We start from the raw sequence: 55564 nt of genomic DNA on the forward strand, positions 1-55564 counted from the left end.
GATTGCGCCATGGCGTCGAGCGTGGCCCACGATGCCCACCACATCATCGTCGTCGGCACCAACAAGCAGGATATGGCTCTGGCCGTGAACCGGCTGGGCGAGGTCGGCGGCGGCGTCGTGCTGTTTTCCAACGGCAAGGAGCTGGCGCTGGTCGAAATGCGGATCGCCGGGCTGATGTCGGACGAGCGCGCCGAAATCGTCGCCGCCAAGGCCGACAAGCTCAGCGACGCCATGCGGCAGATGGGCTGCTCGCTCAACAACGCCTACATGCAGCACTCGCTGCTGGCGCTGGTCGTCATCCCCGAGCTCAGAATTTCCGACGTCGGCCTGATTGACGTGACAACTTTTCAGAAGGTTGATTTGTTCGTTTGAAGAATCATTGAACCCTGGAGGGACAGCGCCCCCCTCTGTCCTGCCGGACATCTCCCCCTCAAGGGGGGAGATTGGCAGTTTCGTCGACAGCGCGTTGTTCGTCAGAGTTGGAGATTGGCGAAAGCCGAAAGTGGCGGCCAATCTCCCCACTAGAGGGGGAGATGTCCGGCAGGACAGAGGGGGGCGCGAAGGATCGCTGCCGTGCGCTTTGTTCCGAACTGACGTCAACAGTGACCGCTCAGCGATCGCTCACCCGCCGGTGGCGATGGTCAGCACTTTGAACGGCGTGGTGATGACGATTTCGGCGACCGAGCCGACGGCCTTGCCGAGGCCCTGGCCGAGATTGTCGAGCTGGGCCGGCGCGGTCTCTTCGGAGGCGAGGCCGGCCGGGGCGCGCAGGCGGTCGCCGAGCAGCTGCACCAGGAACGGGTTGTCGGCGAATTTGGCGTGGTTCAGCCGGTCGCCGCCCTTGGTCTTGGTCAGGTCGACCACCGAGACGCCATAGCTGGCGAGGTCGGCCGCGTCGCCATAGTCGCCGACGCGTGGCTTGTCGCCGGAGATCAGGGTCGACAGCCTGAGCGCCCGGTCGTCGCCCGAAAGCAGCACGGCGAACGGCTTGTCGGGCTTGCCGTAGCGGTTCATCTGCTTCTTGAACACGTCGACGTCGATATCGGGTGAGGCCAGGATGACGTAGCCGAGCTTGCCGCCGAGGTCGCGGTCGCCGGTGATGGCAAGCTGGCGCAACGCTTCCATGGTCACCCAGGTCCCCATCGAATGGGCAATGATGTCGATGCTCTTGGCGCGGCTCTTGGCGAGCATGCGCAGCGTCGCTTCGAGATCGTCGCGCGCCGCATTGGCGCTTTCCTTGTCGTAGATGTAGCCGGTCGTCTTGCCGCTCGACGCCCACGAAAACAGCACCGGCGTGCCTGGGTATTTCGTGTCGTGCGCGATCTGCGTCAGCCGGTAGATACCGTCATCGAAGCCGTTGTTGAAGCCGTGCACGAAAACCAGCGCGCGGTCGCCGCGCATGGCGATGTCGGCGCCGACCGCCTTGGCGAATTGCGGCGCGCCTTCGTAGAAGGTGACGCCGGTCGCCGTGAAATCCTTCGCCGGATTGCTGTTGGCCGAGCCCTTGACCCGCTCGATGGCGCCGAGCTGGTGGATTTTGGGCACCGTCACCTCGACGCTGGCAAAGCTGGTGGTCGGCGAACGGTCGCCGTCGAACACCTGCCGGGGCTCTTTCATTGCCTTTTGCCGGGTTGTGGCGACGAAGATCCTGTGCGTCGCCGCAATGTCCGAAGCAGGCACGATGATCGTCGTCTTGTTGAGCAGATCGTGCGTGTTCTGGCCGGCGCAGCCGGTAACCGCGAGCGCGAACGCAACGACGAGAAAGATCTTCGAAGGCACGATCACGCGGGCTCCCGCAAAGGCGACGTCGAGCCGGAGACGTCTTGGCCTATTCGATAGAGGCAGAGGCCGGCACGGTCCAGTTCAAACTGTTCCGATGGTGCGGCAATGGTCAACGGTCGCTGCCGCGCAATGCAGCTATTGTCCGACCGAGGCGATGCGGTCTGTCACCTCGCGGTCGCTGGCAAACCCGTCATCCTCGCGCAGCTTCTGGCCGATCAACTGCACCAATTCCGGATTATCGGCGAATTTGGTGTGGTTGAAGCGGTCGGTTCCCTTGACGCTGGAGAGATCGACGACCGACACGCCATAGCTGGCGAGGTCGGCGGCGTTCTTGTAGTCGCCGACGCGCGGCCGCGCACCGGCGATCAGGCCGGAGAGCCGCAGCGCCCGGTCGTCGTCGGAGAGCAGCAGGATGAACGGCTTGTCCGGCTTGCCGTAGCGGCGCATCTGGCTCTTGAACACGTCGACGTCGATGTCGGGCGAGGCCAGCACGACGTCGCCGAGCTTGCCGCCCAGATCACGGTCGCCGGTGATGGCGAGCTGGCGCAACGCCTCCATGGTAACCCAGGTCCCCAGCGAATGGGCAACGATGTCGATGCGTCGCGCGCCGGTCTGCGCCAGCATTCTCAACGTCACTTCCAGCTGGTCGCGGGCAACGCTGGCGCTTTCCTTGTCGTAGACGTAGTCGGTGGTCTTGGCGCCCGACGCCCAGGAAAACAGCACCGGCGTGCCCGGATAGCCGGAATCATGGGTGATCTGGGTGACGCGGTAGACTGCGTCGTCGAAGCCGGTGTTGTAGCCGTGGACGAAGACCATGACACGGCCGCCGCGCGCCGCGATGTCGGCGCTGAGGGCGCTGGAGAATTTCGGCTGGGTGTCGTAGCCGACGACCTCGGAAGCCATGAAGTATTTGGCCGGATCGTCCGACTTGCCGCGCGAGCGCCGCTCGATCTGGCCTGTCTTGTGAATGCCGGGGACGGTGACGTTGACGCGGGCATAGTTCAGCGTCGCCGAACGCTCGCCGTCGAAGACCTTGTTGGGATCGTCGGAGCGCTTGCGCGTCGTGGCGATGAAGATCGAGTGATTGCCGGCGATTTCCGTCACCGGCACTGCCATCATGGCGCTGCCGAGCAGTTCCTCGGTTTGGCGGCCGCCGCAGCCGGCGAGCAGCGCGGCAAGGACAATGATGCAAATCGTCTTCAAGGGCACTTAAGCAATTCCACTCCGGCCTGACCAAAGGCCCATCCACCTCCGCCGCACCTCCCGGACAGGCGAAGTGCGGCAGAAGTAAGTCGCAGGCGCCCGAAATGCGCTCAGCGCCGCGCGACTGCCATCGCACTGTTGCGCGAAAGCCAGAACGGCGGCAGGAACGCCGGAATGTTGGAAAACGGCAGCACTTCCGGCTTCAGTCTTATGCCAAGCACGTCGCGCATGAAGGCGCGGCGCGCCTCGATGCGGCGCCAGGCTTCGGGATAGCGCGCCGCGATCTCTTCGCGCAGCGCCTCGTCGGCCAGCGCGATGCCGTCCTCGATGTTTGTGGTGAAATAATCGGTGCCGGTCGCCGGGATGATGTCGACCTGCAACGCCATGCCCGACTTCAATCTGATGTCGGAGCCGGAAAATACCGGCGAATGCATCCATTCGTCGATATGGATGAGATGGCCGGGGTTGAGCGCTACGCCGAAGAACCGATCGCCGATGCGCTCGTGCACCGCTTGCCACAACGCGCCGCCGGGAACGCCGATGCCGACCGTCTCGTACCAGTCGACGACGGCGCAGAAATAGGGCGCGACCAGCTTCTCGACATAGTCCTGGATGCCCCTCGGAAGCTCGGCCGCGTCCTCGACCAGAAAACCGGCGCGGGCATTGAGCGAGCCCTGGATGCCATAGGCCATGGTGATCGGGTCGCCGCGCTTGATGACGTCAAGACGCGGGCTCGGCAGGCCATAGGCCGCCCGCCTGCCGGCCGACAGCATCGGGTGGCAGCATTGCGGCAGGCCGTTGATGCCCATCAGCCGCGCCGCCTGCAATTCGGTCATGCCGGGTTCGATGCCTTGCAGGACATTGCGCAGGCCTTGCGAGGAATAGGTCGCGGCGAATTCGAACGCGGCCAGTTGGTCGGCCTCGTTGATGGCGCGCAGGCCGTCGGCAGGGTTCATCAAAAGGTTCGCCGCGTTGATGATCACGCCCCTATCGCCGGCAAGGCTGCGCAGCGTGTCGGCGATGAAGGACGGCAGGTCGAGCGTCGTTTCGCCAAAACCCGCATCGCCGGGGCCGAACGGCTTCCAGCCGATGGCGCCGATGCGCTGGCCGGCTTTCAGGCCGCAACCGACGAGGATGTCGGCCAGCGGTTGCGAGCGGTCGCGCGGCTGCGCCGGCAGCGAAAACGTCTGGTAGAGCACGCGCTCGTACGGCCCGTCGCAGATCTCGGCATAGCCCCAGCCCTCATTGCCGACCAGCAGTTTCGGCGGCTTGCCGGGAACGATGACCAGCAGCGTCTCCTCGAAGCGCGGATCGTAGCCGCAGAGGTAGGCGACATTGGCCGCATGTTCGCGGTCGCCATAGACGACGAAGGCATCGAACCCGCCGCGCGCGACCAGTGCCGCTATGCGGGCCTCATAGGTGGCGCGCGTAACCAGCGGCATCACCGTCGGCTCGCCGAACTCCGGCAGCGACACGGTTTTCTGGGCCACCGATGCGACAGGCATGAACACACGCTCCTAACGGCCAACGAGGTTTTGGGAACACCCTTTCGGGTGGCCGGACAATGGCTTCGCGAGGCCGGATATGCAATAGCGGGACCGAATTCGCCTAGCCTGTGGGGTGCTCCAGCCATGACCAGTTTCTCCTCTCGCGTCGCTGCCGCCGCTGCCGCGATCCGCGAGATCTTTCCGGAGACGCCGCTGCAGGAAAACGACTATCTGTCGAAGAAGACCGGCGCGCGGGTGCTGCTGAAGCGCGAGGACCTGACGCCGGTGCGCTCCTACAAGATCCGGGGCGCCTTCAACTTCTTCCGCAAGACGCTCGCCGCCGGCAACGCTGCCGAGCTGTTTGTCTGCGCCTCGGCCGGCAATCATGCGCAGGGCTTTGCCTTCGTCTGCCGCCATTTCGGCAAGAAGGGCGTCGTCTTCATGCCGGTGACCACGCCGCAGCAGAAGATCGACAAGACGCGGCTGTTCGGCGGCGCGTTCGTCGAGATCAGGCTGGTCGGCGATTTCTTCGACGACTGCTACCGCGCGGCACTTGAATTCACCGAAACTGCCGGCGCCCACATGGTGCCGCCGTTCGACCACAAGGACATCATCGAAGGGCAGGCGACCGTCGCCTATGAGATATCAGGCCAGATGCCCGGCGCGCGCATGGCTGATATCGTCATGCTGCCGGTCGGCGGCGGCGGCCTGGCCGCCGGCGTCACCCATTATTTCGCCGACCAGCACCGCGAAACGCGCTTCGTCTTTTGCGAGCCGGCCGGCGCCCCGAGTTTGAGCGAGAGCCTTGCCGCCGGAAAGCGGATCAAGCTCGCCAAGGTCGACAATTTCGTCGACGGCGCAGCAGTGGCCGAGATCGGCCGCGAGCCGTTGCGCCACCTGAAGGAGTTTGCCACCGACACCGTGCGGCTGATCCCGGAAAACCGGCTCTGCGCGACCATGATCGAAATGCTCAATGTCGAAGGCGTCGTGCTCGAGCCGGCCGGCGCGCTGGCGATCGATGCGCTCAAGGATTTTTCCAGGAAGGAAATCAGGGGCAAGACCATCGTTGCCGTGGTGTCGGGCGGCAATTTCGATTTCGAGCGGCTGCCGGATGTGAAGGAACGGGCGCTGCGGTTCGAGGGCTTGAAGAAATACTTCATCATCCGCTTCCCGCAACGGCCCGGCGCGCTGCGCGATTTCCTCGAATTGCTGGGTCCCGACGACGATATCGCCCGCTTCGAATATCTGAAGAAATCGGCGCGCAATTTCGGTTCGGTGCTGATCGGCATCGAAACCAAGGACCGCCGCAATTTCGACCTGCTCAAGGCGAATTTCGACGCCGAGAGCGTCCATTACCAGGACATCACGGACAACGAGACGCTCGCCGGGTTCATCATATGAGCAGCAACGATCTTCCGAACGCTCCGGCGAAGGATTTTATCGCGCTGTTTTCCGGCATCAATGTCGGCGGCAACCGCATCGTTAAGATGGCGGAACTCAGGTCATTTTTGGAGCAGCTCGGCTTCTCCGATGTCGCCACCTATGTGCAGAGCGGCAACGCCGTGTTCCGGTCGCCAGATGGCGATGGGGCGACGCTGACCAAGCGGTTGGAAGCGGAATTCGAGAAGAAATGGGGGTTCCATTCACGCATCATGGTGCGCGATCTCGGCTGGCTCGAGCGGCTGGCGGCGGACAATCCCTATCCGGAAGTGGCCGGCGAGCCGACCAAGCTGCATGCCTATGCGCTGGAGCGCCGGCCGACCGCCGAGGAGGTCGCCCGGCTGGCGGAAAAATGCACCGGGCCAGAACGCTTCGAGATCAAGGGCGACGTGCTCTACCTGCATGCGCCTGACGGGCTCGGCAAATCCGTGTTTGCCAATCAAATTCCGCGCGTTCTGAAGGTGCCGGGCACGGCGCGCAATTGGCGCACCGTGCTGATGCTGCTGGACATGGCCAAGGCCGGCGGTTGACAGGTCGTCTACGCGGTCGGAGCGCGTTTCCAGTCGAATGCCAGCTCTTCACGGAAGGCGAAGCGCTTGATGTGCTCGGCGACGACCGTTTCCAGGCGCTCGAGCGACCCGGCTTCATCGGTCGTCACGGCAATGTGCAGCGCAGCCGGGTCGGCATCGAGAACCGTGCGGCCGAGCGTCAGATCGATGGTGCCGTGGTTCGGGTCGAATTCGACGGGGAACTTGTGCGCCCAATGTTTGCACAGCTGCTGCAGATAGCGGCTGGCGTGTTCGGTGGCGACGTCGACATGGCTGGCCGGCATGAATGAATTCTCCTTGGGAATGCGGACGCGAAAACCGAACCAGGGCCCGCCTGCGTCCGTTCAAGATGGCGTGATCGGTTACCAGCTGCCGGTGTTCGGCATCGACGCCCACGGCTCGGCCTTCGGCTTGGCCGGACCTTTCTGCAACAGCTCGATCGAGATGCCGTCCGGCGATTTGACGAACGCCATGTTGCCGTCGCGCGGCGGCCGGTTGATGGTAACGCCCTTGTCCATCAGCCGCTGACAGGTGGCGTAGATGTCGTCGACCTCATAGGCGAGATGGCCGAAATTGCGGCCGCCCTTGTAGTCTTCCGGGTCCCAATTGTAGGTCAGCTCGACCAGCGGCGCTTTCTCGCTGATGCCGCTTTGCTCGTCTTCGGGGGCGGCAAGGAAGATCAGCGTGTAGCGGCCTTGCTCGTTTTCATGGCGGCGCACTTCCTTGAGGCCAAGCTTGTTGCAGTAGAAATCGAGCGAAGCATCGATGTCGGCGACACGGACCATGGTGTGCAGATAGCGCATGATTTCCTCCTTATGTTGCGTTGCGGCGCAACATAGGGGCGGCCCGGCCAAAGGGCAATTGGCCACGCTTGCCGGCGCCGGCAAACGGCAAATCCGCTATTCCTGTACGGAACCGTGAAAAAAGGCACGTCAGGTCTTGCACACACCGGAAGCCGCGGTGTTAATCTGATACCAAGAATCAGTTGCGGTGTTTGTTGAAAAAAGGGGGCGTTCTTATGGGGGAAAAGGCCTCTTTCATGGGGCGGGACGGGGCCGGTAACGATGCGTTGAAGCGGGATGAGAGCGCCGATACGGCCGATCTCATCGAAATCGCCGGCGCCATCAAATGGTTCGACGTGGCCAAGGGCTACGGTTTCATCCTTCCCGATGATGGTACTTCGGGCGACATCCTCCTCCATGTGACATGCCTTCGAAAGGACGGTTTTCAGACCGCCCTGGAAGGCGCCCGTGTCGTCTGCCTGGTCAAGCAGGGCGAGCGCGGGTTGCAGGCCTTCCGCGTGCTCTCGATGGATGTCACCACGGCGGTGCATCCGGCGGAGCTGCAGGAGCAGCGCACCCATGTCGCGGTGACGCCGGAAAGCGGCCTCGAACGGGCGCTGGTCAAATGGTTCAACCGCACCAAGGGGTTCGGCTTTCTGACCCGGGGCGAGGGCACCGAGGACATTTTCGTCCACATGGAGACGCTGCGCCGCTACGGCATCACCGAACTCCGGCCGGGCCAGGTGGTGCTGGTCCGCTTCGGACGCGGCGACAAAGGCCTTATGGCTGCCGAAATTCACCCCGATATGGGTACCTTGCCGGTCTCGCATTAGTTCCGGCCGAGGATTTCATATGGTTCACAGCAACCGGCTGACGGCGGGCGCGCTCTGCGCCGGGATTTTCCTCATCGTCGCCGCAAGTGCGTTCTTCTATTTTCAGCAACCGAGCTCCGCCGACGGCAAGGCGATGATCCTTCCCGTCGACCCGGCGCCGCTGGTCGCGGTGACGAAGGCCGGCGAGCGTTCTTTTTCCGTGGAAATCGCCGACACGCCCGCCGAGCGCGAAGCCGGGCTGATGTTCCGCCGGCACATGGCCGACAATCACGGCATGCTGTTCGTGTTCGGCGCGCCGCAGGATGTGAGTTTCTGGATGAAGAACACGCCGATGCCGCTCGACCTGATCTTCGTCGGACAGGACGGCCGGATCCGGGCGATCGAGCAAGGCGAGCCGCAGTCGGAGGCGATCATCTCGCCGGACGAACCGGTGCGCTTCGTGCTCGAGCTCAAGGCGGGCACGGCCGCCAAAAAGGGCATTAAGGACGGCGACCTGCTGCGCCATCCGGCCATCGGCACGGCGCCGGGGCCGGCCATGCCGCCGCCCGACAAGGGCGATGCGCCGAGTGTCGATTCCGACTGAGCGGGCAGGATCTTCAGCCGATGCAGTTCTTCTCACATGACGGTTTCGACCTTGCTTTCCTTGACCGCCAGCCGGCATCGGGGCAGGGCGATCCGGTGCTGATGATCCACGGCTTTGCCTCGAGCCATTACGTCAACTGGGTGTCGCCCGGCTGGTTCAAGACGCTGAACGACGCCGGCTATCGTGCGATCGCCTTCGATAATCGCGGCCATGGCTCGTCGTCGAAGAGCTATGACGAAGCTGACTACACGCCGGCAAAAATGGCGTCGGACGCGGCAGCGCTTTTGAACCATCTCGGCATCGAACGCGCTCATGTCATGGGTTACTCGATGGGCGCGCGCATATCGGCCTTCCTGGCGCTCTCCGACCCGGACAAGGTGGCGACGCTGGTCTTCGGCGGTCTCGGCATCGGCATGGTCGACGGCGTCGGCGATTGGGATCCGATAGCCGACGCCCTTCTGGCCGACGATCCGTCAGGCACCAGCGATCCGCGCGGCCGCTCGTTCCGCGCCTTCGCCGATCAGACCCGCAGCGATCGCCGCGCGCTCGCCGCCTGCATCGCCACCTCGCGCGAATTGCTGAGCGAGGCCGACATTGCCCGCATTGCCCAGCCGACCTTGATTGCGGTGGGAACCAAGGACGACATCGGCGGCTCGCCGGATGAACTCGCCGCCCTGATGCCGAACGCCAGGGCTTTTCACATCGAAGGCCGCGACCATATGCTGGCGGTCGGCGACAAGACCTTCAAGCAGCGCGTGCTGGAGTTTTATGCCGAGCATCGGTTTTGATGGATGGCTGCCCAAAAGCGGCCATTGGGCCTGAAGCTGGGGTTCTTAGCGGTTTTGCAACGATACGGGAGTAACTAAGCGTGACGCGTGGATCGGTTCAAACCCGCAACGCGCTGAACGAGGGGCAGGGGATACGATGGCACAATGGGGAAGAAGCGACGCCGCTTTGCTGGGCGTCGTTGCGAAAAGCAGGTTCGGCGAATGGTCCGTTGTTCTAGCGCTGGCTGCATTGGTGGCAGGCGCGATGGCGATCACCGCGTTGATGGCAATGCCCAGCGACGCGTCCGTGCTTATCCAGCACAGTGTGACAGGCTTCTTCATGGCGGTATTTTTCCTGGTCGGGCCATTGGCGCATCTTACCGGCGCGGTCTTCGGGCTGATGGCGCTGGGTCGTCCAAACGACAATCGTTTGCTCGGCCTGGCTGGCATCGTGGTTAACGGCGCGTCGCTTGCCGCCGGGGTGTTTATGCTGTGGGCCATGGCATCGACCATAGGCGCGTTTACGTGATTTCGGGCAAATCTTCCGGACGCAAGTGGCCGACGCTTCGGGCTACGATCGGCGCGGGCTGTGCCCCAGCGCCCTGAGCGAGCGCGCCATGTTATGCCGGGCCTGGGTTTCGAAGCGCCGGCGGAATTCCTCGCTGTGGAAGATATGCGGACGCGCGAGGAAGCCCTCTAGCACTGCGGCACGGCCGGCCCGCCACATCGGCTCATCGACCCACTTATATTCGCGGCGGACCGCCTGTTCATAAGCGTCGAACGCCTCGGGCGCAGCACCCAGGATCGCCAGGTCCATGTCGAGGAACAGCGCCGCGTCGCGAACCGAATGCTGGTCGCCAAGGGGCGGCAATTCGTGGCCGGCGGTGGCAGTGATCATCGCCGCGATGTGGCCGAGGCGTTGTGCATCGGCGCGACCGGCGAGCTTTTCCTCGGCAAGTGCGGCACTCCTCGCCTCATTGTCCTTGGCGCGGCTGTCGTAGATCGCGTCGTGAAACCAGATCGCTGCCTCGACTGCTTCAGGATCATGCAACAACGCCTTGTAATCATTGGCCAGCGCCAGCATCGCCTCGATGTGGCCAAGGTCGTGGTAGTGGCGATCTTCGGCCTCATAGAGCGCGGAAAGCTCGCGCTTCAGGGTCTCGTCCATCAAGGTTGCGTTTTCCATGGCTGCTTGAAATTCCGCCAACCAAATCCATTTCACCAAGCACTAAGGAAAATTGAGTTCACCCGTGCTATGATCTGGCTTATAGGTGCGGCCGGAGAATAGGCAAGCCGCCAACCGAGACATTGAATGGCCGAGACATTGGATGGCCGGAGACATCAGATGAACAGCGTTACGATTTCCCGTCCCACCAGGGTGCAGCCGGTAGATCCGATCTGGCGTTCGATCCGCGACGAGGCGATGGAAGCGGTCAACCGCGATCCGCTGCTGGCGGCGTTCCTCTATTCGACCATCCTCAATCAGGAAAACCTGGAAGAAGCGGTCATTCACCGGCTGGCCGAGCGCCTCGCCCACCAGGACATCGGCTCCGACCTCATCCGCCAGACGTTCAAGGCGATGGCGGCCGACGACAAGGACTGGTCGACGACGGTGCGCGTCGATATCCAGGCCTATTACGACCGTGATCCGGCATGCGACCGCTTCATCATGCCGGTGCTCTACTTCAAGGGTTTTCACGCCATCCAGACGCACCGGCTGGCGCATTGGCTGTGGAACCAGGGCCGTCAGGACTTCGCGCTGTATTTGCAGAGCCGGTCGTCCTCGGTGTTCCAGACCGACATCAATCCGGCTGCCCGCATCGGCAAGGGCATCTTCCTCGACCACGCCACCGGCCTCGTCGTCGGCCAGACGGCGGTGATCGAGGACGACGTCTCGATCCTGCACGGCGTGACGCTGGGCGGCACCGGCAAGGCCGGCGGCGACCGCCATCCCAAGATCCGCTACGGCGTGCTGATCGGCGCCGGCGCCAAGATCCTCGGCAACATCGAGATCGGCCATTGCTCGAAGATCGCGGCCGGCTCGGTGGTGCTGTCGCCGGTACCGCACAACAAGACGGTTGCCGGCGTGCCGGCCCGCGTCGTCGGCGAGACCGGCTGCGACCAGCCTTCGCGGCAGATGGACCAGCTGTTGCCATCGCAGACGATGGACCACGTCGTCAGCTTCGACATCTGAGTGCTCGGGCAGGGGCTGAATTCCTGCCCCCCATGCCGGCTTGCCTTTACATGGCCATTGTCGACGTGCCAGAAGCGCGCTCAAACGATGAAGCCGACGATCGGAGAAGACTGTTGAAGCCGGACGAAATCAGAAAGCTGGATGCCTATTTCAAGCGCACCTTCCAGAACCCTAAACTCGAAGTGAAGGCGCGGCCGCGCAAGGAAGATTCGGCCGAGGTCTATGTCGGAGACGAGTTCCTTGGCATCGTCTTCAAGGACGAGGACGACGGCGACTATAATTTCTCGATGGCGATCCTCGACATCGATCTGGCCTGAGCTGGGAGTTTAGCTGCCCGCTACGCCTCAAGTGCTGCGGCGGTACGGAACCTTGCAGGACGCCGGTGGGACAGCGCCCCTCTGGCCTGCCCATCTCCCCCAGGAGGGGGGAGATGGGCAGCCTCGGCGCCGCGCTCTTCTTGCAACATTGGAGATTGGCGAAAGCCAAGATGATGGCCGATCTCCCCCCTCGTGGGGGAGATGTCCGGCAGGACAGAGAGGGGCGCGAAGGATCGCTACGGAACGGCTCGTTTCGTTGCTTATCGCCCGGTCTTCTGCACACGCGCTGCTTCGGCAGAAATCGCCGCGTCGAGCCCCTGCCAGTCGCCCAGGAATTCCCGGGGGAAGCGGTAGGTGAGGCTGAGATTGTCGCCGACCAGGATGTCGCGTTCGCAGGGCGCCACCGATTCGTCCGCGCTCGGGCCGCTCAGGCAGCGTGCGACGAACGGATCCTTGCCGGGGCGATCGGCGACCGCCAGCACTTCGTTGAGATAGCCTGATTTTTCGCTGAAGGCGTAAAGCGTGGTGCCGCCAGGGCCGGGCGTACCCGGCTTGGCGATCAGCGCGCTGTAGATCGGCGCGAAGCGGCCGCTCATGTCGCGCGACATCATCTGCGGCTCGAACGACAGGAAGACGATGTCCTTGCTGGGTCCGGTGTGGTTGAAGTCGTTGCGGGCAGCCTCGCTGTAGCCGTCCATCTCGGGATAGCGCAGATAGAGGTCGAGTCGCGAGGCGATGCCGTCGCGCCGGGCCTGGGCAAAGCGGATGACATTGGCCGGCACGGCGATGACGTTGTTGCCGATGACGACCCTGTGGACCGTGGTGTCGTCGGTGTACCCGGCCATGGCGATCGAGCGGCCGAACCATTTGCCGCCGAGGCTGATCGCCACCGAAAGCAGCGCCAGCGTCGCGAATGCATAAAACACCCGCCTCATCAGCGTCGAATCGACGACGCTGAGTTGCGGGCCCTCAGTGGCGGCTGCCTGCTTCATCGCGACCCTCATTTGCCGTCCCATCGGGTGTACCTGAACGGCACATCTCGGCGCGGCACGGCTCTTGCTTCGCAGCTTTGCGGGCGACTGTGCGATTTCATGGTAAACGGAGGGTAAAGATGGGCCCGGTCGAACAAATCATATTCAGTTTTATGGCTGGGCTGACGGCTTGCGGCCTGGCCGGATCGGCGATGGAGCTGATCGCCGGCCGCAGGCTTGCCTTCGTCCAGCCCTATGTATCGTCGAAGCACATGCTGCGCTCACTCGCCGCGACGGCTTGCGCCGGGCCGCTGATGTTCGCCAACGAGGCGCTGGACGCCTGGCGCGAGCGTCGCATCTCGGTGCTGGGGCTGATCTCCTGCGGCTGTACGGCGACCATCTGGGCGCTGGCGCTGGGCATGGTGGTGATCGCCATTGCGTCCTGGGCGGCTTCGCTTCTAGGGTCTGGCAGCTTGTCGGTGTGAGACGATCTGGAGACAGCAATGCCGATCTACGCGATTGACGGAAAAGCGCCCGCCTTCGAGGACGCCGACAGCAACTGGATCGCGCCCGATGCCACCCTGATCGGCAATATCAGGATCGGCCGCAATGCCGGCTTCTGGTTCGGCGTCGTCGTCCGCGGCGACGACGAGCCGATCGTCGTCGGCGCCGACACAAACGTGCAGGAGCACACAATCATGCACACCGACGCCGGCTTTCCGCTGACCGTCGGCCAAGGCTGCACGATCGGCCACCGTGCCTTGCTGCACGGATGCACGATCGGCGACAACAGCCTGATCGGCATGGGCGCCATCGTGCTGAATGGGGCGAAGATCGGCAACAACTCGCTGGTCGGTGCCGGCGCGCTGGTCACCGAAGGCAAGCAATTTCCCGACAATTCGCTGATCGTCGGCTCGCCCGCGCGCGTCGTCAGGATGCTCGACGAGGACGCAGTCGCCAGGCTGCGCGCCTCGGCCGCGCATTATGTGGCAAACGGCAGGCGGTTCAGGGCGGGGCTGAGGAAGGTCTAGCCGACCCGGAAATGGCGGAGCCGGGCCTCAAGATATCGAAGCATAACCCCTTCCAAGTCAAACCGGCTGGGCGGTCGGCCGGAACAAGATCTCGTTGATATCGACGTCGTCGGGCTCGTTGATCGCGAAGGCGACCGTTCGGGCAAACGTATCTGGCCCCACGGCGATCTTGCTCACGAAGTCCCTGGTCCCCTGCTGGATATCCTTCTCGCTGATATGCTCGAGCAACTCTGTGCTGACAGCGCCCGGCGAGATCACCGTGGTGCGGATATTGTAGGGTTTCACCTCTTTCCGCAGACCCTCGGATAGCGCACGCACCGCGAACTTGGTGGCGCAATAGACCGCCGCACCCGGGTCGACCACATGGCCGTATACGGACGAGACATTGATAATGTGCCCCGATCGCTGCTCCTTCATGTACGGAAGCGCGGCCGCGATGCCGTAAAGGACGCCCTTGATGTTGACGTCGATCATCCGGTCCCATTCGTCGACCTTGAGCCGTTCGAGCGGGGCCAACGGCATGAGGCCCGCATTGTTGAGCATCACGTCGATGCGGCCGAATTCCCGGACCGCCGTGTTCACCAGGTTCTGGACCTGGCCGGCATCGGTGACGTCCGTAGTAACGGCCTTGGCTTTGTGCCCAGCGCCGGTCAGTTCCTGGACAAGGGCGTCGATGCGGTGTGACCGCCGTGCACCCAGGACCACGGAAGCGCCTCGTGCGGCAAGATGGCGTGCCGTCGCTTCACCGAGGCCGCTGCTGGCACCGGTGATGACGACGACCTTGTTCTCGATTCCTTCGGACATGAGATTCTCCTTGACAAGAATTGAAAGAGTTCAGGTGCGGGGGCCGGCCGAGGCGGCGAGCAAGGCCGATCCCGTGAGCAGGACGGCGGCGAGAAGGAAGGCGCTCCACCAGCCGGCCACGTCGAACAGCAGGCCTCCTGCAATAGCGCCGCCTGCGATCGCGAACTGGATCAGGGCGACCTGGAGTCCGCCCCCGGCCTCCAGGTCTTCAGGGATGAGCGTGCTCATCCAGGTGTTCCACGCCACCGGGATCGGGGTAGCGAACAGTCCCCAAAGAACCAGCAGGCCGGCCGTGGCGCGTGCAAACGGTCCAAAGGCAATCAGCAGTAGAGCGAAGACCGCGAGTGCACTCGGCAGCCCGATCAGCACGGCTGTGAGGTGCCGCCGGAGTATGAAGCCGACAATCGACAGTCCCGCCACGCCACCGAGGCCGACGCCCAATAGAGCCAGTGAGAGGGTGTTGACCTCAAGGCCCGTCACGTTTTCCAGAAACGGCCGCAGATAGATCGAGAGCGCGTTCTGCCCGATGAAAGCGAGCCCGGTCGCGCCCATGCCGATGGCGAATCTGCGATTCCGCAGCAGGCCGAACATGCTCGACACCGAGGCGATCTCTATCGGCGGCATCTTCGGGAGAACGGCCAACTGCCACACGAGCGCCGCAAGGCCGATGGGGACAGTGACGAAAAACGTTCCCCGCCATCCGATCAGCGATCCGAGGAAGCTGCCGACGGGCGCGGCGATCACCAATGCGAAGGCAGTGCCACCCTGGAGCAAGGCAATGGCCTTGGGCAGGTCGGGTCCCGCGGCCAGGCGGGCCAGAATGGCCGTCGACAGTGACCAGAAACCGCCGATCGCGATGCCCACCAGCGCCCGCCCGGCCAGGAAGACCAGGAAGTTGGGAGCAAGCGCCACCGCCAGGCTCGATGCGGCCAGCACTGCCGTATAGACCAGAACCACCGTCCGTCGATCGACGTTTCGCAACAGCGAGTTGCCGAAGAGGCTGGTAACCACGGCGAAGAATCCGGATACCGCGATTGCCTGGCCTGCCTGACCCTCGGAGACGGCCAGATCCTGAGCGATCGGGGTGAGCAGGCTCACCGGGAGGAACTCCAGTCCGACCAGAAGGAAGGTCAGCAGCGACAGGCAGACCACCGCAGACCATGGGGTCGTCCCGCTGTCAGCAGCAGTGGCCCCGTCCAGCACGAAATCGATGGTCATAAGGCAGTCTCCTGTCCGTTTCCGAACTAAGTAGTCGGGCTGGCCAAATGCGACTAGCGGGTATAATTTTGATGTGGTTGTGAATGAGGCTCATCAATGCCACGCGACGAGTTCGCCGAAATGCGCGCGTTCCTGGAGATCACCCGGACGCGGAGCTTCACCCGAGCAGCCGCCAAGCTCGGGGTCACTCCTTCGGCCCTTAGCCACACCATCAAGTCGCTGGAGTCGCGGCTTGGCGTCCGTCTTCTGTCTCGCACCACGCGCGACGTGGCCCCGACGGCGGCCGGTCAACGCCTCAAGGAAGGCATCGAACCGCATTTCGAAGGCATCGCGGCTGAGGTCAGCGCTCTCGGCGTCCTTCGCGACAGGCCGTCCGGCAACATTCGCCTGGTGTGCACCGATGATTCGGTCGACATTGTCTTCCGCGCCCGGCTGCCAAAGTTCCTGAGCGACTTCCCCGATATCAATGTCGAGTTGGTGGTCGACAACGCCTTCACCAACATCGTCGAGCGCCAGTTCGATGCCGGCGTGCGTCTGGGCGAGTCCATTGCCCGGGATATGGTAGCCGTGCGCATCGGAGCCGACGTGACCTACACTGTGGTCGGCTCACCCCATTACTTCGCCCACCGGACACCGCCGGAGACGCCGCAGGAGCTGACCGACCATAACTGCATCAACTACCGGCTGCCGACGTCAGGATCGGTCTATGCCTGGGAATTGCGGGAAGGAGCGCGCGAGTTCAATGCTCGGGTCGAGGGACAACTGACGCTTAACAACATGGGGCCGGCGATCCAGGCCGCGCTTGACGGAGTGGGCTTGGCCTATCTGCCGCGCGAACTCGTCCTTCCTCACATTGAGAGTGGCCTTCTCCAGGAAGTCCTGACCAAATGGTGCCCAACGTTCCAGGGTTACCACCTGTACTATCCAAGCCGGCGCCATCCCTCTCCGGCGTTTTCCGCCTTTGTCGACGCGTTCCGTATCAGGGGCAAGTAACAGCGTTTCGACGGCAAACGGCAGCTCGTATCCCACAAACGATCGTGAGACAGCTTGGATGACGAAGCGCAGTTGGAGGCAAAGCCGAGATAACTGTAACCGGCGCTTCTCATCGACTAAACTTGGCAGCCAAAGCCACCAGAAAAAAGAGAGTTAAGACAGCGATTGCCGCTCCCACCCGTAGCTCGCTGATACCGAACATATGCCGCATAAGTTCGGCGGTGACAGCAAAAAGGCAAAGTGTAAGTAAAGCAACTGCGAAGGCGATCGCGCGAACCAGCCGCCGGAAAATCAGAAGATCTGAGCTTCGCAGAACGAGTCCAGTTTTTGACCGAATGGAGCCTGTTCTCCACGCAGACACGAGTTCACGAACGCAGTAGAATGTGGCCGAGGAGAGAACCACAAAAAGGATACTGCTTCCCACTGTGTCGCTTAGGATCGCGGTCTCTGATGTCACTGGCATCATGGGAACTGCTTGGCTCTAGAGTTTCGTGGAAGATAGCCGCTGTCTGTCCGGATGTCCGAAACGCTCCCCAAAAATGGTGGAGCCGGCCCGGGGACGGGGCCGGCTCCTTAAACCCGGTCGTTGGGGACGGGGAGGGTGGGGACTCGACCGGGTTTCTCCTAAAGCGCGAAGTCATGCGACGCACTTAACCTCTGTTTTATGCATGTCGTTATCCCAAAACCGCTACGCACTTTTGGGCGACATGCCTTGGCGTCCTCAGCGGACGCTGGCGACCGCGTCGGAGCGGCCGTCGTTGATCGTCACCCAGGCGCCGGAATTCCGCTCGGACTGGCGCTTCAGGTAGGTGTAGCCGGTATTGGTCCAGGACAGCACCTTGGGCTGGAGATTGTCGAGGATGAACTCGCCAAGGCTGGTGCGCACGGTCAGCACCGCATGGCCGTCACCATTGCGCTGGCGCACCACCGTCATCAGCAGATCGCCGGCCGGCACGCCGATGCTCATCAGCTCGCGGCGCTTTTCCAGCGCATAGTCCTCGCAGTCGCCGAAGCCGCTATTGGGAAAGGACCAGACTTCCTCCTTGCCCCACATTTCCATGTCGGTGCGCGGCGCGACCCTGCTGTTGACCGAATTGTTGATCTTGACGATCGTCGCCCACAGCTTGCGGGTCAGCTCGACGGGTGCCCGGCCAGGCGTCCTCTGATTGCATTCCTGCGGAAGCTGCTGGCACAATTCGTAGTGTCCGACCGGCTGCGTGGTGCGGCCGCCGGTGTGCATGAAGGCCGGCTCCGCCGCGTTTACAGTCCCCCAACCGAAAAGCTGCATCGCTATTGCCGCCAGCAACAGCTTGCCCCTCATCCTGTTCATTATTCAGTCTCCCCGTTTGAGGAGACAATGACACGGCTGGATTTATTTGACGCAAAAGCGCGAAGTAGACATTAAGTAAAACGCCAGTAGAATAAACATAAAATTTGACGCAATTGAGTATAGAATTGTTAGGGTGCCCTTCGGGTGCATCCGCGACAGCGGGACAGCGCCCCCCTCTGTCCTGCCGGACATCTCCCCCACAAGCGGGGAGATTGGCAGTTCCGGCGTTCCGCTCATTCCTGGGACGCTTGAGATTGGTGAAAGCCGTTTTGAAAGCCGATCTCCCCCCTCGTGAGGGAGATGCCAAGTGGTGGCAAAGAGGGCAAGACAGAGGGGGGCGCAAAGGATCGCCAGCCTCTCTTCCCGATGGGGCTAACGCTTCCGCGTCAGCCGCGCGACGAGCTGAATTCAGTGTCGAGCGTTTCCGGCCGCTGGATGACGGCGAACTCGATGGCGACGCCATCTTCGAAATGGCGCACTATCTGGCCGCGCATGGTGCCCAGCATCACCTGGACGCCGATGGCCGGCTTGACGTCGATCTCGATCGCCGCGCCAGACAGCGACAGGTCGATGATGCGGCACTGGTACTGGCGCCCGTCGGCAAGCTGCAGCACGCTCGTCGGGTTGCGCGGCGCCACGCGTTCATGGCGGCGGTCTTCCGGCAGGTCGAGCTCGTGCTTGTTGGCAAGCCAGGTCAGTTGCGCGGCGAGCTTGTCCCTCTTGCGGTCCGACGCGATGACGGTCATCGCAAAGCCATCCTGCAAAGTGCGGGTGATGACGCCTTCGATGCGGCCGATGTGATCGATATAGGCAATGACCTTTTCGCCAGCCAGGCCGGCGCGCTCGGTGCGCAGCGCGACGTTGCCGGGCGACATGTCGACCACCTGGCAGGGATGTTCGGTGCGGTCTTCCAGCATGAAGCGTCCGTAAATTTTCACGCGGACGCGCTGAAAGTTACGCCTTTCAGCTTGGGACGGCGCATGGTCGACCGCCGCTGACCTCATCACTGCCATACCCCGTTCGGCATTCCGCGCATGGATGCGGGGAATTTCAGCGGAAAAGTACAACAAAGCAGGTTAACAAAGGGGAAAGCCCGGCGCTGTTGCTTTAAGCATTGGGCATCATTCCTCGCGTCCGCCGTCGAAGACGACCAGGTGACGGATGCGGCGGGCCTGGCCGAGCGCCGAAATCGTCTCGGGCGGGTCGAATTCCGATGGGGCGAGCGAGGGAACCTCGATCGCCGGACGGTTCCCCGGGAACATCGGCTCCTTGTCGGGATCGACGACGCGGATCGAATCGATCAAGGCGTCGAGAACCGGGTCGGCGCCCAGCCAGAAGGGCTTTTCGACGGCGCTTATCACGCCGAGGCAGCGCGGGCTCTCGACACCGCCGTCGAGCGGCAGCGCGAGCAGCTCGAACCTGTTGGAACGGCCGCTGCGGCTGAAACCTTCATAGGTGATGAGCACCACCGATTTCAGGTCGAAGACGCCATCGGTCAGCTTCGAGATCAGCCGCTGGTCCTTCTCGCGCCACAGCGAAGGGAATGAAAACCCCTTGAGTTCGCGGCCATAGACCGCGCAGAGCCTGGTGCCGGCGAGCCGGAACACCGCTTCGCCGCGCGTGTCCTTTTCCAGGATGAACGTGTCGGCCAGCAGCGACTTGATGTCGGCGGGTTCGACTTCCGAGCGCTTCGGGGCAGGGCGTCCGTCACGCAACCGGTTCCAATAATGGAACAGCGTGATCGATCCGGTCTGGTTCATGCTAATGCTGCTCCGCGCATTCTGTCTTCTGATGTCCCATCGGTGAACAGAAGGGCGCCCTCCGAAGACCTACATGCGTTGCGGAGCAGGATGCGTGCCAGCATCGTTAATACTTGTTCACGGGTCGGGGCGGTTAAGGTTAACAACTGGTTTACGTTGCGCGCCGGCCAGGCCTGTGGCACACCAAAACCACTCCAGAAGCGGTCGTTTTGCGACGATCGGCAGCACTTCAGTCAAGAGTTCAGGGGGAGCAAGGGGGCTCGACCAGCCGTTCAAGGGAAACCTTGGACGGCTTCTTTTTTGATTCGGGGCTGCTGATTCGCCGTTTGTGATTCGGTTGGCCGTGATCTACATGCTCGCCAAGTCCAATCCAGCGACTGAGTGCAAGCCATATGAGCGACCCAGAAAGCCCACCGGAGATCGAGCAGGGCGAGAGCGGGCCTGTCGCCCGCGAACCGGAGCGCCGCGAACCGGTGTTCAACCTGCCGCCCGTGGTGCTGGCGGTGATCGGCATCTGCGTCGCGGTCCATCTGATCCGGGTCTATTGGCTGACCGACGACCAGGATTTCGAACTGCTTGTCCGGGCTGCCTTTGTCCCCATCCGCTATTCGGGCCGCTTCGATCTGGATTTCTTCGCGTTTTCGAGCCCCTTTACCTATGCCTTCCTGCATGGCGGCTTTGCCCATCTTGCCATCAACATGGTGTGGCTCGCGGCCTTCGGCTCACCGTTGGCCAACCGCTTCGGCGCGCTGCGCTTCAGCCTGTTCTTCGCCGCGACCGGACTGGCGGCGGTGGCGCTGTTCTGGGCCATGCACCCGCTTGGCGAGGCCCCGCTGGTCGGCGCCTCCGGCGCGATTTCCGGCATGATGGGCGCCGCGGCACGCTACGGCTTCCGCATCGACCGATCGTCGGGCAAGGCCGCCTTCGCCGGCCAGCCTTTGCCGATGGCGGCGGTGCTGCGCTCGCGCGGCGTCGTCACCTTTCTCGCCATGTGGATGGTGATCAACCTCGCGACCGGCCTCTTCGGCCTGGCGCCTGGCATTGACGGCCAGATCGCCTGGGAAGCCCATATTGGCGGCTTTCTTGCCGGCTTTTTCGGCCTGCGGTTTTTTGATCGGCGAGAGCAGGTGCCCCGGCAGGCGGACGAGCCGGAGACCTGAGACGGCCGCACTTGAAATGCAACCGTTCGCGGCGCACCATGTTCATCCCAGGGCAAGCCGGCCAGGGCAGGAGCCGGCAGGAAATGCAGAGGAGGACGCCATGACTGTTAAGGCAATTCTCGAGGCAAAAGGCCACGACGTGGTGACGCTCGGGCCGAACGAAAAGCTCAGCGAAGCCATCCGCATGCTTTCCGAACACAGGATCGGCGCGCTGGTCATCACCAACGGCGATCACAAGATCGTCGGCATTCTTTCCGAGCGCGATGTGGTGCGGGTTCTCGCCAAAGAGGGGGCGGCGGCGCTCGACCTTGCCGTCCGCTCGGCGATGACGCCCAAGGTGAAGATCTGCAATGAGAACCACACCGTCAACGAGGTCATGGAGATCATGACCAAGGGCCGCTTCCGCCATCTGCCGGTGGAAAAGAACGGGCTGCTCGACGGCATCGTGTCGATCGGCGACGTGGTCAAGCGGCGCATCGAGGATGTCGAGCGCGAGGCCGAGGAGATCAGGGCCTATATCGCCACGGCATAGGTGACGGCGGCCGGGTTGCCGGCAGGTCGATTTTTCAAGCTGCTATCGCAGTTCGTCGCGGCAGGTGCGGGCCTGTGCCGCGTCGGCGCGTGCGGCTTTGCGCTTGTCTCTTTTGGCGGTTTGCACTAGCGAAGTTGCACAGCAAAATATGCGTTCTCGCATATCCGCAATTTCAATATGCAGGCCCTTATGAGCATTATCGACACCCGCACGCCCGACGCCAAGCGCCTGGTTCCCGGCGCCACCGGCGACTGGGAGATCATCATCGGCCTCGAGGTCCACGCGCAGGTGACCTCGCAGGCAAAGCTGTTTTCCGGCGCCTCGACCATTTTCGGCGCCGCGCCCAACGCCAATGTCAGCCTGGTCGACGCGGCGATGCCCGGCATGCTGCCGGTCATCAACGAGGAATGCGTCAAGCAGGCGATCCGCACCGGGCTGGGCCTGAAGGCCGAGATCAACCACAAATCGGTCTTCGACAGGAAAAACTATTTCTATCCCGACCTGCCGCAGGGCTACCAGATCTCGCAGTTCAAGCAGCCGATCGTCGGCGAGGGGAAGGTGATCGTCTCGGTCGGCCCGGACCGGCAGGGCGAATTCGAGGACATCGAGGTCGGCATCGAGCGCCTGCACCTGGAGCAGGACGCCGGCAAGTCGATGCACGACCAGCATGCGACGATGTCCTATGTCGATCTCAACCGCTCCGGCGTGGCGCTGATGGAGATCGTCTCCAAGCCGGATATGCGCTCCGCCGATGAAGCCAAGGCCTATGTCACCAAGCTGCGCACCATCGTGCGCTACCTCGGCACGTGCGATGGCAATATGGACGAAGGCTCCCTGCGCGCCGACGTCAACGTCTCGGTGCGCCGGCCCGGCGGCGAATTCGGTACGCGCTGCGAGATCAAGAACGTCAACTCCATCCGTTTCATCGGCCAGGCCATCGACTACGAGGCGCGCCGCCAGATCGCCATCCTGGAGGACGGCGGCAAGATCGACCAGGAAACGCGGCTGTTCGACCCCAACAAGGGCGAAACGCGCTCGATGCGTTCCAAGGAAGAAGCGCACGACTACCGCTATTTCCCCGATCCCGACCTTCTGCCGCTGGAATTCGACCAGGCCTATGTCGACGCGTTGGCAACGGACCTGCCGGAACTTCCCGACGCGAAAAAGGCGCGGCTGATCACCTCGCTCGGCCTGTCGACCTACGACGCCTCGATCCTGGTATCGGAAAAGGCGGTCGCCGACTATTTCGAGAAGGTGGCCGCCGGTCGCGATGGCAAGCTTGCCGCCAACTGGGTCATCAACGATTTGCTGGGTGCGTTGAACAGAGCCGGCAAGAGTATTGAAAATGCTCCGGTTTCGCCCGATCAGCTCGGCGCGGTCATCGACCTGATCAAGGAAGGCACCATCTCCGGCAAGATCGCCAAGGATCTGTTCGAGATCGTCTGGAACGAGGGCGGCGATCCGCGTCAGCTGGTCGAAAGCCGCGGCATGAAGCAGGTCACCGATACCGGCGCCATCGAAAAGGCGGTGGACGAGGTGATCGCTGCCAACCCGGACAAGGTCGAACAGGCGCGCGCCAAGCCGACCATGGCCGGCTGGTTCGTCGGCCAGGTGATGAAGGCGACCGGCGGCAAGGCCAACCCGCAGGCGGTCAACGAGCTGGTCAAGGCCAGGCTCGGGATCGAGTAGGATGTTCGTCCGCACCGCCGGCGAGCGCGATCTTGCGGCGGTGCGCGCATTGCTGGTCGAGACATGGCATGCCACCTATGATGCCATCTACGGCGGGCCGCGGGTCAGCGAAATCATCGATGAATGGCATTCTATCGCCGCGCTCAAGGCACGGCTGACGCGGCCGAACTCGGAGTTCCTGGTCGCCGACGACGGCAAAAACATCGGCGGCATGGCTTTCGCCGCCGCTACCACGGATGCCAGGATCGTCATGCTGAACCAGCTTTACGTGCATCCTGCCTGGCAGAGGCAAGGCATCGGCCAGGCGCTGCTGGGCGAGATCGAGGCCAGCTTTCCGGAGGCCCGGACGCTGCGTGTCGAGGTCGAGGAAGCAAATGCTCCGGCTGTCGCCTTCTACCGCTCGAGGGGGTTCTTGCCCGCCGGCAACACGGCCGATTGCGGCGGCGCCTCGGGATTGCCGGCGCTGGTTTTGGAGAAGGCGATCGGCTAGCTCGTTTGCCTGGCGCTCAGTTGCGTTTCTCAGGCAGGTTGGAGCAGCCGGCAGCGAGAAACTCGCACGGCAGGCTGCCGCCGCCGCCCGACGTGTGCGGGGGCGTGGCGGCTTCGATTTTTTCCACCTCGTAATATTTCGAGGTGACACCCCATTTTTTGACGCCCTGGCACGTCGAGCGCACGCCAACCTCCGTCGCCTTTGCCGCAGTCTTGTAATAGGTGGTGATCCGGCAGGATTGGCTGACCGGCAGCGCGTTCGCCGGGCTCGTGACCGGCGGCAGGAAGTTCGGGAAGGCAAGCAGCGAGATTGCCGCAATGATCCTGACGGCGGGCATGGTGAGGGGAAGGTGCTGCATCGTTTGTCTCCATCGATGGCGCCGCTCGCTCGTGGCGCAGCGGCGCGTTTGTTCCGGCAAGATCAGGCCATGATGCCGGTGCTGCCGCATCTGCCGCGCGGGGGAAGGCGGTAGCGGTCTGAACCGCCGCCGTCATCCGCGAGCGGCCGCGTCAGGGCGTTTTCGGCTTGATGAGCGTCTCTATCGGAACGGCGACTTTTGGAGGCCGGACCGTACTGGTTCCACCATCGACGGCCAGCCCGCCGCTGTTGAGATAGCGTACCGTATAGTGCAGCTCATAGCCGGGAACTCTGATCCATGTAGGCTTGGGATTGAACTGGTCCGGCGGCCTCGAATACCACTTCGGGATCTGCATGATCTTGGAACCGGCACCGAATCCCGCAGTCTTGGCCGCTACTGCGAAGGCGCTGTCTCTGGGGTCGTTCGGCGGCTGGTCGACATTGCCGATGACGACCAGCGAATCGTATTTTCGCGCGTCCAGCCGTACTGCGGGAACGTTCAGCGCAGCCACGTCGCCTTCGCGCATCGTCAGCGCCTTCTGACGGCCATCCTCATTGGCATAGACGTTGAGGTTTATGGCCTCGGATTCCGCATAGACGACACTGTTGTGGAAGTCGCGGGCTGGCAGGCGTGTGAGGCTGTCGAAGGTCACTTCAACCGTCGGCTTGGCTATGGCGTCCGTCACCACCAGGTTGCGCCGCGGCACCGTCCAGAAGATGAGATCATCGCCGGTGGCCTGCGTGCCGGCATCGGAGCCGTCTATTGCCGAGCATTTCGAATTTGGAACCGGCGTCGTCACCGGCAGAGGTGCCGAAAACGAGCTGCGAACCTGAGCGTCGATGTAGTTGCCGACGTTGAAAACGTCTTCGAGGATGTTGCCGCCCTCGAAGCTCGCCGGGCCGGGTTGCGAGCGAATGATGACCTGGCTGGAATCGGTCTGCCAGCCGCTGCAGAAGACGTTGACGTCTATGGGAATGCCGATGTGGCGGTCGGAGGTCACCGGGATGGAGACTTTGATGGTCAGGATGTAAGGAACTTTGACAAACCAGCTGTTCGGCTGGTTCAGCATCTGCGTCGCAAAGCGCGACGGCCGCCATTGCTTCAGCGATTCGATCGATGCGCGTGATGATCGTCCCTGGGCGGCCAGCTGTGCGTTGGTGGCGTCGACCTTGGCTTGCGCCAGGTTGCGGACGGTGTTGGTGATCAGGAACACGCCGAGTTCGGCTTTGCAGGGCCTGTTCGATTGTGTGGCGTTGCATGGGGCAAGTGCCGCACTGGGAACCGGCGGCCCCGACGGCGGCGGCTGGGCGGCCGCGGCGGCCGCCATCAGGCAGAAAAACAGCATCGTGCAGGTTTTCAACATGGTATCCTCGCTCTTTCGGTTGGAAACCACCCTCCGGCTAGACAACACCATTTCTTCGACAGCGGTTCATCGCCCGCACGGGGGACGAACCGCGAAACATCGGGCCGGCCCAGCGACGTCGGGCCGCCGTCCTTTCGGATTGGATATCTACTGCTTCACGACGCCTTTGGTTGTCGCCATCGGCGCGACGACCTTGGGCTTGGGGGTTTTCGGGCCGGGGTCGACTACCAATGCGGCCGTGCAGGAGCATTTGCCCGAACCGCAGTTCAGGTCGCCCTTGCACATTTTGGAATGCCGCATATCGGTGCAGTCGGCGGTCCCGGAGCAGGAGCAACTGCCTTGCCCAATCGTTCCGGACTGACATTTGAAGCTCCATGCCGGATCGGCGGCAAGGCCGGCCACAGCGAGCGATAAGGCAAAAAGCGTCGTCGAGATGAGCTTGCGCATGAATACCTCCCGGTTCTATCGAGCGATGGAACCACGAAGCAGCAACGCCTTCATCTCCCGCGCGGGGGACGAACTCGCATACCGGTGACGATCGTCAATGCTGTCCCTTCAGCACGACGAGATAGCCGCGTTCGACGCGAAGCCGGAACGCGATTTGCCCTGCAGTGCCGGGATCCTTGGAAACCTTGTCGATGACATAGCCGCTGGGATGCGAGCCAAGCCATTCTTCCGGTTTGTCGGTGCTTTCGAATGGCTTTTGCAACCGGGCCAGGATGCCGACTTCGCCTTGATAGTCGAAAGCCACGGCCCAGTCCGCATCCTTTCGCTCGTCGATGAAGTTGGCGAGCGGCGTCAGATCATAGCGTTTGAACGCGGTTGCCGATGCCACCGCGTGGCCGATGCCGAAAATGACAAGCATGACGATGGCCGAGCTCTTCAGCCTGGCGAGCGGGATCTCCGCCATGAAATAGCCGAACAGGATGACCACGAACGGCAACATCGGCACGACATAATGAGGCTGCTTGCCGGATATCGCGCTGAACACGAGAAACACGGCAACGAACGAGAATGACAGCAGGCGCAAGGCGCGCAGATCCGGCGACTTCGCGTCGATCAGGTTGCGTATCCGCGTGCGCAGCTTCAACCGCCACACCTCGGGTATGAAGATCCACGGTATGAACATGACGGGCAGCAGCAGCAGATAGAAATAGAACGGCCGGCCATGCGAATTGCGCAAATTGCCGGTGACGCGCCCCGCCGACTGGTTCCAGACGAGATCATAAACGAAATTGCCTTTTGTCAGGATGGTCGCCGGCACCAGCCAGATCGCCACCGGAATTAGTGCGGCGAGCAGGGCCAGGCCCACTCCAGCGAGGAAGTTCGGTGTCGTCAGTCCCGCCCGCCGGTCGCGCCAGAACGGGTAGAACAGGATGGGCGCGCCGATATGGATCAGCACCACTGGGCCTTTCGTCAGCACGCCCATGCCGATGAACAGCCCGGCCAGAACGGCCTGCCAGCGGTTGCCGCTGCGGGCAAAGGCAATCAACGACAACAGCGCGGCGAGCACAAAGACCGTCAGCAACAGGTCGAACAGGATCAGCGTCGAATAGATGACGAACACGCTGCTTCCGGCAACCAGCCAGGGGATGCGCCGCGCGATGTCGTCGCGGCCCGGAAACAGGGTCTTTGCCAACGCCGTCGTCAGCCAGATGACGAGCGAGGAGGCGGCGAAGATGACCAGCATCGCCGCCGGCCTGCTGGCGCCGAAAATGTTCCAGACAAGGTCGATAAGCCAAAACAGCAGTGGCGGCTTCTGCAGATAGGGCGCGAAATTCATCGTCGGGACGAAGATCTGTCCGCTCAGATACATTTCCCAGGTGACGCTGAGATATCGCGTTTCGTCGACGGGCAGCAGTGGCCGGAAAGCGACCGCGATTACGATCAGCCCAAGCAGAAAGAGGTAGGGGAGCAGTCGCTCGGTAGATGTCGGTGTCAAAGATCGAGATCCGCGCCAGAAACCATTTTCATTCCAGCCGAGCATAGTGCCGCGTTTCTGGACCGCGAACGACCGCACCATGATTTTGGCCGAATTGCAACGATGCCGGTTTCGTTTCCCAGATTTTGCGGACGATGGTGTCAAAGGTTTGAAAAACTTACCGGCCGAGTCTTTTGGACCGCTGCCGGTCCGGGGAACCTGAGCAAAATCAACTGGAGCGCAACGGCGGTGACAATTCGCGCATCAACAGTTCGAGCTCGCGCTGATCGCCGGTACCGGTCTTGTCGAAGATCGTCGCCAGCTGCGACTTGACGGTGCCGTCCGAGACGCCGCCGGCCGCGGCAATTTCCTTTCGCGTCAGGCCGGCGGCAACGTGACCGGCGACTCGCCTTTCTGCCGCGGTCAGTCCGAACAGCGCCGCAATGGCGTCCAGCGCCGGGGTCGGTGTCGAACCGGCCGCGGCGATGAAGATCGCTGCGGCGGCGCGTTGCGAGATGCGCGCCGAGATTTCACGCCGCGCCAGCGGCATGACATGGGCCACTGCCGGAACGACCGTCCTGGCCAGGGGAATGTTGATGCCGCAAGGTCCGAGCGCGAATTCGTCGCGCGTGCCGAGCTGGACGGCACGGCCGATTGCGGCGTTGGCGTTGGCATAGGTGAAGGAAAGCTGTCCGCGCACGCAAGCGACCGAGATGTTTTCGGCGAGCAGCGCTTCGGCTGACGGGTTGGCGAAGATGATGGTCATGTCTTCGGCCACGATCAGCACCGGATGGTCGAGGCTTTCGATGATGGAACGGAAGATTTCCGCCTTGCGCCGCTCGGCTTCGAACAGGTCGCCGATGGTCACCGCGCGCCGCACATGCGGTGCCAGCAGGCTGACAAGCTCGAGATCCTCGCGGGAAATCTGGCGCCTGTCCCTGTCGGTCACCACCATCAACGTGCCGATCCGGGTCGGCCGCTTCATCAACGCCACCCAGAAGAAATCGTCTAGGCGGTTGGGTTGCACCCATTCGCGCACGATGCGGCTTTCGAGCCATCTCTGTCGCGTATCCGGGCCTTGCAAAGCGTAGATCGAATCGACGGTGAACGGCACGTCGATCTCCATCTTGGGAACCGCCGCATAGAACGGCACTTGCGAGCCGTAGTCATGCTTCAACGGCTCAAGAACTGCGGGATCGCCGCAGGACACCGAAAATCGCGCGGAGCTGCTGATCGTGTCGATGACGGCGAGCATGGCAAGCTGGCCTTCCGCCAGATTGCAGATGGCCTCGAGTGTCGCCTGCCAGCGGTCGACGTCGGCAATCGAATCGTAGATCGCCTCAACGACCTGCGGCAATGCGCGACCGGCCGTGCCCGCCAGCGATGACATGAGCCCCTCTCATTTGCCGTCCTTGAGGCAACGAAGCTTCAACTGCTAGAATAACGCTGCGTAAGGTTGCCAACAACCTATTTCATCTGCTTCGGACGGCCGCGAAAATAGCATGAACGTATTGCTTTCCCGTCAGCCATTTGCTCGCCTGGTGCGGCAAGACCCTTGCCTTCGCAATGCCGTGACGCCATAAGCAGGAACAGGCGCCGCAGCCGCCGCGAGGACTTGCTTCAAGGACTTGCCACGAGGATTTGGATGAAGACTTTCCTTCTGCAGTTTTTCACCTGGTGGAACAGCCAGACATTGGGAACGCGCTTCCACACCTGGCGGCACGGCAAGAAGGTCGGGCAGGACGAGGTCGGCAACGTCTACTATGAGGGCGGCGTCGATTCGGAAGGCCGCACCCGTCGCTGGGTCATCTACCGCGACTATTCGGAAGCCTCGGCGATTCCGCCCGGCTGGCATGGCTGGATCCATCATCGTGTCGACCTTGCGCCGCCAAGCGAAGACTACAAGCCACGCGACTGGCAAAAGCCGCATGTGCCGAACCTCACCGGCAGCCCCGCGGCCTATCGCCCGAAAGGCTCGGTGCTGACCAACCAGCATCGTCCGCAGGTGACGGGCGACTACGACGCCTGGACGCCTGGTTCGTGATCGATCGCCGCGACACGCGCGCGGTCCCCACGGGGAGCGGTCCCACGAGGGCGGTCCTTTGTCGCCACAATTGCTGTTTAGCTGTTTGCTGATCCGACAGCAGCAACTAGCCTTGGCGTTAAGAGAATCACCCGGGCGCAAACCACCGGACCTTGCATGAGCATGTTCAGCCGAATTTTGACGGGCGGATTAACCGCGGTCGTTCTCGCTTCTATGGTGGCGCTCGCTACTGCGCAGGAATTGGCGCCGCCTGCGCCGGACGCGTCGGTGGCGCCTGCAGCACCGGCAGTATCCGAGCGCATCACCAATCCAGTCGCTGAATTCGCCGGCATCGACAAGATCACCGGCCGTATCATCACCTTCGATGTTTATATCGACGAGACGGTTCAGTTCGGCGCTTTGCAGGTGACGCCGCGCATCTGCTATTCGCGGCCCGAAAACGAAGAGCCGAAGACGGATTCGTTCGTCGAGGTCGACGAGATCACGCTCGATCGGAAAATACGCCGTATCTTCACCGGCTGGATGTTTGCCGAAAGCCCCGGGATCAACGCCGTCGAGCATGCCGTCTATGATATCTGGCTGAAGGGCTGCAAGCAGAAGTCCGACGTGCCGGCACCCGCCGCCCCCAAAACCAACTAGAATCTGTCAGTGCGCGGCGCATACCGCGCCCTGCGGAACCGCCGCGTTGCCCGAGCGTTGGTGCCTCTCTACGGAGGAGGTTGCCATGATGATGGCCAACAAGAACGAACTTCTCGACATCGAAAGGGGATTCTGGACCGGCGGTGCCGACTATTTCAAGGCCAATGCCGATACCGACTGCCTGGTGGCCTTCCCGCAGATGGCGCGGGTGATGAGCAATACCGATCTGGCCGCAACTGCCACGGACCCGAACCGCTGGCGCGATCTCGACATCGACCTCAAGGGCATCATCGAGCCGGGCAGCGACATCGTCATGCTGACCTACGAGGCGCGTGCGACGCGGCAAGATGGCGAAGCCTATGCGGCGCTGGTCAGCACCGGCTATGTCCACCGCGTCAATGGCTGGAAGATGATGTTCCACGCACAGACGCCGCTGGTGACGGCAGCAAAAGGCTGACCGGCCGCAAGAGCAATTCCAGGAAGTGTGAACGGCTTTCCGTCCCGAATTGCGTTTCTGTGAAACGATGAGCCATTCCAGGTTATGGAAAAAACACAGCCTCGCCCTTCAGCGCCTCGGCCAGCATCTTCTCGTACTTGCCGCGCGGCACGTCGATTGCACCGAAGCGTTTGAGATGCTCGGTGGTGAACTGCGTATCGAGCAGTGCAAAGCCACGCGCCCTCAGGCGTTCGACGAGGTGAACCAGGCAGGCCTTTGACGCGTCGGTCTCCCTGGCGAACATGCTCTCGCCGAAGAACACGCGGCCGAGCGATACGCCGTAGAGCCCCCCGACCAATCGGTCGTTGTGCCAGGCCTCGACCGAATGGCAATGGCCCATCCGATGCAGCTCGATATAGGCTTCGCGGATCGGCGCGTTGATCCACGTCGACCGACGTTCCTCGCGCCTTTCAGCGCAGGCCTCGATCGTCGCCTCAAAGTCGAAATCGATGCGGAACTCGAACAGGTTCTTGCGGATCGTCTTTCTCAGGCTTTTCGGTATGTGGAACCCGTCGAGCGGAATGATGCCGCGCGTCTCCGGCCGCACCCAGAATACTTCGGGGTCATTGGCGCTTTCGGCCATCGGGAAGACGCCGGAGGCATAGGCTTTGAGCAAAAGGTCGGTCGGGATGCGATAACCGGGTGCGTAGGGACGGGTCATCGCTTCGCCCTGTATCACTCGCCTTCGGCCAGGTATTTTTCCAGCCAATGGATGTCGTAGTCGCCATTGGCGATGTCGGCGTTGCCAACGAGGTCGCGAAACAGTGGCAGCGTCGTCTTGATGCCGTCGACGACGAATTCGTCGAGCGCGCGCCGCAGCCGCATCATGCATTCGACGCGGTTGCGGCCGTGCACGATCAGCTTGCCGATCAGGCTGTCGTAGTAGGGCGGGATCTTGTAGCCCGAATAGACGCCGGAATCGACGCGGATACCGAGGCCGCCCGGCGTGTGGAAATGGGTGATGGTGCCCGGCGAGGGCGTAAAGGTGCGCGGATCCTCGGCATTGATGCGGCATTCGATGGCATGGCCGTGGAAGCGGATATCCTCCTGGCGCACCGAAAGCCCGCCGCCCGAGGCGACGCGGATCTGCTCGTGCACGAGGTCGATGCCGGTGATCGCCTCGGTCACCGGATGTTCGACCTGCAGGCGCGTGTTCATCTCGATGAAATAGAACTCGCCGTCCTCATAGAGGAATTCGATGGTGCCGGCGCCGGAATAGCCGAGATCGGCGATCGCCCTGGCGCAGACGCCGCCAATATGCGCGCGCTCCTCGGCATTGAGCGCCGGCGAGGGCGCTTCTTCCCAGACCTTCTGGTGGCGGCGCTGCAGCGAGCAGTCGCGCTCGCCGAAATGCACGCCGCGCCCGGCGCCGTCGCCGAACACCTGCACTTCGATATGGCGCGGCTTCTGCAGATATTTCTCGATATAGACTGCGTCGTCGCCGAAGGCCGCACCCGCCTCCGAGCGTGCCGTCTGCAGCGCCACCTCGAGATCGGCCTCGCTACGCGCCACTTTCATGCCGCGCCCGCCGCCGCCGGCCGATGCCTTGATGATCACGGGGTAGCCGATCGCGGCGGCAATGCGCTTGGCTTCCTTGTCCTCGGTGACCGCGCCGTCGGAGCCGGGCACCACGGGAATACCGAGGCGTTTTGCGGTACGCTTGGCCTCGATCTTGTCACCCATGATGCGGATATGGTCGCCGGTCGGGCCGATGAAGGTGATGTTGTGCGCGGCGAGGATGTCGGCGAACTTGGCGTTCTCCGACAGAAAACCGTAGCCGGGATGCACCGCGTCGGCGCCGGTGATCTCGCAGGCGGCGACGATCTGGTGGATGTTGAGATAGCTGTCGCGCGACGGCGGCGGGCCGATGCAGACGCTCTCGTCGGCGAGACGCACATGCATGGCGTCGGCGTCGGCGGTCGAATGCACCACCACCGTCTGGATGCCGAGCTCCTTGCAGGCGCGCAGCACCCTGAGGGCGATTTCGCCGCGATTGGCGATGAGGATTTTCTGGAACATCTTTCGCCTGTTCCCGGCTCTACTCGATCACGACGAGCGGCATGCCATATTCGACCGGCTGCGCATCTTCGAACAGGATCGCCGTCACCGTGCCGGCGCGCGGCGAGGGGATCTGGTTCATCGTCTTCATTGCTTCGATGATCAGCAGCGTCTGGCCTTCCTTGACCTTCTGGCCGATTTCGATGAACGGCCTGGCGTCCGGCGACGGTGCCAGATAGGCGGTGCCGACCATCGGCGAGGCGACGGCGTTCTTCGACACGTCGGGCGTCGCCGGGGCGGCCGCTGCCGCGGGCTGCGCGGCTGCCGGGGCATAGGCCGGCTGAGCTGCGGCGACCGCATGGACGGCCGGCGCCTGCCGCGAGACGCGCACCTTCAGATCGCCCAGCTCGACCTCGATCTCGGTCAGGTTGGTGTCGTTCAGTATGCCCGCCAGATCGCGGATCAGCTGCTGGTCAACACCGTTCTTCTTTATCGACATTTTCGAGCCTTCTGTTTGTTGGCCGGTCATAGGCGTGCAGCCAGCGCCTGCAGCGCCAGCGTGTAGCCGAGCGGCCCGAACCCGCAGATCATGCCGACGGCGACCGGCGCGACCATGGAGACGTGGCGGAATGGTTCCCGCGCGTGGATGTTGGAGAGATGCACCTCAGCCACCGGCAGCGGCGCGACGGCGCGGATGGCATCGTGAATGGCGATCGAGGTATGGCCGTAGGCGCCCGGATTGATGACGATTGCGGCGGCCTTGTCGGCGGCCTCGTGGATCCAGTCGACGAGGTCGCCCTCATGGTTCGACTGGCGGAAATCGATCTCCAGCCCAAGTGCGGCACCTGCCTGCTTGCAGTCGTCGGCGATCGCGGCAAGCGTCTTGCCGCCATAGATGCCCGGCTCGCGCTTGCCGAGCGCGTTGAGATTGGGGCCGTTCAGGACGAAAACCGTTTTCAAAAAATGCCGACCTTTCCCGGCGCGGCTAAGCCGGCGCGCCGGACCCTCTATAATGGGCATAGACGCTGGCGAAAAGAGCGCAAGTGCGTTCTTTCGCCGTCCACAACAGCCGGAAAACGGCCCGTGCCGGAAACCCGCAGCCTAATCGAAACCCGAACGCTGATCAGAGCGCGGCCTTCGCCGCCTCGATCTTTTCGGCCAGCACTTCCTGGCCAAGCGCGCCGAACACCACCTCGTTGCCGACGACATAGGACGGCGTTCCGGTGATGGCGAGCTTGGTGGCGAGGTCATAGGTCTTGGAGAAGGCCTCGGTGATGCTCGGGTCCTTCATCTTTTCGCGCAGCGCCGCCTCGTCGGCGCCGAGCGACAGCGCCACCTTGATCGCCGCCGCCTCGGTGGCGCGCCCCTGGCCGCCGAGCAGCGCATTGTGGAATTCGCCGTATTTCTCCGGCTTCATCAAATGGAAGGCCATCGAGACGACGCTCGCCTTCTGCGAATCCGGGCCGAGGATCGGGAACTCCTTGAGTACGAAGCGCAGGTCCGGATCGGCCTTGGTCAGCGCGCGCATGTCGTCGATGGCGCGTTTGCAGTAGCCGCAATTATAATCATAGAATTCGACGATGGTGACCTTGCCGTTCGGATTGCCGACAACACCGTCGAATGAGGAATTGAAGATCTGGTCCTTGGCGTCTTTGATGACGCCGAGACTGGCGACGCGCTGTTCTTCTTTCTGCTTGGCCTCGAGTGCCTGCTGGGCTTCCAGAAGCACTTCCGGGTTCTTCAGCAGATAGTCGCGGACGATGCCTTCGACTTCGGCACGGTCGAGCTTGGTACCTGAGGACGTCGTCTGGGCAAGCTGTGCCGTGCCGGCCTTCGCCGTCTGCGGATTGCCGGCGACGAAGCCGAACGCCAGCATGGCGAGAGCCGCTGCCACTCCGGTAGTGCCCAGCAGAATTGCCTTGGTCATGATCCTCGATCCTCTTGCCTGTGTTCGGGTCCGCCCGGTTTGGCTGTGTCGCAGCCTGCGTCCGAAAGGTTCACTTCTTCTTACCTGATGGTGCGTAGTTTATAATGTCCTGCGCGCGAAGCCAGCCCGGCTCGCCCCGCTTCATGCTCTGCTGCGCCCGCATGGCGAAGATTTTCGCATTCTTGTAGTCGCCGGAATAGAAATGCCCTTCGGCGGTTGCAAGCTCGGCGGCCGGGATGTTGCCGAGTTCCCCGTAAGCCTGTGCCAGATAGCGGTATCCGGCGGCGTTTTCGCGATCCCGTCCGAGGCCGGTGTTGATCTGCGCCACCGCCTTCTTCAGCGAATCCTGCGTGCCGATCGCCATCAGTGCCTGGCCGTAAGAGACCGGCAGCAGCCCCGATCGCGCCGGATCGAGGCTGACCGACTTGGCATAGGCGTCCGCCGCATCCTTCGGCCGGTTCGCCTTCATCAGGATGTCGCCGCGTAATTCCTGGAAATAGGGATTTTTCGGCTGTTCCTTGATCAACGCGTTGGTCTTGGTGAGCGCCGACGCCAGATTGCCGAACAGATAGGTCATCTGCGCGTCGCCATAGCGTGAGGCGACGCTGCCGGGGTTCTTGCGCATCAATCGCGACGCCGCCGCCTGGCCCTGCATGTAGGCGGCGATCTTTATGCGCATCATGTCGTGGCGCTGCTGCAGTGCCGGCGGGTCCACCTTGTCGACGTAAGGGCTCTGCTTCACCAGCACTTCGAGATTGGCGATACGCTCCTGCGGCATCGGATGGCTGATCCTGTAGGGATCGACTTGCGCGCCCGAGAGCGACAATGCGTTCTGGAAGCGGCCAAACGTCTTCAGCATGCCCATGCCGGACTGGCCGGTTGCATTGAGATAGGTGATCGCCGAACGGTCGGCGGTCATCTCTTCGGTGCGCTGATAAGCGAGGATACTGCGTTGCGCCATCTCGCCGCCGCCGGCCACCACGCCCATGCCGGCGCCGGCGAGACCGCGGCTGTTGCTGGTGGCGCCGGCCACCATGGCGCCGGCGCCAAGCAGCGTCGCCAGGATCGCCATCGTCTTGGCGCGCTCGAGCTGTTCTCGCAATTTCTGCTGGTGTCCGCCGGCGATATGGCCGGCCTCGTGGGCAATGACGCCAATGATCTCGTTGGGCGTTTCGGCCGTCATCAGCGCGCCGGTGTTGATGAACAGCCGGCGGCCGGCAACAAAGGCGTTGAAGCTCTGGTCGTTGACCAGCACGATGTTGATGGCGTCGCCCGACAAGCCCGCCGCCTTGAAGATCGGCCGCGCGTAATCGCGCACCAGCGCCTCGATCTCGGCATCGCGCACAACCGGCACATTCTGCGCAAAGGCATTGACCGAGCCGGCTATGGCGACCACCACGGCAAGCGAAAGCATCGCGAGGGCGCGCGCTGTCCTGGCGATCGTCGATTTGGGTCGGCTCAACATGGCAGGTCCACTGGTAGACGAGTGGGCGAAGGATGAAAAGTCGGCAGCCTAAACTTACCGAACTTGTGATCCCCACACCAATCGGGCATTTGTGCGGCGCGGCCAGCATGGCCGGCACGTGTGGACAAGTGTGGTGGATTGAAAAATGGTTGTTTCGCTTTCGCGCCGCGGCGCGGTCGAACCGTTCCATGCCATGGACATCCTGGCCGAGGCGAATCGGCTGAAAGCCAAGGGCCTGCCGGTCGTTTCTATGGCCGTCGGCCAGCCTTCCGATCCGGCGCCGGCCGGGGTTCGCGAAGCGGCGGCCAATGCCTTGAAGGCAGGCCGCATCGGCTATACCGACGCGCTGGGCCTCGCCGGCCTGCGCAAGGCGATCGCGGCGCATTATGGCGAGCATTACGGGCTTGACGTTTCGCCCGAGCGGATAGCCGTCACCACCGGATCGTCGGCTGCCTTCAACCTCGCTTTCCTGGCAATGTTCGATCCAGGCGACCGCGTCGCCATCGCTGCGCCCGGCTATCCTGCCTATCGCAACATCATGGCCGCGCTCGGCATCGACATCGCCGAGATCGAGTTGGACGGCGCCGCCTATCTGCATGCCGAGCACCTGCAAGCCGCGCACCGCGAAAAACCGCTGAAGGGCGTGCTGTTCGCCAGCCCGGCCAACCCGACCGGCGCGGTCATTCCCGCCGGCGATCTCGAGGCGCTGGTCGAGACGGCGCAAGAGCTCGGCATCGCCATCATCTCGGACGAAATCTACCACCGGCTGGCCTATGCGGCGCCCGACACGACGGCGCTTGCTTTCGGCGCGGATGTGACGGTGATCAATTCCTTCTCGAAATATTATTGCATGACCGGCTGGCGCATCGGGTGGATGGTGCTGCCGCAGGAACTGGTGCGGCCAGTCGAGCGCATCGCCCAAAGCCTCTACATCTCGCCGCCCGAACTGTCCCAGATTGCCGCGATCGAGGCATTCAAGGCGACGTCAGAGCTGGAAGCGGTGAAGGCGCGCTATGCCTGGAACCGCGAGCTCCTGATGCAACGCCTGCCGGAGCTCGGCTTTGCTTTGGCCGCGCCCATGGACGGCGCGTTCTACGCCTTCTGCGACGTCACCAGGCACACCAATGACAGCATGGCGTTTGCGCGCCGGATGCTTGCCGAGGCGCATGTGGCGGCGACGCCGGGCCGCGATTTCGACCCGCTGCAAGGCCATCGCACGATGCGCTTTTCCTATGCCGGCAGCCACGACGACATGGTCGAGGCGATGGCGCGTATCGAACGCTGGCTGAAGTAGCGGGGGCGACGATGCCGGAGCTTGAACAGGCGCCTCAACTCGAACAGGCGTTGCGCGAGGTCGCCGCCGAAATGGCGGAGCGTACCGATCGCGGCGACGTCGCCAGCTATATTCCCCAGCTCGGCAAGATCGATTCGAAAAAATTCGGCATTTCCGCGGTGACCAATGACGGCCGCGTGCTGACCGCGGGCGACGCCGACGAGGCGTTTTCGATCCAGAGCATCTCAAAGGTGTTCACGCTGACGCTGGCGCTCGGCAATGTCGGCGACGCGCTGTGGCAGCGGGTTGGGCGCGAACCTTCGGGCAATCCGTTCAACTCGATCGTCCAGCTCGAGCACGAGAACGGCATTCCGCGCAATCCATTCATCAATGCCGGCGCCATCGTCGTCTCCGACATCCTGCTTGCCGGCCATCAGCCGCGCGAGGCGATCGGCGAGATCCTGCGCTTCATCCAGTTCCTGGCCGATGACGACACCATCGTCATCGACCGCGAGGTCGCGGCGTCCGAACGCGCCACCGGCTTTCGCAATTTCGCGCTTGCCAATTACATGAAATCGTTCGGCAATCTCCACCATGCGCCGGAACTGGCGCTGGGCGTCTATTTCCACCATTGCGCTATCGCCATGAGCTGCCGGCAACTGGCCCTGGCCGGCCGCTTCCTTGCCAATGGCGGCAAGAACCCGGCGACCGGGCATTCCGTCGTGTCGGCAGAGCGCGCCCGCCGCATCGGCGCGATGATGCTGACCTGCGGCCACTATGACGGCTCCGGCGACTTCGCTTTCCGCGTCGGCATTCCCGGCAAGAGCGGCGTTGGCGGCGGCATATTGGGGATCGTGCCGGGCGTCGCCTCGCTTGCCGTATGGTCGCCAGGCCTCAACGCCAACGGCAATTCCAGGCTGGGTTCGATCGCGCTGGAAAAACTGGCGAAGATGATGAACTGGTCGATCTTCGCGCCATAGTGTCGTCGCCTGAATTGGAGCAAAAAATCCCGCGCAGCCGATCGGCAGCGCGGGATTTTTTTTCAGAAAGTCTGGCTAATGCACGGAAAGGCTTAGAAAAAGCCCTTCCGTTGCCACCAGCCGGCACGCTTCGGCTTGTCCTCGGCCTTTGCTTCCTCGGTCTTTGCCTCGTCGGTCTTTGCCTCGTCCGGGACGATCGAGGAGACGACCGGCACGACCGGAGCATCCACCGGTACCGGCTTGCGCCGCGACGGCCGGACCTTCGGCGTTTCCTCGGCAGCCGCCACTTCAGTCTCCTGCGAAGGCGGCGCAGCGGTCTCGCCGGAAGCCACGGAGGCGGCCCCGGCAGCCGATGTCTCGGCGCCCGCAATCTCGGCAACTGCTTCCGCCGCAACTTTCTTCGGCTTGGCGGTACGGCGCGGCTTCTTCGGCTTTTCGGCGCTCGGCATGTCGTCGTTCGCCGGAGCGAGCACCGCAAGCTCTTCGGCCGGCGGCGCACCTTCCGGCTCGCCGGTTACGGGCTCTGCTTCCGACACGGCACCTTCCGTCATGGCGGCTGGTTCGCCGGGGGCAGCTTCCAAGCCGTCCTCGCCGTCCTCACGGCGATTGCGCTTGCCGCCGCGCTTGCCGCGCCGGCGCTTCTTGCCGTGACCGTCGTCCGCCGCTTCCGCCGTTTCGGCCACAACACCTGCCGGCGCTTCATGTTCCGCTTCGGCGCCTTGGTCGCCCGCGGCTACGAAGGCGTCGTCCGTCGGCGCCGAAACGGAAGCACCTTCCACAGCAGCGCCATGTTCGCGGTCCGCGTGTTCACGATCCCCGTGTTCACGATCCTTGCCGCCGCGCCGTCTGCGGCGCTTGCGGCGCTTGCGATCGCGGCCTTCGCCGTCCTCGCCGGACCTTGGCTGCTGCGGCTGCTGGGCAGGGCGTGGCTGCTCGGCCTGCACCGGTGCCTCGTCTTCCTCTTCGATGACGATCTCGTCCTCGGGTTCTTCCGGCTCGACATAGGCCGGGAACGTGCGCGCCTCGACAAAGCCTTCCGGCTTTTCGGCCAGCGCGCCGCGGAAGATGGCATAGTGTTGTGCACCGACCGCGTCATCGGCTTCGATGGTGATGGTCACGCCGAAGCGATGCTCGAATTCCACCAGCGTGCCGCGCTTGTGATTGAGCACATAGAGCGCGGTCGCCGCCGGCGTCCGCACCGTGATGTGGCTGCGCGAATCGTTGAGCAGGAATTCCTCGATTGCCCGCACCACCATCAGCGCGACCGACGAATCGGAGCGCACATGGCCGGTGCCGCCGCAATGCGGGCAAGGCTTCATCGTCGATTCCAGCACGCTGGCGCGGATGCGCTGGCGCGACATCTCCATCAGGCCGAAATGCGAGATGCGGCCGACCTGGATGCGGGCACGATCGTTCTTGAGGTGATCCTTCAGCCGCTTCTCGACGGAGCGGTTGTTGCGGTTCTCTTCCATATCGATGAAGTCGATGACGATGAGGCCGGCGAGATCGCGCAGCCTCAATTGCCGGGCGACTTCCTCGGCGGCTTCCAGATTGGTGTGAAGTGCGGTGTCCTCGATCGAGTGCTCCTTGGTGGAACGGCCCGAATTGACGTCGATGGCGACCAGCGCTTCCGTCTGGTTGATGATGATGTAGCCGCCGCTCTTCAGCGTCACCTGCGGCTGCAGCATGCGGTCGAGTTGCGCTTCGATGCCGTTGCGCACAAAGATCGGCGTCGTGTCGCGGAACGGCTGAACCACCTTGGCGTGGCTCGGCATCAGCATGCGCATGAAGTCCTTGGCCTCGCGGTAGCCTTCTTCGCCGGAAACCAGGATCTCGTCGATATCCTTGTTGTAAAGGTCGCGCACCGAGCGCTTGATCAGGCTGCCTTCCTCGTAAACCAGGGCAGGGGCCGTGGATTGCAGCGTCAGATTGCGGACGTTTTCCCAAAGCCGCATCAAATATTCGTAGTCGCGCTTGATCTCTGCCTTGGTGCGGCTTTCGCCTGCCGTACGCAGGATGACACCCATGCCTTGCGGCACTTCGAGATCGGCGACCACTTCCTTCAGCCGCTTGCGGTCCTGCGCATTGGTGATCTTGCGCGAAATACCGCCGCCGCGGGCCGTGTTCGGCATCAGCACCGAATAGCGGCCGGCCAACGACAGGTAGGTGGTCAGCGCTGCACCCTTGTTGCCGCGCTCTTCCTTGACGACCTGCACCAGCAGGATCTGCCGGCGCTTGATCACTTCCTGGATCTTGTACTGGCGACGGACCGGCTTGCGGCGGTTGCGCACTTCTTCCAGCGCGTCCTCGGCGCCGACCGATTCGACCTCGTGATCGTCCGGATGCGAGGATTGCACCTCTTCCAGCATGCCGCGATCATTGTCTTCGGAGGTTGCTTCGCCGCTTGTCTCGGCCCCGCTTGTCTCGGGCCCGCTTACCTCGACTTGCGGGACGGCTTCCGAGATTACGTCGGCATCGACGCTGGCAGCGATGGAACTCGAACCGCCTTCGGACGGCTCGGTCTCACCGCGATCGGCGGCTTCATCGCTCTGCCCGGCGGCACCCTCGCTCTGTCCGGCAATGTCGGACATGGTGTTGTCGTCAACGGCGTCCAGCTTTTCTGCGACGGCATCTTCGCCATTCTCGCCGTCGGCCGCGCCTGCCTCGCGCCTGTGCTCGCCGCGGTCGCGGCTCTTGCCGCCGCGCCGGCGTCCGCGCTTGCCACGGTCGCGGCTCTGGCGGTCCTCGCCTTCGGCGGCTTCCTCGTCCTCTTCGTCCTGGGCTTCCTGTGCTTCCGCACGCAGCAGCGCCTGACGGTCGGCGACCGGAATCTGGTAGTAGTCGGGGTGTATTTCACTGAAGGCGAGGAAACCATGACGGTTGCCGCCATATTCGACAAAGGCTGCCTGAAGGGAAGGTTCGACGCGCGTTACGCGGGCGAGATAGATGTTTCCTTTGAGCTGCTTCTTGTCCTGGGATTCAAAGTCGAATTCTTCAATACGGTTACCGCGAACGACGACAACGCGTGTTTCCTCCGGGTGGGAGGCGTCTATCAGCATTTTGTTGGGCATTATTTCGTTTCCTCCCGGCAGCCGTCGGCCGCAGCTTGCGAGGCAATGCCCGCTGCCGTGGACCTGGAACATGGGTGCCGGACAATTGAACGTCCGCCGGCCGCTGCCTGAGCGCCATGGCGGTGCCGCCCGCAGCCGTAGTGGCGCGGTTTGTTGCGGACCTTTCCATGATTGCGCTTGAAGCCATCGTCACCAGCAGAACCTTTTGAACCAAAGCCCGGGAAAAACCGGACCAGCTTGTTTGCTCATACAGAGCCGGCACGGGACAATCCCGGCCGTTTTGCTCACGCAGGCGATTCCCCCGCCACGGGAGCACGCCTGCGAAAATCGTCGCGATCACCGATGCCTTCTTCGCCTGAAGCGAAAGGAGCCGTCTTGCGTCTGACCTGTAGCAGGAAGCTGCGGAGGAGGACGGTTCCAGGATTGCAGTGATCCACCATCGCTTTTATGATTTGGCGGGTTGGAAGGCAACCCCGATTCCCGATGCCGGCAAAAAGCCGTTCCGCAGCGGAAGCCCCGGTCCCAAGCCTTCCATGAAAAGGCTTGGTTAACCTTCTCTGGATACCAATCGTTAATCGAGTTCGCGGTCTGCCGGCACTTTGACAAGCGACAGGGCACTTCGACAAGCGATCGGGCATGACGCCAAAACGGGAGCGATTGGTAGAAAGATGGGACTGGCAGGCTTCGCAGACAAGGGCCGTCATCATGGAGGCTGGTTCTTCCGTACCGTCTGCCTGCTGTCGCTGATCCTGGCTTGCCTGGTCTTTTCGCCGCTTTCGCGTGCTGCCGACGCACCGCTTGGTGCCACAAGCTACAAGATGGCCGGCGATGCCACCAAGATGCGCATCGTCATCAATTTCGACCGCGAGCCCGACATCAAATGGTTCCTGCTGCGCGGCCCCGATCGCCTGGTCATCGATCTGCCGGCCACGAGATTCGCCTTCAATGCCAAGGATGTGAAGCCGCGCGGCCTTGTCCGCGCCGTGCGTTACGGCGAACTCGGCGAGGGGAAATCGCGGCTGATTCTCACCGGCAAGGGACCGTTCGCCGTCGACAATCTCGACGTGCTCAAGAACGGTGACGGCAACGGCTACCGGATCGCCATCGACATGTCGGCGGCCTCGCAGCGGGAATTCGACGCAGCGCTCGCCAATCAGGCGCTGACCACCGGTTCGACGGTCTCCGCCGACAAGGCCGGCAGGGTCGGTACCGGGCCGGTCTCCAATCCGGGCCATCGTTTCACCGTCGTCGTCGATCCCGGCCATGGCGGCATCGACGGCGGTGCCGAGGGCCTGAACGGTACGGTCGAAAAGAACGTGACGCTCGCCTTTGCCATGGAACTGCGCGACAAGCTCGCCGCCAGCGGCAAATACGACGTGTTCCTGACGCGCGAAACGGACGAGTTCCTGCGGCTCGACGACCGCGTGCGCATTGCCCGCCAGCATGAGGCCGACCTGCTCATCTCGATCCATGCGGACACGATCAGCCTCAAGGGCATTCGCGGCGCAACCGTCTACACCGTGTCCGACAAGGCTTCCGATCCCGAGGCGCAGGCGCTTGCCGACCGTGAAAATCTTTCCGACCAGTTCGCCGGCATGGAGATCAAGGACGACAGCAAGGAAGTGACCGATATCCTGATCGACCTGATCCGCCGCGAGACGCATAATTTTTCGATGAGCTTCGCCCATACTCTCGTCGGCCAGCTTTCCACCAGCGTCGGTCTGATCAACAACCCGCAGCGTTCTGCCGGCTTCAAGGTGCTGAAGGCGCCGGACGTTCCATCCGTGCTGGTCGAACTCGGCTATCTGTCGAACGCCAAGGACGAAGCGCAGTTGCTCAGCGCCGATTGGCGCAACAAGGCGACCCAGAGCATAACCAACGCCGTTGCCCTGTTTGCTTCGGCCAAGAGCGGAACGGGGGCCGGAGGCTGAAATGTCCGCCGGCGCCCACAACCTGAAGCAGCGTTGCACGGCGACAACACCCTGTGCTTTTATTTCCGGCATTCGAAACCGAAATCCCGCGCTGCCGTATTTTGCCCACATGGTCGCGACATGGATTTTGCGATTACGGTTTGGGATCGTCCCGAAAGCTTGCGTGAAGGGCGGCTTCGTTTAGGAAATTCCCGAACCAAGGACTGGAGCGGGTATGATTCGTCTCATTGGCTATTTCTTCGGCATCGGCACGACGCTGGCCCTTTTGGTCGCGGCGGGCGTGGCGATCTATATCGGCCATTTGTCGAAGGACCTGCCCGATTACGAGGTGCTGGCCAAATACGAGCCGCCGGTGACGACCCGCATCCACGCGTCGGATGGCGCGCTGATGGCCGAATATGCGCGTGAGCGGCGGCTTTATCTGCCGATTCAGGCGATCCCGGATCGTGTCAAGGCGGCCTTCCTGTCGGCCGAGGACAAGAATTTTTACAATCACCCCGGCATCGACGTGACCGGCCTTGGCCGGGCCATTGTCGTCAACCTGCAGAATGTTGGTTCGGGAAAGCGCCAGGTCGGCGCCTCGACGATTACCCAGCAGGTGGCGAAGAACTTCCTGTTGTCTTCAGACCAGACCTACGAGCGCAAGATCAAGGAGATGATCCTCGCCTTCCGCATCGAGCAGGCCTACTCGAAGGATCGCATTCTCGAGCTCTATCTCAACGAGATTTTCTTCGGCTTCGGCGCCTATGGCGTCGCCGGTGCTGCGCTCACCTATTTCGACAAATCGGTGAACGAGCTCACCGTGGCCGAAGCCGCCTATCTCGCCTCCCTGCCGAAGGGGCCGAACAACTACCATCCCTTCAAGCATGCCGATCGCGCCTTGGAGCGCCGCAACTGGGTCATCGACCAGATGGTCGAGAACGGCTACGTCACGCATGAGGAAGGCGAGAAGGCCAAGGCCGAGCCGCTCGGCGTCACGCCGCGCCGCACCGGCAACTATCTCTTCGCCGGGGAGTATTTCACCGAGGAAGTGCGTCGCCAGATCATCGCGCGCTACGGCGAGAATGCGCTCTACGAAGGCGGCCTTTCCGTCCGCACGACGCTCGATCCGAAGATGCAGCTGATTGCCCGCAAGGCCATGCAGAACGGACTTATGAAGTTCGACACGCTGCGCGGCTACCGCGGGCCGGTCACGAGCATCGACGTTTCCGGCGACTGGGGTGTGCCGCTGGGCAACGTCAAGCGGTTAGAGGATGTGCCGGAATGGTCGCTCGCCGTCGTGCTCGACAGCTCGGCCACCGGCCTGTCCATCGGCCTGCAGCCGACGCGCCAGATCTCCGGCGAAATCGTCAAGGACCGCGTCGAAGGCACCGTCAGCAAGGAAGACATGAGCTTCGCCATGCGCCACGTCGTCGACGGCAGGACCGTCAAGGCGAAGTCGCCGGCCGACGTGCTGAAGCCGGGCGACGTGATTTTTGTGCAGAAGAACGACGGCTCGGACAACAGCTACAGCTTGCGCCAGGTTCCCGAAGTGGAAGGCGGCCTGATCGCCATGGATCCGCATACCGGACGCGTCCTGGCCATGGTCGGCGGTTTCTCCTACGCGCAGTCGGAGTTCAACCGGGCGACGCAGGCTATGCGCCAGCCGGGATCGTCGTTCAAGCCGATCGTCTATTCGGCCGCCCTCGACAATGGCTATACGCCCGCCTCCGTGATCATGGACGGGCCGATCACCATCCAGAGCGGCAACACGACCTGGACGCCCAAGAATTACGACGGAACGGTGGCCGGCCCGGCGACCTTGCGGTCCGGCATCGAGAAATCGCGCAACCTGATGACGGTGCGGCTTGCCAACGACATGGGCATGAAGCTGGTCGTGGAATATGCCGAGCGTTTCGGTGTCTACGATCACCTGGCGCCGTATCTGCCGATGGCGCTGGGATCCGGCGAGACGACGGTGATGCGCATGGTGTCGGCCTATTCGATCATGGCCAATGGCGGCAAGTCGATCAAGCCGTCGCTGATCGACCGCATCCAGGACCGCTACGGCAAGACCGTCTTCAGGCAGGACGAACGCGGCTGCTCGAACTGCAACGCCGCCGAGTGGCAGAACCAGCCAGAGCCGGAGCTGGTCGACAATTCCGAGCAGGTGCTCGATCCGATGACCGCCTACCAGATCACATCGATGATGGAGGGCGTCGTGCAACGCGGCACCGGCGCCACCATCAACGAGCTCGGCCGTCACATCGCCGGCAAGACCGGAACGACCAACGACGAAAAGGATGCCTGGTTCATCGGCTATACGCCGAACCTCGTTGTTGGCCTCTATATGGGCTACGATCAGCCGAAAGGCCTTGGCAAGGGCGCGACCGGCGGCGGCCTTGCCGCGCCGATCTTCAAGGATTTCATGCGCGTGGCGCTGGACGGCACGCCCAATGTCGACTTCAAGGTTCCGGACGGCATGAAGCTGATTGCGATCAATCGCAAGACCGGCATGCGAGCCAACGCGGGTGACGCCGGAACCATCATCGAAGCCTTCAAGCCGGGTACCGGTCCCGCCGACAGCTACTGGGTGATCGGCATGGGTGCGGACGGCTCCAACGCCACCGGCGGGGCGCTGTCGCCGCAGGCCAACCAGGCCATCCAGTCGGGCGGCGGCGGGCTCTACTGACAATCGCTACATCGGGTCGGGCCGGCTTGACGATGATGGTCGAGCCGGTCCATTCCGCTTTAACGGGGGCCGGTACATTACAGCGGCCGGCGCTTTACAGGAGACCGTGCCGTCCCTATGTATCGCGCCACCAAACCGCCATCCAGCAACAGGACAGAACAGCCAGCCATGCGCGCGGAAACGCAAAACATTGTCGACGAGATCAGGCAGGCGATCACCCTGCTGAGGAGGCATCTTTGACTGGGACCAAGCCATAAAGCGGCTTGAGTACCTGAACGTCCGTGCCGAGGATTCGAGCCTCTGGAACGAGCCGCTGGAAGCACAAAAGCTGATGCGCGAGCGTCAGGGCCTCGAGGAAGGCATTGCCGCCGTCAAAGGCCTCACCCAGGCCCTGGAAGACAATATCGGCCTGATCGAGCTTGGCGAGGAAGAGGGCGACGAGGGCGTCATCGCGGAGGCCGAAGCGGCGATCCGCTCGATGCGCGGCGAGGCCAAGGCGCGCCAGATCGAAACGCTGCTGTCGGGCGAGGCTGACGCCAACGATAGCTATCTGGAAGTCCATGCCGGCGCCGGCGGCACCGAAAGCCAGGACTGGGCCTCGATGCTTCTGCGCATGTATACGCGCTGGGCCGAGCGCCGGCGCTTCAAGGTCGAGGTGCTTGAAGTGCATGACGGCGAAGAAGCCGGCATCAAGTCGGCCACGCTGCTGATCAAGGGCCACAACGCCTATGGCTGGCTGAAGACGGAATCGGGCGTGCATCGTCTCGTGCGGATTTCGCCCTATGACAGCAATGCGCGCCGCCACACCTCCTTCGCCAGCGTCTGGGTCTATCCCGTCATCGACGATACGATCGACATCGACGTTTCCGAATCCGACGTCCGTATCGACACCTATCGGTCGTCGGGATCGGGCGGCCAGCACGTCAACACCACCGATTCGGCGGTGCGCATAACCCATCTCGCCACCGGCATCGCGGTTGCCTGCCAGGCCGAGCGCTCCCAGCACAAGAACAAGGCCAAGGCCTGGGAAATGCTGCGCTCGCGGCTTTACGAGGAAGAGCTGAAGAAGCGCGAAGCGGTGGCGAACGCCACCGAAGCGTCGAAGAGCGATATTGGCTGGGGCCACCAGATACGGTCCTACGTGCTGCAGCCCTATCAGCTGGTGAAAGATCTGCGCACCGGTGTCGAGAGCACCAGCCCGTCGAGCGTGCTCGACGGTGACCTCGACGATTTCATGGAAGCCTCACTGTCGCAGCGGATCGAAGGTGGCGCCGGCGAAACGGTGGCCGATATCGACTGAGGCCGCCGGGCACCAATCCGGCAGGAATGTGGGTTCATCACGCGAGAGTTACGGCCATCGCGCGAGAGTGACGAGCTCTCAATTTGCACTTACCTGTCGTTCTACAACTTTGTTTTTCATCGGATTTTTCAAAAATCGATTTCCGCTTTTGACGCGGATGCCGCGGGCCGCCGGTGCCAAGCCTGGAACCAGCGCGAGCCAAATCCCGTTATTGGCGATCCCGCTGCCGGGGTTGACCAGGTTTCGTCAATCAGGACGGCAGGTTGGTTCCGGCTGCAGAGGTCGGCGTTCGGTTGCGACAGCAATTGCTTGCGCCGACCAAGGAATCAGCCCAGCATTCATGCGCTGGGGAGGAAAAAAGCATTTATGGCCGGACGCGGCGTATCTGCGACCTGACGATCCGGCCACTGGGAAGACACGTTCCGGGAACGGGCAAGCGAAATGCTTGACAACCGTTGATAGGAACTGCGCTCATGCCTGCTCTCACAACCAGACCGGCCCCAGTCGCCCGCACGGCGCGCCGACTCCTGAATTCACTTGTCGCGGCAGTGGTTTTGATAGCTGCCGCCATTCCATTTGCGGCGCCTGCTCTGGCGCATGATGCCAGGCCGACCGCGGCCATGCCGCAAGGCTGGAGCTATCCCTTCTCCTGCTGCTCGGGCTATGATTGCCGCGAGGTCTCTCAGACATCGATCAGCGAACGTCCCGAGGGCTATGTCATCAAAGGAACCGGGGAAGTCGTGGCCTATAGCGACAAGCGGATCAAGAATTCGCCCGACGGCGAATATCATTGGTGCTCCGTTGCCGGTGCCAATGACGGAAAGACCATCTGCCTGTTCGTGCCGCCATCGTCCTATTAGCGCATGACGCCCGAAAGCTTGCCGACGGGCTGACCCGGGGGTGTGCGGCGGCTTTGGATCGATGAGCCTTCGGTCGGCACTCCAGCACTTTTAACCTGTGCATCGCAGGCTCACAGGTCGCTGACAGGCAGTTGTCAGGAGCGTTTCTTTATGCTGCCTTTGCTTACGGGCGGCATTGTGAGGGACCAATCCATGACGATCAAGGCAAGCTGCCACTGCAAGGCGACGACGTTCGAGGTCTCGCAAGCGCCGCAGACAGTGACGCGATGCACCTGTTCCTTCTGTTCGAAACGCGGTTCGTTGTGGGCCTATTACACCCCATCGCAATTCAGGCTCACCAGCCCGCCGGAGAATGTTTCGTTCTACCAGTGGGGATCGAAAACCATAAAACACGGCTTTTGCGCCACCTGCGGCTGTGGCACCTTCACCGAGACGCCGGACTGGTCGACAGGCGAGCCGAATTTCGACAATCCGAAGATCAGCGTGAACTCGCGGCTGTTCGACGATTTCGATCTCGACAAGGTCGAAGTGGTGGTCATCGACGGCAAGAATCTCTGGTAGCCGGTCGAATTGCGGTGGTCGCGCGAGCCGCTGCAGGCGTGTGGAATTGAGCCGGGGAAAGCCGCGGCAGCGGCTTTTGCTGGTCCGCTTTTCGCCGCATTTCATGTTACAAGTCGCTGGAAGGGCTGATGCGGTGCGCCGTTGCGCGGCCGTGGAATGGAGAGGGACCACCATATGAAAAAGATTGTGCTCGCCGTCGTGGCGACGGCTGTGCTCGTGAGCGCATGCACCACCGATCCCTACACCGGGGAACAGAAGGTTTCCAACACCGCTGCCGGCGCCGGTCTCGGTGCTTTGGCGGGTGCCGGGCTCGGCATGCTTGCCGGCGGTAACGACCGCCGCAACGCGCTGATCGGCGCGGGCATCGGCGCGCTTGCCGGCGGTGCCATCGGTGCCACCATGGACCAGAACGAGGCCGAACTGCGCCGACAGCTTCAGGGCACAGGCGTCAGCGTCACCCGCACCGGCGATCAGATCATCCTCAATATGCCGTCCGACATCACCTTCAACGTCGACCAGGACGCGGTGAAGGCCGGTTTCTATCCGGTGCTGAATTCGGTGGCCCTTGTGCTGAAAAAGTTCCGCCAGACCACCGTCGACGTGTTCGGCCACACCGACTCGACCGGCAGCGACGAGCACAATTTCGACCTGTCGCAGCGCCGTGCTTTGGCGGTCGCCAACTATCTGTCCGGACAGGGCGTCGATTCCCGCCGCTTCGCCGTCACCGGCTTCGGCAAGACACGTCCGATCGCCTCCAACGCGACCGCTGCCGGCCGGGCTCAGAACCGCCGCGTCGAGATCCAGCTGTCGCCGCTTACCTGAGGCAAGCGCACGAACCGGCCGCGGCCCCGCAAGGGGCCGCTCTAATGGCTATGTCGGCCCTCCGTCCGCCGGCATCCTTCGTTCGTGATGTCAGGACCGGGCCGGCTGATCGACAATCGCGGCAACGATCCGGCGCACGATCGGAAGCACAATCAGCAGACTGGGAAACGCGACAAGCCATGAAGCGCCCCATGCATAGCTCCAGGCCGCTATAAACCCGTTCGTCCAGCCTGCGCCGATTGCCGTCGAAACCGCCGAGACAATCGAGGACATCAGAATCGAAAGAACCAACGGCATCACCACCGCGCCGTAGGAGGGCGGCAGCTTTCTCAATTTGAAGGCTCGGTCCGGTGATGCTTGCATCGAAATCTCCCAATCAGAAAAAATGTGCGTCAGCGTTATTGTGAGGACGATCAGGCGGCATATGCCGTCTGCAGCGCCAATTCCTGAATGAAGCTTCGCAGCGAACGCGGCTCGCGGCCAAGCACGGCACGCAACGTCAGGCTGTTTCCGCCGAGGCCGTATTTGGCGTAGTGGCTGTGTACTTTGGCCAGCATCTGCAACTGCCGGTCGGTATAGGGAAGGCGGCCCTTCGCCGCCCAGTCCTGAAATGTCGGCTCGCCCGCCGAAACCGGCCGGCCAAGCGCTTCGCTCATCATGGCGACGACCTCTTCGCGGCTGTGCATACCGTCGGCGCACAGCTCGAGGGTCGCATAGGACAAACGCGCTTCGGTCAGTGCGATTGCCGCCACTTCAGCCACATCGCGATAGTCGACGCGGGCGAGCTTCGCCGTCCTTGGAAACGGCTCGGCGAAAACGCCGTGCTCGACGACGGACGGCCAGGCCGGCGCGATATTTTGCATGAAATTGGCCGGGTGCAGAATGGTGTACTCCATGTTCGTCGAATAGAGGGCAGCTTCAACGGGTACCTTGCTTGCATGGTTTTCCAGCCTCGTATTGGTCGGCTGGATCACCGACGAAAAGACGAACTTTCGAACGCCTGCTCGCGCCGCCGCCTCAACCATGGCAACCCCCATGGCGGCTTCGTCGGGAGCAAAGGCCGGTCCGATGTGAAAGAGACCGTCGACACCTTTCACGGCCTGCTCAAGGCTCCGATGGTTGCGCAGATCTCCGATCGCGATCTCGGATGCGCCGGCTTTCCGGGCTTTTTCGGCACTCGCGGCGTCACGAACAAGCGCTCGAACCCTGGCATTGCGGCGGACGAGTTCAGGCACCACCAAACCGGCAACGCGGCCTGCGGCGCCTACGACCAGGACCGTTGGACTGGGTGTTCGCATGACGATCTCCTTCCTTCGAGTCTGCCTTTCGGCCTGTGCAGGGAAGATAAAATCTAGCGAACTTCGTTACAATTGATCGATTTTGCGATAGGTTCTCCCGATTTTCGGTAGAAAGGAGCGATGAGCGATGAGCCGGATAGATGATTTCGAAGCCTTCATTGCCATTGTCGAGCATGGCAGTCTGACGGCTGCCGCACGCCGGCTGAACCGCTCACTGCAGTCGGTCAGCCGGTCCCTGGCGACATTGGAGGAATCAATCGGGGTCGAGCTTCTGCACAGGACGACACGCCGCTCGACGCCGAGCGAAGCCGGAGCGGCCTTTTTCCAGCGCATCAAACCCGCCGTCGAGGAAATTAACGAAGCCAGGCTTCAGGCGGCCAATCGACGGTCGGAGCCATGGGGCATCCTGCGTGTCAGTGCCCCGGTTCTGTTCGGCCCGGACTTCCTCGTGCCGGTCATCGCCGATTATATGCGGACATATCCCCGGGTCGAGGTTGACCTCCAGCTTTCCGATGAATTTGTCGATCTCGATGCCGAGCGCCTCGATTTGGCTGTCCGAATCGGCAATTTGCCGGATTCCAATTTACGTGCGAAGCGCCTGGGCGCGCTGCGGCGCGTGGTGTTCGGCGCACCTGCCTACTTCCAGCAACACGGCCGACCGGCCCATCCGCTCGAATTGCGTGAGCATCAATGCATCGTACGAACCGTCGACGGCCGCCCAGGCGAATGGATGTTTCAGATTGAAGGCAAGCCCCGGCCGGTGAAGGTCGCGGGTACCTTCCGGTCGAATTTGATGATATCGATCTATGCGGCCGCGGTTCACGGATTGGGTCTGGGCTACTCGCCGCTTTGGCAGGTAAAGCACCTGGTGGACGATGGCCGCCTGGAACTGGTTCTAACCGAATTCGAGCCGGTGCCGGTGCCGATACACGCCGTGTGGCCGGAAGGCAGGTCGTCCTCAGCCAAAGTTCGCGCTTTTCTGGACCTGCTGGCATCCCGCCTGGAACTCAGGGATCTTTAGCTACATAGCGAGCCTAGCGGCATACGGATCGCCGGCAGCACCAAAATCGACCGCCTCGCAGCAACGCCACAAGATTACCGAGAGCAGTACTTCTCAAAAGAGGGTGCTTCGCGCGTCGGCGGGGCCGCGCGCGAGCCGTGTCAGACCTTGGCGACGATCCGCATGAAGGCCGGCATGTCGTCGCCGAAGCCGACGGTCGCGTCATTGTCTTCCTGGCGCTGGCGGGCAGGGCGCTCGCGCTGCGGCCTGGTGTCGCCCCGTTCCGGCGCGCGCCGTTCGTTGCGATCGGGCGAAGCCTTGCGTTCAGGTGAAGCCTGGCGCTCGCTGTTTTCCGAGCGGATCGCCTCTTTGCGGGTACGCCGCTCGTCGATGTCGGCGACGGTGGCCTCGGCCACGACCGGCTGTTCTTCGCTAACTGCTTCCGGCGCTGCTTCTTCGCTGCGCCTGGCGTGGCGTTCACGCGGTTTGCGCTCGCCCCTGTCCTTGGCGTCGTCCTTGCGGCCGGCACGGCGTGGCGCACCGCGGCCACGGCGCGGGGCCTCATCCTCGCCGCCTTCGCTGGCAACGACCGTCGACAAATCGCCGTCATGCCACTCGATCTTCGTGCCGATCAGCCGCTCGATGGCGTCGATGTATTTGGTGTCCGACTTGGTCGCGATGGTGAAGGATTTGCCCGAGCGCCCGGCGCGGCCGGTACGGCCGATGCGGTGGACGTAATCCTCCGCGTGGATCGGCACGTCGTAATTGAAGACATGGCTGACATCGGGAATGTCGAGGCCGCGCGCCGCGACATCCGAAGCAACGAGGTAGCGCAGCTTGCCGTCACGGAAATTGGCCAGCATCTGCATGCGCGCGCGCTGGTCCATGTCGCCGTGCAGGGCGCCGGCGTCGAAGTCATATTTCAGCAGCGAGCGGAACAGCTCCGATACCTCGATCTTGCGGTTGCAGAAGATGATGGCGTTCTTCAGCTCGGCATCCTCGGCTTTCATCAGATTGCGCAGCGTCTCGCGCTTGTCCCAGGGTTTCGGGCCGGATTTCACCAGCCGCTGGGTGATGTTGGTGGCGGCCGATGCTGCCTTCGACACTTCGACGCGCACCGGTGCGTGCAGGAATTTCTCGGTGAGCTTGGTGATTTCCGGTGGCATCGTCGCCGAGAAGAACAGCGTCTGCCTGGTGAACGGAATCATCTCGCAGATACGCTCGATGTCGGGGATGAAGCCCATGTCGAGCATGCGGTCGGCCTCGTCGATGACGAGGATCTCGACGCCGTTGAGCAGGAGCTTGCCGCGCTCGCGATGGTCGAGCAGGCGGCCGGGGGTCGCGATCAGCACATCGGCGCCGCGCTCGAGCTTCTTGTCCTGCTCGTCGAAGGACACGCCGCCGATCAGCAGTGCGATGTTGAGCTTGTGGTTCTTGCCGTATTTGACGAAGTTTTCCTCGACCTGCGCGGCGAGCTCGCGCGTCGGCTCGAGGATCAGCGTGCGCGGCATGCGCGCGCGGGCGCGGCCCTTTTCCAGCCGGGTGAGCATCGGCAGGACGAAGGACGCCGTCTTGCCGGTGCCGGTCTGGGCAATGCCCAGCACGTCCTTGCCGAGCAAGGCGTGCGGGATAGCACCAGCCTGGATCGGCGTCGGCTCGGTGTAGCCGGCATCGGTAACTGCGGAAAGGACCTTCGGCGACAGGCCGAGGTCTGCGAAGGTCAACGCTTCTTGAGCGATCTGGGTGTCTGAGGACAAGTTTGGCTGTCTTTGGCTGGTTCGGGGGCGCAACATATGCAGTCGCGGCAAGCGCCGCGCGCCTGCAAGATCGGTACTGCAGGTAGGCGCAAGCCCACGATTTGTCAACACAAACGGGCGGCATTGGCGCGATTGTGAAGCCGTAAGCTTAATCGCGATGGTTACCGCTCGTCGATGGCCTGCTGTTCAGCAAGGCGAGATTCTCGCACCAGCGCAGGTGTTGCAGATCAGCAACGCCAGGGTGCATTCATTCTGACCACACGCCAAAGTATCATTTGAGATTTGAAATAACTCAGAAAACTAGCCACAAACGATTCATCCATTTTCTTGGCTAAGGGGGCCACATTATGAAGAAAGCTTTTCTCTCCGCTGCGTTTCTGGCAGCGGCCTTGACTCCGGCGATCGCGGCCGATGTCGTGGAGTTGCCGGTCGCATCAACGTATAACTGGACGGGCCTCTATCTAGGCGCACATGTCGGCGGTGGCAGCAGCAAAGTAGACTGGGAATATACTGGTGGCGGGACGGCTGATCATGATGGCAGCGGCGCCCTGGGCGGCGTCCAGGCCGGTTACAATTTCCAGAGCGGAAATATAGTCTATGGCGTCGAGGCGGACATCTCGGCCGCCCATATCGATGGCGGCACGGACTGTCCGAACCCCACCTTCTCTTGCGATTCCGATGTAAAGATGCTCGGATCGCTGCGTGGCCGAATTGGCTATGCGATGGATAGGCTGCTGATCTACGGTACCGGCGGTCTCGGCTTCGGCAGGGTTGAGATTAGCACAAGCGGTCCGATCGGGACCAACGGCACCTCGAAAACCAGAGCAGGCTGGACCCTGGGCGCGGGCCTGGAATATGCCTTTACCGATCACTGGTCGCTTAAGGGCGAATACAAATATTTCGATCTGGGCAAGAGCGATTATACAGTCGACACCGGCCTGAATGTCGAAGCAAAGGTCCGCATACACACCGGAGTCATCGGCTTGAATTACAAGTTCTGATCGCAACGATCGGCCGCCGCAACACTTGTGTTGTCAAATAGGAACCCGGCCTCGTGCCGGGTTTTTATTTGCACGGTCTGTTCAATACCTGAACTGTTCGGCGAGAATGCGCTCGTTCCACGAATGGTTGGGATCGAACAGCAGCGTCGCCGTTGCCGTCGGCGATTCCCTCACCGTGACCGTCGTCACCGCCTTGACCTCGGTGTGGTCGGCGGCGGCGTTCACCGGCCGCTTTTCCGGCTCCAGAATGTCGAAACGCACGATCGCCTTGTTGGAGAGCAGCGCGCCGCGCCAGCGGCGCGGACGAAACGGGCTGACCGGGGTCAGCGCCAGCAGCGGAGCGTCGAGCGGCAGGATCGGCCCGTGCGCCGACAGATTATATGCGGTCGAGCCGGCCGGCGTCGCAATCATCACGCCGTCGCAGTGCAATTCCTCCAGCCGCTCTTGCCCATCCACGGTGATGCGGATCTTGGCCGTCTGGTACGACTGGCGCCAAAGCGCGACCTCGTTGATCGCGAGCGCCGAAATCGTCTCGCCTTCGGCCGTCACCGCCTGCATCTCCAGCGGACGGATCGTTTCGGCAACGGCCGCCGCGATGCGCCCGGTCAAGCCGCTGGCGCGGTATTCGTTCATCAGAAAACCGATGGTGCCACGGTTCATGCCGTAGACCTTCTTTCCCGTGCTCATCGTCTCACGCAGGGTCTGCAGCAGAAAGCCGTCGCCGCCGAGCGCCACGACGATCCCGGCTTCTTCGACGGAGGCCTGGCCGTAACGCGCAGAGAGGCTTTCCAGCGCTGCATTGGCGTCGGCTGTACCGGATGAGACGAAGGCGAAACGGCTGGCGGTTTTGCTCATGGCTCTCAACGACAACCGATTGGCGACGACCGTCTGGCGACCGATTGGCGGCGACCGGT

The 55564-nt window shown here is 62.7% G+C and carries 58 protein-coding genes (1 of these 58 only partly in view); 30 read left to right on the forward strand and 28 right to left on the reverse strand.

What is annotated here, in order from left to right; all coding sequences use genetic code 11:
• A protein-coding gene (ade, locus tag NKH93_RS12380) for an adenine deaminase (protein WP_352970506.1) crosses the window boundary here: on the forward strand, positions 1-372 show its 3' portion. It extends 1440 nt beyond the left edge of the window; the window shows 372 of its 1812 coding nt (coding positions 1441-1812); the start codon falls outside the window, past its left edge; its stop codon occupies positions 370-372.
• A 249-nt stretch (positions 373-621) separates the two neighbouring features.
• Here ade and NKH93_RS12385 read toward each other — a convergent pair whose 3' ends face one another.
• The 3 genes from NKH93_RS12385 to NKH93_RS12395 form a co-directional block, all read right to left on the reverse strand.
• Entirely contained in the window at positions 622-1785 is a 1164-nt protein-coding gene (locus NKH93_RS12385) for an alpha/beta hydrolase (protein WP_352541394.1), read from the reverse strand.
• A gap of 132 nt (positions 1786-1917) precedes the next feature.
• Positions 1918-2991: an alpha/beta hydrolase gene (locus tag NKH93_RS12390; protein WP_352451120.1), complete on the reverse strand. Its 1074-nt coding sequence runs from the start codon at positions 2989-2991 to the stop codon at positions 1918-1920.
• A 104-nt stretch (positions 2992-3095) separates the two neighbouring features.
• Positions 3096-4490: a hypothetical protein gene (locus NKH93_RS12395; protein WP_352970509.1), complete on the reverse strand. Its 1395-nt coding sequence runs from the start codon at positions 4488-4490 to the stop codon at positions 3096-3098.
• 126 nt (positions 4491-4616) lie between these two features.
• On the opposite strand from NKH93_RS12395, the gene ilvA reads away from it, so the two are divergent.
• Positions 4617-5873, forward strand: a complete 1257-nt coding sequence (ilvA, locus tag NKH93_RS12400) for a threonine ammonia-lyase IlvA (RefSeq protein WP_352541392.1) — start codon at positions 4617-4619, stop codon at positions 5871-5873.
• A complete protein-coding gene (locus NKH93_RS12405; protein ID WP_352541391.1) occupies positions 5870-6442 on the forward strand; it encodes a DUF1697 domain-containing protein in 573 nt (190 codons plus the stop codon). The genes ilvA and NKH93_RS12405 overlap by 4 nt, the downstream gene beginning before the upstream one ends.
• A gap of 8 nt (positions 6443-6450) precedes the next feature.
• On the opposite strand, the gene NKH93_RS12410 is transcribed toward NKH93_RS12405, so the two are convergent.
• Together NKH93_RS12410 and gloA are read right to left on the reverse strand one after the other, a co-directional pair.
• The gene (locus tag NKH93_RS12410; RefSeq protein WP_352472739.1) at positions 6451-6744 is read right to left on the reverse strand and encodes a DUF2218 domain-containing protein; all 294 of its coding nucleotides are present in this window, start codon (positions 6742-6744) and stop codon (positions 6451-6453) included.
• Between the two features lie 78 nt (positions 6745-6822).
• On the reverse strand, positions 6823-7263 hold the full coding sequence (gene gloA, locus NKH93_RS12415) for a lactoylglutathione lyase (RefSeq protein WP_352541390.1): 441 nt from the start codon (positions 7261-7263) through the stop codon (positions 6823-6825).
• 236 nt (positions 7264-7499) lie between these two features.
• Between gloA and NKH93_RS12420 the strand changes: the two genes are divergently transcribed.
• From NKH93_RS12420 to NKH93_RS12435, 4 genes are all read left to right on the forward strand, one after another.
• Positions 7500-8075 (forward strand): cold-shock protein, encoded by a 576-nt coding sequence (locus NKH93_RS12420; protein WP_352541457.1) that lies wholly within the window; start codon positions 7500-7502, stop codon positions 8073-8075.
• 19 nt (positions 8076-8094) lie between these two features.
• Complete coding sequence (locus tag NKH93_RS12425; RefSeq protein WP_352970512.1) at positions 8095-8658, forward strand: DUF192 domain-containing protein; 564 nt, start codon at positions 8095-8097, stop codon at positions 8656-8658.
• 20 nt (positions 8659-8678) lie between these two features.
• Positions 8679-9446: an alpha/beta fold hydrolase gene (locus NKH93_RS12430; protein ID WP_352970514.1), complete on the forward strand. Its 768-nt coding sequence runs from the start codon at positions 8679-8681 to the stop codon at positions 9444-9446.
• Positions 9447-9582: 136 nt separating this feature from the next.
• On the forward strand, positions 9583-9954 hold the full coding sequence (locus NKH93_RS12435; RefSeq protein WP_352472741.1) for a hypothetical protein: 372 nt from the start codon (positions 9583-9585) through the stop codon (positions 9952-9954).
• Positions 9955-9996: 42 nt separating this feature from the next.
• Here NKH93_RS12435 and NKH93_RS12440 read toward each other — a convergent pair whose 3' ends face one another.
• Complete coding sequence (locus NKH93_RS12440) at positions 9997-10611, reverse strand: HD domain-containing protein (protein ID WP_352472742.1); 615 nt, start codon at positions 10609-10611, stop codon at positions 9997-9999.
• 159 nt (positions 10612-10770) lie between these two features.
• On the opposite strand from NKH93_RS12440, the gene cysE reads away from it, so the two are divergent.
• Positions 10771-11619, forward strand: coding sequence for a serine O-acetyltransferase (gene cysE, locus NKH93_RS12445; protein WP_023717455.1), 849 nt, complete (start codon positions 10771-10773; stop codon positions 11617-11619).
• A gap of 113 nt (positions 11620-11732) precedes the next feature.
• On the forward strand, positions 11733-11936 hold the full coding sequence (locus tag NKH93_RS12450) for a DUF3126 family protein (RefSeq protein WP_023674799.1): 204 nt from the start codon (positions 11733-11735) through the stop codon (positions 11934-11936).
• A 260-nt stretch (positions 11937-12196) separates the two neighbouring features.
• Here NKH93_RS12450 and NKH93_RS12455 read toward each other — a convergent pair whose 3' ends face one another.
• Complete coding sequence (locus NKH93_RS12455) at positions 12197-12928, reverse strand: hypothetical protein (protein ID WP_352970516.1); 732 nt, start codon at positions 12926-12928, stop codon at positions 12197-12199.
• Between the two features lie 119 nt (positions 12929-13047).
• Here NKH93_RS12455 and NKH93_RS12460 point away from each other — a divergent pair, with 119 nt between their 5' ends.
• Positions 13048-13392: a DUF6949 family protein gene (locus tag NKH93_RS12460; RefSeq protein WP_254817711.1), complete on the forward strand. Its 345-nt coding sequence runs from the start codon at positions 13048-13050 to the stop codon at positions 13390-13392.
• 18 nt (positions 13393-13410) lie between these two features.
• Entirely contained in the window at positions 13411-13938 is a 528-nt protein-coding gene (locus NKH93_RS12465; RefSeq protein WP_352472744.1) for a gamma carbonic anhydrase family protein, read from the forward strand.
• A 57-nt stretch (positions 13939-13995) separates the two neighbouring features.
• Here the strand turns inward: NKH93_RS12465 and NKH93_RS12470 are convergent, their stop codons facing one another.
• Positions 13996-14742: an SDR family oxidoreductase gene (locus NKH93_RS12470; RefSeq protein WP_352472745.1), complete on the reverse strand. Its 747-nt coding sequence runs from the start codon at positions 14740-14742 to the stop codon at positions 13996-13998.
• 30 nt (positions 14743-14772) lie between these two features.
• Positions 14773-15960, reverse strand: coding sequence for an MFS transporter (locus NKH93_RS12475; RefSeq protein ID WP_352541385.1), 1188 nt, complete (start codon positions 15958-15960; stop codon positions 14773-14775).
• Between the two features lie 96 nt (positions 15961-16056).
• Here NKH93_RS12475 and NKH93_RS12480 point away from each other — a divergent pair, with 96 nt between their 5' ends.
• Positions 16057-16953, forward strand: a complete 897-nt coding sequence (locus tag NKH93_RS12480; protein WP_352541384.1) for a LysR family transcriptional regulator — start codon at positions 16057-16059, stop codon at positions 16951-16953.
• 721 nt (positions 16954-17674) lie between these two features.
• Here the strand turns inward: NKH93_RS12480 and NKH93_RS12485 are convergent.
• The 3 genes from NKH93_RS12485 to NKH93_RS12495 form a co-directional block, all read right to left on the reverse strand.
• On the reverse strand, positions 17675-18274 hold the full coding sequence (locus NKH93_RS12485; protein ID WP_352451124.1) for a transglutaminase-like cysteine peptidase: 600 nt from the start codon (positions 18272-18274) through the stop codon (positions 17675-17677).
• A gap of 395 nt (positions 18275-18669) precedes the next feature.
• Positions 18670-19287 (reverse strand): PilZ domain-containing protein, encoded by a 618-nt coding sequence (locus NKH93_RS12490; protein WP_352702380.1) that lies wholly within the window; start codon positions 19285-19287, stop codon positions 18670-18672.
• Between the two features lie 117 nt (positions 19288-19404).
• Positions 19405-20043 (reverse strand): PAS domain-containing protein, encoded by a 639-nt coding sequence (locus NKH93_RS12495; protein WP_023674809.1) that lies wholly within the window; start codon positions 20041-20043, stop codon positions 19405-19407.
• Between the two features lie 392 nt (positions 20044-20435).
• On the opposite strand from NKH93_RS12495, the gene NKH93_RS12500 reads away from it, so the two are divergent.
• The 4 genes from NKH93_RS12500 to NKH93_RS12515 all read left to right on the forward strand — a co-directional run bounded on the left by NKH93_RS12500 (position 20436) and on the right by NKH93_RS12515 (position 23914).
• Positions 20436-21203: a rhomboid family intramembrane serine protease gene (locus NKH93_RS12500; protein WP_352614202.1), complete on the forward strand. Its 768-nt coding sequence runs from the start codon at positions 20436-20438 to the stop codon at positions 21201-21203.
• Positions 21204-21303: 100 nt separating this feature from the next.
• The gene (locus NKH93_RS12505; RefSeq protein WP_023674810.1) at positions 21304-21735 is read left to right on the forward strand and encodes a CBS domain-containing protein; all 432 of its coding nucleotides are present in this window, start codon (positions 21304-21306) and stop codon (positions 21733-21735) included.
• 189 nt (positions 21736-21924) lie between these two features.
• Positions 21925-23424, forward strand: a complete 1500-nt coding sequence (gatB, locus tag NKH93_RS12510; protein ID WP_352970520.1) for an Asp-tRNA(Asn)/Glu-tRNA(Gln) amidotransferase subunit GatB — start codon at positions 21925-21927, stop codon at positions 23422-23424.
• Between the two features lies 1 nt (position 23425).
• Entirely contained in the window at positions 23426-23914 is a 489-nt protein-coding gene (locus NKH93_RS12515) for a GNAT family N-acetyltransferase (protein WP_352970522.1), read from the forward strand.
• A 16-nt stretch (positions 23915-23930) separates the two neighbouring features.
• Here the strand turns inward: NKH93_RS12515 and NKH93_RS12520 are convergent, their stop codons facing one another.
• From NKH93_RS12520 to NKH93_RS12540, 5 genes are all read right to left on the reverse strand, one after another.
• A complete protein-coding gene (locus NKH93_RS12520) occupies positions 23931-24272 on the reverse strand; it encodes a hypothetical protein (protein ID WP_352501642.1) in 342 nt (113 codons plus the stop codon).
• A 151-nt stretch (positions 24273-24423) separates the two neighbouring features.
• A complete protein-coding gene (locus tag NKH93_RS12525) occupies positions 24424-25632 on the reverse strand; it encodes a hypothetical protein (protein WP_352970524.1) in 1209 nt (402 codons plus the stop codon).
• A 150-nt stretch (positions 25633-25782) separates the two neighbouring features.
• Entirely contained in the window at positions 25783-26082 is a 300-nt protein-coding gene (locus NKH93_RS12530; protein ID WP_352570904.1) for a hypothetical protein, read from the reverse strand.
• A 94-nt stretch (positions 26083-26176) separates the two neighbouring features.
• Positions 26177-27577 carry an ArnT family glycosyltransferase gene (locus tag NKH93_RS12535; protein WP_352970526.1) on the reverse strand — a complete coding sequence of 467 codons (1401 nt, stop codon included), beginning with the start codon at positions 27575-27577 and terminating at the stop codon, positions 26177-26179.
• 208 nt (positions 27578-27785) lie between these two features.
• The gene (locus NKH93_RS12540; protein WP_352472759.1) at positions 27786-28946 is read right to left on the reverse strand and encodes a helix-turn-helix transcriptional regulator; all 1161 of its coding nucleotides are present in this window, start codon (positions 28944-28946) and stop codon (positions 27786-27788) included.
• A gap of 255 nt (positions 28947-29201) precedes the next feature.
• Here NKH93_RS12540 and NKH93_RS12545 point away from each other — a divergent pair, with 255 nt between their 5' ends.
• The 3 genes from NKH93_RS12545 to NKH93_RS12555 all read left to right on the forward strand — a co-directional run bounded on the left by NKH93_RS12545 (position 29202) and on the right by NKH93_RS12555 (position 30696).
• A complete protein-coding gene (locus NKH93_RS12545; protein ID WP_352970529.1) occupies positions 29202-29600 on the forward strand; it encodes an NADH:ubiquinone oxidoreductase subunit NDUFA12 in 399 nt (132 codons plus the stop codon).
• 156 nt (positions 29601-29756) lie between these two features.
• Entirely contained in the window at positions 29757-30239 is a 483-nt protein-coding gene (locus NKH93_RS12550) for a DUF2155 domain-containing protein (RefSeq protein WP_023674819.1), read from the forward strand.
• A gap of 88 nt (positions 30240-30327) precedes the next feature.
• Positions 30328-30696, forward strand: coding sequence for a hypothetical protein (locus NKH93_RS12555; RefSeq protein ID WP_352472795.1), 369 nt, complete (start codon positions 30328-30330; stop codon positions 30694-30696).
• Between the two features lie 82 nt (positions 30697-30778).
• On the opposite strand, the gene aat is transcribed toward NKH93_RS12555, so the two are convergent.
• The 6 genes from aat to NKH93_RS12585 form a co-directional block, all read right to left on the reverse strand.
• The gene (gene aat, locus NKH93_RS12560; protein WP_352766716.1) at positions 30779-31396 is read right to left on the reverse strand and encodes a leucyl/phenylalanyl-tRNA--protein transferase; all 618 of its coding nucleotides are present in this window, start codon (positions 31394-31396) and stop codon (positions 30779-30781) included.
• A 14-nt stretch (positions 31397-31410) separates the two neighbouring features.
• The gene (gene accC, locus NKH93_RS12565) at positions 31411-32754 is read right to left on the reverse strand and encodes an acetyl-CoA carboxylase biotin carboxylase subunit (RefSeq protein WP_023674822.1); all 1344 of its coding nucleotides are present in this window, start codon (positions 32752-32754) and stop codon (positions 31411-31413) included.
• A 19-nt stretch (positions 32755-32773) separates the two neighbouring features.
• On the reverse strand, positions 32774-33232 hold the full coding sequence (accB, locus tag NKH93_RS12570) for an acetyl-CoA carboxylase biotin carboxyl carrier protein (protein ID WP_292662508.1): 459 nt from the start codon (positions 33230-33232) through the stop codon (positions 32774-32776).
• 26 nt (positions 33233-33258) lie between these two features.
• Positions 33259-33693 (reverse strand): type II 3-dehydroquinate dehydratase, encoded by a 435-nt coding sequence (gene aroQ / locus NKH93_RS12575; RefSeq protein ID WP_023717478.1) that lies wholly within the window; start codon positions 33691-33693, stop codon positions 33259-33261.
• A 163-nt stretch (positions 33694-33856) separates the two neighbouring features.
• Positions 33857-34660, reverse strand: coding sequence for a DsbA family protein (locus tag NKH93_RS12580; RefSeq protein WP_352451092.1), 804 nt, complete (start codon positions 34658-34660; stop codon positions 33857-33859).
• Between the two features lie 70 nt (positions 34661-34730).
• Positions 34731-36125, reverse strand: a complete 1395-nt coding sequence (locus NKH93_RS12585) for a M48 family metalloprotease (RefSeq protein ID WP_352501647.1) — start codon at positions 36123-36125, stop codon at positions 34731-34733.
• 145 nt (positions 36126-36270) lie between these two features.
• Here NKH93_RS12585 and NKH93_RS12590 point away from each other — a divergent pair, with 145 nt between their 5' ends.
• Complete coding sequence (locus NKH93_RS12590; RefSeq protein WP_352970531.1) at positions 36271-37419, forward strand: pyridoxal phosphate-dependent aminotransferase; 1149 nt, start codon at positions 36271-36273, stop codon at positions 37417-37419.
• A gap of 11 nt (positions 37420-37430) precedes the next feature.
• A complete protein-coding gene (locus NKH93_RS12595; protein ID WP_352766713.1) occupies positions 37431-38378 on the forward strand; it encodes a glutaminase in 948 nt (315 codons plus the stop codon).
• A 92-nt stretch (positions 38379-38470) separates the two neighbouring features.
• Here the strand turns inward: NKH93_RS12595 and NKH93_RS12600 are convergent, their stop codons facing one another.
• Positions 38471-41449 carry an Rne/Rng family ribonuclease gene (locus NKH93_RS12600; RefSeq protein ID WP_352970533.1) on the reverse strand — a complete coding sequence of 993 codons (2979 nt, stop codon included), beginning with the start codon at positions 41447-41449 and terminating at the stop codon, positions 38471-38473.
• Positions 41450-42117: 668 nt separating this feature from the next.
• Here NKH93_RS12600 and NKH93_RS12605 point away from each other — a divergent pair.
• The 7 genes from NKH93_RS12605 to NKH93_RS12635 all read left to right on the forward strand — a co-directional run bounded on the left by NKH93_RS12605 (position 42118) and on the right by NKH93_RS12635 (position 49594).
• Positions 42118-43380, forward strand: coding sequence for an N-acetylmuramoyl-L-alanine amidase (locus NKH93_RS12605; RefSeq protein ID WP_352970535.1), 1263 nt, complete (start codon positions 42118-42120; stop codon positions 43378-43380).
• 1 nt (position 43381) lies between these two features.
• Positions 43382-43564, forward strand: coding sequence for a hypothetical protein (locus tag NKH93_RS12610; RefSeq protein ID WP_352457449.1), 183 nt, complete (start codon positions 43382-43384; stop codon positions 43562-43564).
• A 30-nt stretch (positions 43565-43594) separates the two neighbouring features.
• Positions 43595-46051 (forward strand): penicillin-binding protein 1A, encoded by a 2457-nt coding sequence (locus NKH93_RS12615; RefSeq protein WP_352472768.1) that lies wholly within the window; start codon positions 43595-43597, stop codon positions 46049-46051.
• A gap of 168 nt (positions 46052-46219) precedes the next feature.
• Positions 46220-47351, forward strand: a protein-coding gene (gene prfB, locus NKH93_RS12620) for a peptide chain release factor 2 (protein ID WP_352451084.1) whose coding sequence is annotated in 2 segments (ribosomal slippage) — positions 46220-46285 and positions 46287-47351 — 1131 coding nt in all. Because the reading frame shifts where the segments join, the coding sequence is not laid out codon by codon here.
• Positions 47352-47824: 473 nt separating this feature from the next.
• The gene (locus NKH93_RS12625) at positions 47825-48211 is read left to right on the forward strand and encodes a hypothetical protein (RefSeq protein WP_352970538.1); all 387 of its coding nucleotides are present in this window, start codon (positions 47825-47827) and stop codon (positions 48209-48211) included.
• Between the two features lie 192 nt (positions 48212-48403).
• The gene (locus NKH93_RS12630; protein WP_023679923.1) at positions 48404-48772 is read left to right on the forward strand and encodes a GFA family protein; all 369 of its coding nucleotides are present in this window, start codon (positions 48404-48406) and stop codon (positions 48770-48772) included.
• A gap of 174 nt (positions 48773-48946) precedes the next feature.
• On the forward strand, positions 48947-49594 hold the full coding sequence (locus tag NKH93_RS12635) for a YiaD family glycine zipper/OmpA-like lipoprotein (protein WP_254817106.1): 648 nt from the start codon (positions 48947-48949) through the stop codon (positions 49592-49594).
• A gap of 90 nt (positions 49595-49684) precedes the next feature.
• Here the strand turns inward: NKH93_RS12635 and NKH93_RS12640 are convergent, their stop codons facing one another.
• Together NKH93_RS12640 and NKH93_RS12645 are read right to left on the reverse strand one after the other, a co-directional pair.
• Positions 49685-49957, reverse strand: a complete 273-nt coding sequence (locus tag NKH93_RS12640; protein ID WP_023679921.1) for a DUF2798 domain-containing protein — start codon at positions 49955-49957, stop codon at positions 49685-49687.
• A 50-nt stretch (positions 49958-50007) separates the two neighbouring features.
• A complete protein-coding gene (locus NKH93_RS12645) occupies positions 50008-50892 on the reverse strand; it encodes an NmrA/HSCARG family protein (RefSeq protein ID WP_352970540.1) in 885 nt (294 codons plus the stop codon).
• A gap of 127 nt (positions 50893-51019) precedes the next feature.
• Here NKH93_RS12645 and NKH93_RS12650 point away from each other — a divergent pair, with 127 nt between their 5' ends.
• Positions 51020-51913 (forward strand): LysR family transcriptional regulator, encoded by an 894-nt coding sequence (locus NKH93_RS12650; protein WP_352472770.1) that lies wholly within the window; start codon positions 51020-51022, stop codon positions 51911-51913.
• Between the two features lie 140 nt (positions 51914-52053).
• Here the strand turns inward: NKH93_RS12650 and NKH93_RS12655 are convergent, their stop codons facing one another.
• The gene (locus tag NKH93_RS12655; protein ID WP_352970542.1) at positions 52054-53649 is read right to left on the reverse strand and encodes a DEAD/DEAH box helicase; all 1596 of its coding nucleotides are present in this window, start codon (positions 53647-53649) and stop codon (positions 52054-52056) included.
• A gap of 347 nt (positions 53650-53996) precedes the next feature.
• Here NKH93_RS12655 and NKH93_RS12660 point away from each other — a divergent pair, with 347 nt between their 5' ends.
• On the forward strand, positions 53997-54650 hold the full coding sequence (locus NKH93_RS12660) for an outer membrane protein (protein WP_352451078.1): 654 nt from the start codon (positions 53997-53999) through the stop codon (positions 54648-54650).
• An 81-nt stretch (positions 54651-54731) separates the two neighbouring features.
• On the opposite strand, the gene NKH93_RS12665 is transcribed toward NKH93_RS12660, so the two are convergent.
• Positions 54732-55505, reverse strand: coding sequence for an NAD kinase (locus NKH93_RS12665; RefSeq protein ID WP_023679915.1), 774 nt, complete (start codon positions 55503-55505; stop codon positions 54732-54734).
• Positions 55506-55564 lie beyond the last annotated feature (59 nt).

The sequence above is a fragment of the Mesorhizobium sp. M0954 genome, assembly GCF_040319155.1.
GTDB lineage: Bacteria > Pseudomonadota > Alphaproteobacteria > Rhizobiales > Rhizobiaceae > Mesorhizobium.

Coding starts and splice junctions, on each gene's coding strand:
- NKH93_RS12395 (WP_352970509.1), bottom strand. CDS start 4,490: ATGCCTGTCGCATCGGTGGCCCAGAAAACCGTGTCGCTGCCGGAGTTC.
- ilvA (WP_352541392.1), top strand. CDS start 4,617: ATGACCAGTTTCTCCTCTCGCGTCGCTGCCGCCGCTGCCGCGATCCGC.
- NKH93_RS12405 (WP_352541391.1), top strand. CDS start 5,870: ATGAGCAGCAACGATCTTCCGAACGCTCCGGCGAAGGATTTTATCGCG.
- NKH93_RS12410 (WP_352472739.1), bottom strand. CDS start 6,744: ATGCCGGCCAGCCATGTCGACGTCGCCACCGAACACGCCAGCCGCTAT.
- gloA (WP_352541390.1), bottom strand. CDS start 7,263: ATGCGCTATCTGCACACCATGGTCCGTGTCGCCGACATCGATGCTTCG.
- NKH93_RS12420 (WP_352541457.1), top strand. CDS start 7,500: ATGGGGCGGGACGGGGCCGGTAACGATGCGTTGAAGCGGGATGAGAGC.
- NKH93_RS12425 (WP_352970512.1), top strand. CDS start 8,095: ATGGTTCACAGCAACCGGCTGACGGCGGGCGCGCTCTGCGCCGGGATT.
- NKH93_RS12430 (WP_352970514.1), top strand. CDS start 8,679: ATGCAGTTCTTCTCACATGACGGTTTCGACCTTGCTTTCCTTGACCGC.
- NKH93_RS12435 (WP_352472741.1), top strand. CDS start 9,583: ATGGCACAATGGGGAAGAAGCGACGCCGCTTTGCTGGGCGTCGTTGCG.
- NKH93_RS12440 (WP_352472742.1), bottom strand. CDS start 10,611: ATGGAAAACGCAACCTTGATGGACGAGACCCTGAAGCGCGAGCTTTCC.
- cysE (WP_023717455.1), top strand. CDS start 10,771: ATGAACAGCGTTACGATTTCCCGTCCCACCAGGGTGCAGCCGGTAGAT.
- NKH93_RS12455 (WP_352970516.1), bottom strand. CDS start 12,928: ATGAAGCAGGCAGCCGCCACTGAGGGCCCGCAACTCAGCGTCGTCGAT.
- NKH93_RS12460 (WP_254817711.1), top strand. CDS start 13,048: ATGGGCCCGGTCGAACAAATCATATTCAGTTTTATGGCTGGGCTGACG.
- NKH93_RS12465 (WP_352472744.1), top strand. CDS start 13,411: ATGCCGATCTACGCGATTGACGGAAAAGCGCCCGCCTTCGAGGACGCC.
- NKH93_RS12470 (WP_352472745.1), bottom strand. CDS start 14,742: ATGTCCGAAGGAATCGAGAACAAGGTCGTCGTCATCACCGGTGCCAGC.
- NKH93_RS12475 (WP_352541385.1), bottom strand. CDS start 15,960: ATGACCATCGATTTCGTGCTGGACGGGGCCACTGCTGCTGACAGCGGG.
- NKH93_RS12480 (WP_352541384.1), top strand. CDS start 16,057: ATGCCACGCGACGAGTTCGCCGAAATGCGCGCGTTCCTGGAGATCACC.
- NKH93_RS12485 (WP_352451124.1), bottom strand. CDS start 18,274: ATGAGGGGCAAGCTGTTGCTGGCGGCAATAGCGATGCAGCTTTTCGGT.
- NKH93_RS12490 (WP_352702380.1), bottom strand. CDS start 19,287: ATGAGGTCAGCGGCGGTCGACCATGCGCCGTCCCAAGCTGAAAGGCGT.
- NKH93_RS12495 (WP_023674809.1), bottom strand. CDS start 20,043: ATGAACCAGACCGGATCGATCACGCTGTTCCATTATTGGAACCGGTTG.
- NKH93_RS12500 (WP_352614202.1), top strand. CDS start 20,436: ATGAGCGACCCAGAAAGCCCACCGGAGATCGAGCAGGGCGAGAGCGGG.
- NKH93_RS12505 (WP_023674810.1), top strand. CDS start 21,304: ATGACTGTTAAGGCAATTCTCGAGGCAAAAGGCCACGACGTGGTGACG.
- gatB (WP_352970520.1), top strand. CDS start 21,925: ATGAGCATTATCGACACCCGCACGCCCGACGCCAAGCGCCTGGTTCCC.
- NKH93_RS12515 (WP_352970522.1), top strand. CDS start 23,426: ATGTTCGTCCGCACCGCCGGCGAGCGCGATCTTGCGGCGGTGCGCGCA.
- NKH93_RS12520 (WP_352501642.1), bottom strand. CDS start 24,272: ATGCAGCACCTTCCCCTCACCATGCCCGCCGTCAGGATCATTGCGGCA.
- NKH93_RS12530 (WP_352570904.1), bottom strand. CDS start 26,082: ATGCGCAAGCTCATCTCGACGACGCTTTTTGCCTTATCGCTCGCTGTG.
- NKH93_RS12540 (WP_352472759.1), bottom strand. CDS start 28,946: ATGTCATCGCTGGCGGGCACGGCCGGTCGCGCATTGCCGCAGGTCGTT.
- NKH93_RS12545 (WP_352970529.1), top strand. CDS start 29,202: ATGAAGACTTTCCTTCTGCAGTTTTTCACCTGGTGGAACAGCCAGACA.
- NKH93_RS12550 (WP_023674819.1), top strand. CDS start 29,757: ATGAGCATGTTCAGCCGAATTTTGACGGGCGGATTAACCGCGGTCGTT.
- NKH93_RS12555 (WP_352472795.1), top strand. CDS start 30,328: ATGATGGCCAACAAGAACGAACTTCTCGACATCGAAAGGGGATTCTGG.
- aat (WP_352766716.1), bottom strand. CDS start 31,396: ATGACCCGTCCCTACGCACCCGGTTATCGCATCCCGACCGACCTTTTG.
- accC (WP_023674822.1), bottom strand. CDS start 32,754: ATGTTCCAGAAAATCCTCATCGCCAATCGCGGCGAAATCGCCCTCAGG.
- accB (WP_292662508.1), bottom strand. CDS start 33,232: ATGTCGATAAAGAAGAACGGTGTTGACCAGCAGCTGATCCGCGATCTG.
- NKH93_RS12580 (WP_352451092.1), bottom strand. CDS start 34,660: ATGACCAAGGCAATTCTGCTGGGCACTACCGGAGTGGCAGCGGCTCTC.
- NKH93_RS12585 (WP_352501647.1), bottom strand. CDS start 36,125: ATGTTGAGCCGACCCAAATCGACGATCGCCAGGACAGCGCGCGCCCTC.
- NKH93_RS12590 (WP_352970531.1), top strand. CDS start 36,271: ATGGTTGTTTCGCTTTCGCGCCGCGGCGCGGTCGAACCGTTCCATGCC.
- NKH93_RS12595 (WP_352766713.1), top strand. CDS start 37,431: ATGCCGGAGCTTGAACAGGCGCCTCAACTCGAACAGGCGTTGCGCGAG.
- NKH93_RS12600 (WP_352970533.1), bottom strand. CDS start 41,449: ATGCCCAACAAAATGCTGATAGACGCCTCCCACCCGGAGGAAACACGC.
- NKH93_RS12605 (WP_352970535.1), top strand. CDS start 42,118: ATGGGACTGGCAGGCTTCGCAGACAAGGGCCGTCATCATGGAGGCTGG.
- NKH93_RS12610 (WP_352457449.1), top strand. CDS start 43,382: ATGTCCGCCGGCGCCCACAACCTGAAGCAGCGTTGCACGGCGACAACA.
- NKH93_RS12615 (WP_352472768.1), top strand. CDS start 43,595: ATGATTCGTCTCATTGGCTATTTCTTCGGCATCGGCACGACGCTGGCC.
- NKH93_RS12625 (WP_352970538.1), top strand. CDS start 47,825: ATGCCTGCTCTCACAACCAGACCGGCCCCAGTCGCCCGCACGGCGCGC.
- NKH93_RS12630 (WP_023679923.1), top strand. CDS start 48,404: ATGACGATCAAGGCAAGCTGCCACTGCAAGGCGACGACGTTCGAGGTC.
- NKH93_RS12635 (WP_254817106.1), top strand. CDS start 48,947: ATGAAAAAGATTGTGCTCGCCGTCGTGGCGACGGCTGTGCTCGTGAGC.
- NKH93_RS12640 (WP_023679921.1), bottom strand. CDS start 49,957: ATGCAAGCATCACCGGACCGAGCCTTCAAATTGAGAAAGCTGCCGCCC.
- NKH93_RS12645 (WP_352970540.1), bottom strand. CDS start 50,892: ATGCGAACACCCAGTCCAACGGTCCTGGTCGTAGGCGCCGCAGGCCGC.
- NKH93_RS12650 (WP_352472770.1), top strand. CDS start 51,020: ATGAGCCGGATAGATGATTTCGAAGCCTTCATTGCCATTGTCGAGCAT.
- NKH93_RS12660 (WP_352451078.1), top strand. CDS start 53,997: ATGAAGAAAGCTTTTCTCTCCGCTGCGTTTCTGGCAGCGGCCTTGACT.
- NKH93_RS12665 (WP_023679915.1), bottom strand. CDS start 55,505: ATGAGCAAAACCGCCAGCCGTTTCGCCTTCGTCTCATCCGGTACAGCC.